Source organism: Arcobacter sp. L (assembly GCF_000284235.1).
Lineage (GTDB): Bacteria > Campylobacterota > Campylobacteria > Campylobacterales > Arcobacteraceae > Aliarcobacter > Aliarcobacter defluvii.
In genome coordinates this window covers 2,479,874-2,537,544 of sequence record NC_017192.1, presented here as the reverse complement: position 1 = coordinate 2,537,544, position 57,671 = coordinate 2,479,874, and the positions used below count along the sequence as shown (strand labels likewise).

Annotated in this window: 59 protein-coding genes (2 of these 59 running past the window's edge); 46 read left to right on the top strand and 13 right to left on the bottom strand. The window is 27.3% G+C overall.

The annotated features are described in order from the left end of the window. On the top strand, window positions 1–126 hold the end of the coding sequence (locus ABLL_RS12500) for a DUF6781 family protein (RefSeq protein ID WP_014475157.1). The gene continues 765 nt to the left of window position 1, outside the view; only the last 126 of its 891 coding nucleotides appear in the window; its start codon lies off the left edge, out of view; the stop codon is at window positions 124–126. Window positions 127–208: 82 nt separating this feature from the next. Then, a complete protein-coding gene (locus tag ABLL_RS12495; protein WP_014475156.1) occupies window positions 209–922 on the top strand; it encodes a Crp/Fnr family transcriptional regulator in 714 nt (237 codons plus the stop codon). An 8-nt stretch (window positions 923–930) separates the two neighbouring features. Here ABLL_RS12495 and ABLL_RS12490 read toward each other — a convergent pair whose 3' ends face one another. Beyond that, window positions 931–1,692 (bottom strand): response regulator, encoded by a 762-nt coding sequence (locus ABLL_RS12490; RefSeq protein WP_014475155.1) that lies wholly within the window; start codon window positions 1,690–1,692, stop codon window positions 931–933. Next, a complete protein-coding gene (locus ABLL_RS12485) occupies window positions 1,689–2,972 on the bottom strand; it encodes a sensor histidine kinase (RefSeq protein ID WP_014475154.1) in 1,284 nt (427 codons plus the stop codon). Before ABLL_RS12485 ends, ABLL_RS12490 begins: the two co-directional genes overlap by 4 nt. Before the next feature lie 112 nt (window positions 2,973–3,084). Between ABLL_RS12485 and ABLL_RS12480 the strand changes: the two genes are divergently transcribed. From ABLL_RS12480 to ABLL_RS12425, 12 genes are all read left to right on the top strand, one after another. Then, window positions 3,085–4,026 carry a malate dehydrogenase gene (locus ABLL_RS12480; RefSeq protein WP_014475153.1) on the top strand — a complete coding sequence of 314 codons (942 nt, stop codon included), beginning with the start codon at window positions 3,085–3,087 and terminating at the stop codon, window positions 4,024–4,026. Window positions 4,027–4,206: 180 nt separating this feature from the next. Next, window positions 4,207–4,515 (top strand): 2Fe-2S iron-sulfur cluster binding domain-containing protein, encoded by a 309-nt coding sequence (locus ABLL_RS12475; RefSeq protein ID WP_041654899.1) that lies wholly within the window; start codon window positions 4,207–4,209, stop codon window positions 4,513–4,515. Window positions 4,516–4,535: 20 nt separating this feature from the next. After that, entirely contained in the window at window positions 4,536–5,480 is a 945-nt protein-coding gene (locus ABLL_RS12470) for a catechol 2,3-dioxygenase (RefSeq protein WP_014475151.1), read from the top strand. Between the two features lie 12 nt (window positions 5,481–5,492). Further along, window positions 5,493–5,915: a heme-binding protein gene (locus tag ABLL_RS12465; RefSeq protein WP_014475150.1), complete on the top strand. Its 423-nt coding sequence runs from the start codon at window positions 5,493–5,495 to the stop codon at window positions 5,913–5,915. Further along, a complete protein-coding gene (locus tag ABLL_RS12460; protein ID WP_014475149.1) occupies window positions 5,915–7,372 on the top strand; it encodes a 2-hydroxymuconic semialdehyde dehydrogenase in 1,458 nt (485 codons plus the stop codon). Before ABLL_RS12465 ends, ABLL_RS12460 begins: the two co-directional genes overlap by 1 nt. A 14-nt stretch (window positions 7,373–7,386) precedes the next feature. Beyond that, on the top strand, window positions 7,387–8,175 hold the full coding sequence (dmpE, locus tag ABLL_RS12455) for a 2-oxopent-4-enoate hydratase (RefSeq protein WP_014475148.1): 789 nt from the start codon (window positions 7,387–7,389) through the stop codon (window positions 8,173–8,175). 10 nt (window positions 8,176–8,185) lie between these two features. After that, complete coding sequence (locus ABLL_RS12450) at window positions 8,186–9,070, top strand: acetaldehyde dehydrogenase (acetylating) (protein WP_014475147.1); 885 nt, start codon at window positions 8,186–8,188, stop codon at window positions 9,068–9,070. A 1-nt stretch (window position 9,071) separates the two neighbouring features. Beyond that, a complete protein-coding gene (gene dmpG, locus ABLL_RS12445) occupies window positions 9,072–10,100 on the top strand; it encodes a 4-hydroxy-2-oxovalerate aldolase (protein ID WP_014475146.1) in 1,029 nt (342 codons plus the stop codon). Next, complete coding sequence (gene dmpH / locus ABLL_RS12440; protein ID WP_014475145.1) at window positions 10,100–10,888, top strand: 2-oxo-3-hexenedioate decarboxylase; 789 nt, start codon at window positions 10,100–10,102, stop codon at window positions 10,886–10,888. Before dmpG ends, dmpH begins: the two co-directional genes overlap by 1 nt. Before the next feature lie 14 nt (window positions 10,889–10,902). Beyond that, window positions 10,903–11,094 carry a 2-hydroxymuconate tautomerase gene (locus ABLL_RS12435; RefSeq protein ID WP_014475144.1) on the top strand — a complete coding sequence of 64 codons (192 nt, stop codon included), beginning with the start codon at window positions 10,903–10,905 and terminating at the stop codon, window positions 11,092–11,094. A 65-nt stretch (window positions 11,095–11,159) separates the two neighbouring features. Then, entirely contained in the window at window positions 11,160–11,981 is an 822-nt protein-coding gene (locus tag ABLL_RS12430; RefSeq protein ID WP_014475143.1) for an alpha/beta fold hydrolase, read from the top strand. A gap of 44 nt (window positions 11,982–12,025) precedes the next feature. Then, complete coding sequence (locus ABLL_RS12425; RefSeq protein WP_014475142.1) at window positions 12,026–12,898, top strand: AEC family transporter; 873 nt, start codon at window positions 12,026–12,028, stop codon at window positions 12,896–12,898. 83 nt (window positions 12,899–12,981) lie between these two features. Here the strand turns inward: ABLL_RS12425 and ABLL_RS14815 are convergent, their stop codons facing one another. From ABLL_RS14815 to ABLL_RS12390, 7 genes are all read right to left on the bottom strand, one after another. After that, window positions 12,982–14,175: a putative porin gene (locus tag ABLL_RS14815; protein WP_014475141.1), complete on the bottom strand. Its 1,194-nt coding sequence runs from the start codon at window positions 14,173–14,175 to the stop codon at window positions 12,982–12,984. Between the two features lie 138 nt (window positions 14,176–14,313). After that, on the bottom strand, window positions 14,314–15,333 hold the full coding sequence (locus tag ABLL_RS12415; protein ID WP_014475140.1) for a prephenate dehydratase: 1,020 nt from the start codon (window positions 15,331–15,333) through the stop codon (window positions 14,314–14,316). 74 nt (window positions 15,334–15,407) lie between these two features. Next, complete coding sequence (locus ABLL_RS12410; protein WP_014475139.1) at window positions 15,408–15,689, bottom strand: hypothetical protein; 282 nt, start codon at window positions 15,687–15,689, stop codon at window positions 15,408–15,410. A 1-nt stretch (window position 15,690) separates the two neighbouring features. Continuing rightward, window positions 15,691–16,287, bottom strand: coding sequence for a hypothetical protein (locus ABLL_RS12405; protein ID WP_014475138.1), 597 nt, complete (start codon window positions 16,285–16,287; stop codon window positions 15,691–15,693). Window positions 16,288–16,485: 198 nt separating this feature from the next. After that, the gene (locus ABLL_RS12400) at window positions 16,486–21,915 is read right to left on the bottom strand and encodes a DUF4347 domain-containing protein (protein ID WP_014475137.1); all 5,430 of its coding nucleotides are present in this window, start codon (window positions 21,913–21,915) and stop codon (window positions 16,486–16,488) included. Between the two features lie 17 nt (window positions 21,916–21,932). Further along, a complete protein-coding gene (locus ABLL_RS12395) occupies window positions 21,933–22,655 on the bottom strand; it encodes an efflux RND transporter periplasmic adaptor subunit (RefSeq protein WP_014474470.1) in 723 nt (240 codons plus the stop codon). Between the two features lie 11 nt (window positions 22,656–22,666). Further along, window positions 22,667–24,178 carry a TolC family protein gene (locus ABLL_RS12390; protein ID WP_014474471.1) on the bottom strand — a complete coding sequence of 504 codons (1,512 nt, stop codon included), beginning with the start codon at window positions 24,176–24,178 and terminating at the stop codon, window positions 22,667–22,669. Window positions 24,179–24,377: 199 nt separating this feature from the next. Between ABLL_RS12390 and ABLL_RS12385 the strand changes: the two genes are divergently transcribed. From ABLL_RS12385 to ABLL_RS12350, 8 genes are all read left to right on the top strand, one after another. After that, window positions 24,378–25,103, top strand: coding sequence for a DUF4198 domain-containing protein (locus tag ABLL_RS12385; RefSeq protein WP_014475136.1), 726 nt, complete (start codon window positions 24,378–24,380; stop codon window positions 25,101–25,103). Window positions 25,104–25,142: 39 nt separating this feature from the next. Next, window positions 25,143–25,748, top strand: a complete 606-nt coding sequence (cbiM, locus tag ABLL_RS12380) for a cobalt transporter CbiM (RefSeq protein WP_014475135.1) — start codon at window positions 25,143–25,145, stop codon at window positions 25,746–25,748. Beyond that, window positions 25,742–26,224 (top strand): emp24/gp25L/p24 family protein, encoded by a 483-nt coding sequence (locus ABLL_RS12375; RefSeq protein WP_014475134.1) that lies wholly within the window; start codon window positions 25,742–25,744, stop codon window positions 26,222–26,224. Before cbiM ends, ABLL_RS12375 begins: the two co-directional genes overlap by 7 nt. Continuing rightward, complete coding sequence (locus ABLL_RS12370; protein WP_014475133.1) at window positions 26,221–26,868, top strand: energy-coupling factor transporter transmembrane protein EcfT; 648 nt, start codon at window positions 26,221–26,223, stop codon at window positions 26,866–26,868. Before ABLL_RS12375 ends, ABLL_RS12370 begins: the two co-directional genes overlap by 4 nt. Then, complete coding sequence (locus ABLL_RS12365) at window positions 26,865–27,518, top strand: energy-coupling factor ABC transporter ATP-binding protein (protein WP_014475132.1); 654 nt, start codon at window positions 26,865–26,867, stop codon at window positions 27,516–27,518. Before ABLL_RS12370 ends, ABLL_RS12365 begins: the two co-directional genes overlap by 4 nt. Window positions 27,519–27,719: 201 nt before the next feature. Then, window positions 27,720–28,163 carry a cache domain-containing protein gene (locus ABLL_RS12360; RefSeq protein WP_014475131.1) on the top strand — a complete coding sequence of 148 codons (444 nt, stop codon included), beginning with the start codon at window positions 27,720–27,722 and terminating at the stop codon, window positions 28,161–28,163. Between the two features lie 114 nt (window positions 28,164–28,277). Continuing rightward, complete coding sequence (locus ABLL_RS12355; RefSeq protein WP_014475130.1) at window positions 28,278–30,152, top strand: methyl-accepting chemotaxis protein; 1,875 nt, start codon at window positions 28,278–28,280, stop codon at window positions 30,150–30,152. Window positions 30,153–30,209: 57 nt separating this feature from the next. Continuing rightward, window positions 30,210–31,025: a DUF2971 domain-containing protein gene (locus ABLL_RS12350; RefSeq protein ID WP_014475129.1), complete on the top strand. Its 816-nt coding sequence runs from the start codon at window positions 30,210–30,212 to the stop codon at window positions 31,023–31,025. 2 nt (window positions 31,026–31,027) lie between these two features. Here the strand turns inward: ABLL_RS12350 and ABLL_RS12345 are convergent, their stop codons facing one another. After that, window positions 31,028–32,176, bottom strand: a complete 1,149-nt coding sequence (locus ABLL_RS12345; protein WP_014475128.1) for an MFS transporter — start codon at window positions 32,174–32,176, stop codon at window positions 31,028–31,030. Between the two features lie 237 nt (window positions 32,177–32,413). Between ABLL_RS12345 and rpsL the strand changes: the two genes are divergently transcribed. The 19 genes from rpsL to rimM all read left to right on the top strand — a co-directional run bounded on the left by rpsL (window position 32,414) and on the right by rimM (window position 51,255). Beyond that, the gene (gene rpsL / locus ABLL_RS12340; protein WP_014475127.1) at window positions 32,414–32,797 is read left to right on the top strand and encodes a 30S ribosomal protein S12; all 384 of its coding nucleotides are present in this window, start codon (window positions 32,414–32,416) and stop codon (window positions 32,795–32,797) included. A 16-nt stretch (window positions 32,798–32,813) separates the two neighbouring features. Next, window positions 32,814–33,281 (top strand): 30S ribosomal protein S7, encoded by a 468-nt coding sequence (gene rpsG, locus ABLL_RS12335; RefSeq protein WP_014475126.1) that lies wholly within the window; start codon window positions 32,814–32,816, stop codon window positions 33,279–33,281. A gap of 9 nt (window positions 33,282–33,290) precedes the next feature. After that, window positions 33,291–35,396, top strand: coding sequence for an elongation factor G (fusA, locus tag ABLL_RS12330; protein ID WP_014475125.1), 2,106 nt, complete (start codon window positions 33,291–33,293; stop codon window positions 35,394–35,396). Window positions 35,397–35,533: 137 nt separating this feature from the next. Continuing rightward, window positions 35,534–36,400: an NAD(+)/NADH kinase gene (locus tag ABLL_RS12325; protein ID WP_014475124.1), complete on the top strand. Its 867-nt coding sequence runs from the start codon at window positions 35,534–35,536 to the stop codon at window positions 36,398–36,400. 3 nt (window positions 36,401–36,403) lie between these two features. Continuing rightward, a complete protein-coding gene (locus ABLL_RS12320; RefSeq protein ID WP_014475123.1) occupies window positions 36,404–37,933 on the top strand; it encodes an AAA family ATPase in 1,530 nt (509 codons plus the stop codon). Window positions 37,934–37,999: 66 nt separating this feature from the next. Continuing rightward, window positions 38,000–40,873 (top strand): cache domain-containing protein, encoded by a 2,874-nt coding sequence (locus ABLL_RS12315; RefSeq protein WP_014475122.1) that lies wholly within the window; start codon window positions 38,000–38,002, stop codon window positions 40,871–40,873. A gap of 132 nt (window positions 40,874–41,005) precedes the next feature. Next, complete coding sequence (locus ABLL_RS12310) at window positions 41,006–42,292, top strand: peptidase U32 family protein (protein WP_014475121.1); 1,287 nt, start codon at window positions 41,006–41,008, stop codon at window positions 42,290–42,292. A gap of 15 nt (window positions 42,293–42,307) precedes the next feature. Next, on the top strand, window positions 42,308–43,567 hold the full coding sequence (locus ABLL_RS12305; RefSeq protein WP_014475120.1) for a hypothetical protein: 1,260 nt from the start codon (window positions 42,308–42,310) through the stop codon (window positions 43,565–43,567). A 39-nt stretch (window positions 43,568–43,606) separates the two neighbouring features. Continuing rightward, complete coding sequence (gene purE, locus ABLL_RS12300) at window positions 43,607–44,101, top strand: 5-(carboxyamino)imidazole ribonucleotide mutase (RefSeq protein ID WP_014475119.1); 495 nt, start codon at window positions 43,607–43,609, stop codon at window positions 44,099–44,101. Further along, window positions 44,101–44,331: a glutaredoxin domain-containing protein gene (locus ABLL_RS12295; protein ID WP_014475118.1), complete on the top strand. Its 231-nt coding sequence runs from the start codon at window positions 44,101–44,103 to the stop codon at window positions 44,329–44,331. The genes purE and ABLL_RS12295 overlap by 1 nt, the downstream gene beginning before the upstream one ends. After that, window positions 44,332–45,270, top strand: coding sequence for a glycine--tRNA ligase subunit alpha (gene glyQ, locus ABLL_RS12290; RefSeq protein WP_014475117.1), 939 nt, complete (start codon window positions 44,332–44,334; stop codon window positions 45,268–45,270). Beyond that, entirely contained in the window at window positions 45,271–46,026 is a 756-nt protein-coding gene (locus tag ABLL_RS12285; protein WP_014475116.1) for a Nif3-like dinuclear metal center hexameric protein, read from the top strand. Next, entirely contained in the window at window positions 46,019–46,738 is a 720-nt protein-coding gene (locus ABLL_RS12280; protein ID WP_014475115.1) for a zinc ribbon domain-containing protein, read from the top strand. The genes ABLL_RS12285 and ABLL_RS12280 overlap by 8 nt, the downstream gene beginning before the upstream one ends. Next, complete coding sequence (waaA, locus tag ABLL_RS12275; RefSeq protein WP_102043415.1) at window positions 46,738–47,889, top strand: lipid IV(A) 3-deoxy-D-manno-octulosonic acid transferase; 1,152 nt, start codon at window positions 46,738–46,740, stop codon at window positions 47,887–47,889. The genes ABLL_RS12280 and waaA overlap by 1 nt, the downstream gene beginning before the upstream one ends. Further along, window positions 47,880–48,635 (top strand): RNA pseudouridine synthase, encoded by a 756-nt coding sequence (locus ABLL_RS12270; RefSeq protein WP_014475113.1) that lies wholly within the window; start codon window positions 47,880–47,882, stop codon window positions 48,633–48,635. The genes waaA and ABLL_RS12270 overlap by 10 nt, the downstream gene beginning before the upstream one ends. 153 nt (window positions 48,636–48,788) lie before the next feature. Next, a complete protein-coding gene (gene ffh / locus ABLL_RS12265; RefSeq protein ID WP_014475112.1) occupies window positions 48,789–50,141 on the top strand; it encodes a signal recognition particle protein in 1,353 nt (450 codons plus the stop codon). A gap of 87 nt (window positions 50,142–50,228) precedes the next feature. Further along, a complete protein-coding gene (gene rpsP / locus ABLL_RS12260; protein WP_004511333.1) occupies window positions 50,229–50,456 on the top strand; it encodes a 30S ribosomal protein S16 in 228 nt (75 codons plus the stop codon). An 18-nt stretch (window positions 50,457–50,474) separates the two neighbouring features. Next, complete coding sequence (locus ABLL_RS12255) at window positions 50,475–50,714, top strand: KH domain-containing protein (RefSeq protein ID WP_014475111.1); 240 nt, start codon at window positions 50,475–50,477, stop codon at window positions 50,712–50,714. A gap of 4 nt (window positions 50,715–50,718) precedes the next feature. After that, window positions 50,719–51,255 (top strand): ribosome maturation factor RimM, encoded by a 537-nt coding sequence (gene rimM, locus ABLL_RS12250; protein ID WP_014475110.1) that lies wholly within the window; start codon window positions 50,719–50,721, stop codon window positions 51,253–51,255. Window positions 51,256–51,261: 6 nt separating this feature from the next. On the opposite strand, the gene ABLL_RS12245 is transcribed toward rimM, so the two are convergent. The 3 genes from ABLL_RS12245 to flgG are packed head-to-tail and all read right to left on the bottom strand — an operon-like array spanning window position 51,262 to window position 53,460. Next, a complete protein-coding gene (locus ABLL_RS12245) occupies window positions 51,262–52,263 on the bottom strand; it encodes a hypothetical protein (RefSeq protein ID WP_014475109.1) in 1,002 nt (333 codons plus the stop codon). A 5-nt stretch (window positions 52,264–52,268) separates the two neighbouring features. Beyond that, window positions 52,269–52,649 carry a hypothetical protein gene (locus ABLL_RS12240; RefSeq protein WP_014475108.1) on the bottom strand — a complete coding sequence of 127 codons (381 nt, stop codon included), beginning with the start codon at window positions 52,647–52,649 and terminating at the stop codon, window positions 52,269–52,271. Window positions 52,650–52,671: 22 nt separating this feature from the next. Next, the gene (flgG, locus tag ABLL_RS12235) at window positions 52,672–53,460 is read right to left on the bottom strand and encodes a flagellar basal-body rod protein FlgG (RefSeq protein WP_014475107.1); all 789 of its coding nucleotides are present in this window, start codon (window positions 53,458–53,460) and stop codon (window positions 52,672–52,674) included. Between the two features lie 162 nt (window positions 53,461–53,622). On the opposite strand from flgG, the gene ABLL_RS12230 reads away from it, so the two are divergent. The 5 genes in view from ABLL_RS12230 to fliF are tightly spaced (at most 18 nt apart) and all read left to right on the top strand, a layout consistent with a single transcriptional unit that may run on beyond the window. Further along, window positions 53,623–53,994: a response regulator gene (locus tag ABLL_RS12230; protein WP_014475106.1), complete on the top strand. Its 372-nt coding sequence runs from the start codon at window positions 53,623–53,625 to the stop codon at window positions 53,992–53,994. 14 nt (window positions 53,995–54,008) lie between these two features. Then, window positions 54,009–54,953 carry a hypothetical protein gene (locus ABLL_RS12225; RefSeq protein WP_014475105.1) on the top strand — a complete coding sequence of 315 codons (945 nt, stop codon included), beginning with the start codon at window positions 54,009–54,011 and terminating at the stop codon, window positions 54,951–54,953. An 18-nt stretch (window positions 54,954–54,971) separates the two neighbouring features. After that, window positions 54,972–55,691, top strand: coding sequence for a flagellar hook-basal body protein (locus ABLL_RS12220; protein ID WP_014475104.1), 720 nt, complete (start codon window positions 54,972–54,974; stop codon window positions 55,689–55,691). Then, on the top strand, window positions 55,691–56,098 hold the full coding sequence (gene flgB, locus ABLL_RS12215; protein ID WP_014475103.1) for a flagellar basal body rod protein FlgB: 408 nt from the start codon (window positions 55,691–55,693) through the stop codon (window positions 56,096–56,098). Before ABLL_RS12220 ends, flgB begins: the two co-directional genes overlap by 1 nt. Before the next feature lie 16 nt (window positions 56,099–56,114). Then, on the top strand, window positions 56,115–57,671 hold the 5' portion of the coding sequence (fliF, locus tag ABLL_RS12210) for a flagellar basal-body MS-ring/collar protein FliF (protein ID WP_014475102.1). It continues 162 nt past the right edge of the window; the window shows 1,557 of its 1,719 coding nt (coding positions 1–1,557); its start codon is at window positions 56,115–56,117; the stop codon falls past the right edge of the window.

Below are 57,671 nucleotides of genomic sequence, written 5' to 3'. Positions count from 1 at the left end.
CAAAGAAATATTGATGAAATAAAAAATAATTCTAAAAAAACAATAGATGAAGTAACAAAAATTGCAAAAGGTGCAATAATAGGTATGATTAATGGTGCAAAAGATGCAATGAAAAAAGATAAGTAATTAGAACAAATATAGTTATATTCTAATAGAATTTTAGAATATGACTTTTTTATTCAAAAAATTCTATTTAGGATAATTAATAATGAGAAAAAATTCACCAAATTACTTATGTTCTATTGAACTCCTTCAAAGTGTAAATCATTTTAAAGGTATAAAAGATAGTGAGCTTGATAAAATATTGGAAAATTGTACAGTAATGAGTTTGCCAAAAAAATATTTGATTCAACAGTCACTTTTGGAAGAGAATATATTTTTGATTATGAAAGGTAGAGCGAAACTTTCAAAAATAGATTTGAAAAGTGGAAGAGAATGTATACTTACACTTTTAAAAGTAGGAGATTTATTTGATATTGTAACTTTACTTGATATAAAAGATAGAGATATTTCAGTTGAAGCAATTGATGATTTGCAATTATTAAAAATGCCAATAAAAATTGCTCATAATTTATTAGATAGTAATCCTGAGTTCAATAAAAGTTTTTTACCTTATCTTGGTACAAGAATAAGGCAACTTGAAGATTTTGCAACAAATTTAGCTTTATATAATACTAAAACAAGATTAATGAAACTTATTCTAGAAAATTGTGATTATACAGATAAAATAGATAATAGCTATTTAGTAAAATCAATAAATGATTTATCCCATGAAGTTTTAGCTCAAATGTTAGGTTCTGTAAGGAAAGTGATAAATTCAGATTTACAAAAATTAAAAAAAGATAATATTATCACTTCTGTAAGAGGAAACTTACGTATTAAAGATTTAGATAAACTCAAAAATGAAATAAAAAAATCATAAAATTAATTTTATAAAATTTCTATTCTATATCCTATATTTTTTTGATTTATTATCAAATCTTTATGAATCTTATTTCTTAATCTAAATAAAACTGTCCTAAAAGCAGCATATCCAGCTGGTTCATCTTGCCAAATTGCATATTCTATTTGTTCTTGAGAAATATTTTGACCTGGAGTTTTACATAATATTTTAACAATAGCAAGTTCTTTATTTGTTAGTGTAACAGCTTCATCACCAAAATATAAAACATCTTTTCCTTTATCAAATAAATATCCATATTTTAGTTTTACAGTTCTTGATTTAGTTTCATTCTCTAATAAAAGTTGTTGTTCTAAAGATTTATTTATATTTTTAATTGCATCTAAATTTAAACTATTTTTTTTATCTTCATCTGCTTTTTTTATAGCAATTTCAATAGCAGCTTGTAGATGACTTTTTTTATATGGTTTAATTAAATATCCATAAGCTAAAGTTTCAGAAGCCTCTTTTATAGTTGCAAGTTCTGAGTTTGCTGTTAAAAATACAACAGGAGTATTTATTAAAGTCTCTTTTAACTCTTTTGCCAACATAATACCAGTAGTTGGTCCTTGTAAATATATATCCATTAGGATTAAATCAGGAATTTCTTTTTTTTCATTTAAAAGTTTCAATGTATTACATCTATTATTTGAAATTCCATATGGTTCATAACCTAACTCACTTAATACTTGTTTTAAATTTAATGCAATTATAGGTTCATCTTCTACTATCAAAATTTTAATTTTATTCATTTTATCTCCTTCTTTGGAAAAATAATATTGCACTCTAAGCCTTTATTATTTTTAAATTCTATAGTTCCATGAAGTTGAAAATCAACTATGGAATGAACTAATTGCATACCTATTGAGTCAGATTTTTCTAAGGAATTTATATTTTTTAAGCCATCTCCATTATCTCGGATTTTTATATGAATTTTATCTTCAATTAATTTCATATGAACACATAATAAATTATCTCTATCCTCTTTAAATGCATATTTTAAAGCATTTACACATAACTCATGTAACAACATTCCCACTTGAATACATCTATTTATTGAAAACTCCATAACATCGAGGTTTAAATCTATTGTTATATGAGTATTTTGTGAAATATATAACTCTTTTATATCTTCTAGTAATTTTTCTATATATTCATTTACATTTATATAAGCTAAATTCTCTCCAAGGTATAAAAACTCATGAACTAAAGCCATTGCATGGATTTTACTTCGGCTCTCTTTCATTGCATCTTTAAATTTTTTATCATCTGATTTATATGCTTGCATATTAAGTAATGATGAGATAATTTCCATATTGTTTTTTACTCTATGGTGAATTTCTTTTAATAAAATCTCTTTTTCTTTTAGAGATTTTTGTAACTCTTCGTTCATCGTTGTTATTTTATTTCTATTTTTTATTCTTTGAGTCATATCTCTTGCAAAGGCACAAATATACTCTTTACCATTATATGTAAAGGCATGACCTGAAACTTCAACAGGATAAATAGAACCATCTTTTCTTCTATGGGTTGATTCTATTCTCCAGTTAGGAGTATTTTTTATTTCATTCATACATATAGGTGAAGTTTGTCTTGTGAAATTTGGGTCAATATCTTCTAAATACATATTTTCAAACTCTTCTTTTGTATAACCATCTTTTTTACAAGTAGATTCATTTACATAGATAAATTTTCCTTCAAGAGTAAACCAATGTATTTCATCAACTGAATGATCAAGTGCAAATTCATATGGAGCTAATCTATCTTTTTCTTTTAAATCATTGTAAGCTTCTTCTACATTTTTTATAACTTTTTGCATATGATTAATAGTTAAATAGATGATAATTCCTGTGGAAATTATAAAAAATATATTAAAAGTAAAGATACTATTTAAAGAAATAGAATTATTTTCTAAATAGATTTTTATGAATTTATCTAAAAAAATTACTCCTAATAAACCTGTAAAAATATAGGTTATAGAAAATCTTTTTGCCATTTTATTTGTATTTAAAAAAAAGTCCAATTTTATCATTTTACCACCTTTTGTTGATTATAACACAGAAATTTTTTTTTGTTAAATGATGCGAATATTTTGCGAAGTTTTTTATATAAAATGATAAATAATTTTTTTAGGAGTTATTATTTTGGGATACAAAAAAGTTGGAATCGTGGGTATTGGTAATGTTGGTTCTTCTATTGCTTATAATTTAGCATTAAAAAATATATGTAATAAAATTTTATTAAAAGATTTAAGAGAAGATTTTACAAAAGCAATTGCACTTGATATTTCGCAGGCAATTAGTTCAGTAAATTCAAAAACAATAATTGAAGCAGTACATAGTGATGAGAAGTTTAAAGATTGTGATATTGTCATAATAACAGCAGGAATTGCAAGAAAACCTGGTATGAGTAGAGATGATTTACTATTTACAAATGCAAAAATTATGAATTTAATAGTTCAAAATGTAGTTAAATATAATAAAGATGCAATTTTAGTAATTGTTTCAAATCCACTTGATGCTATGGTTTATTCAGCACTTAAAGCTTCTAATTTTCCAAGAAATAAAGTCTTAGGAATGGCTGGAATTTTAGATAGTTCAAGGATGGCATATTTTATAAAAGAGAAAATTGGATATAAAAAAATAGAAGCCATGGTTTTAGGTGGTCATGGTGATGATATGGTTCCTCTTATAAAAGAGACAAAAGTAGATGGCGTTCCTTTAGATGAGGTTTTAAATGAAAATGAGATAAAGAACATTATTCAAAAAACCAGAAATGGGGGAATAGAAATAGTAAAATTATTACAAACAGGATCTGCTTATTATGCTCCTGCTCAAGCAACTGTGCTTATGGTAGAATCGATTTTAAAAGACAAAAAACTTACTTATCCTTGTGCTATTGAGTTACAAGGTGAATATGGATACGAAAATGTAGTAACAGGTGTCCCTATAGTTTTAGGTAAAAATGGTGCTGAAGAAATAATTGAAAAAAAACTCTCTAAACAAGAAAAAATTGACTTTAATAATTCTGTTAATTCAGTAAAAACTCTAATAAAAAAACTAAAAGAAAATATCTTAAACCAATGAATTAAAGGGAAAGATATCTTTCTTTTCCCTTTCTTTTTCCAATTTTTATAAAATCTTATTTTTTGCGATTAATCTGCGAATTTTTTAAAGTAAAGTTCAAATAGTTAAAAGGTAACTTTTACTTCGCACAGCAATTTTGATAGTTTCAACTTTGTTGTAAATTTAAATAAAAGGATATTTGTGAAGCATAATATCTTAGTGAAAAATAAAGATAAAGAGAGATCTTGTAGTGAGGATAAAAATCTTATGAGTTCATTATCTGTTTGTACAGATCTTGTACCAAGAGGATGCCATAATGGTGCTTGTGGTGTTTGTAAGATTTTGGTACATAATGGTGATTATGAAAAAACGAAAATGAATAGAAAACATATTTCAGAAGAGGAAGAAGATTCTAATATAGTTTTAGCTTGTAGAACTTTTCCAAAAAGTGATATGGAAATTGAGTTTATTTCAAAACCAAAAACACAGCTTTATACAATAGGCAATTAATTTATAATAAAGGATAGAAAATGGGAATTATGAGAATAGGACATATTGATATAAACGTACTTGATATAAATGTATCTAGAGAATATTATGTAAATATTATGGGAATGAATATAACTAGAGAAGATAGTGATGGTACATTGTATTTGAAATGCTGGGATGAGTGGGATAAATATAGCTTGATTTTAAGACCAAGTGATGAAGCAACATTTAATCGTGTAGCTTATAAAGTAAAAAATGATTCAGATATTGATGATTTAAAAGAAAAAATCGAAGCATATGGAATTGAAACTGAAATTTTACCAGAAGGAACTATTGTTGAATGTGGAAGAGTTCTAAAATTTAATGCTCCAAGTGGACATGAATTTAACTTATATGCTCATAAAACTTTTTTAGGTAAAGATGTTGGTTCAACAAATCCAAGACCTTGGCCTTTTGAAGGTAGAGGAATAAAAGCCCATTGGATTGATCATGTTTTATTAATGTGCCAAGGACCAGAAGGGGTTATGGCTTCAACTAAGTTTTTTCAAGAAGTTCTAGAGTTTGATTTAGCAGAACAAGTGACAGTTGGACCAAATGGTTCATTACAAGCTGCAACTTGGTTGTCAAGAACTTCAACTCCTCATGATGTTGCATTTGTTGCAGGTCCAGAAATTGGTATGCATCACTTTGCCTTTTTCTTAGATGGATGGAATGATATCTTAAGAGCAGCAGATGTTATGGCTATGCATAATGTAAAAATTGACGTGACACCTCAAAGACATGGAATTACAAGAGGAGAAACTATTTATTTCTTTGACCCATCTGGACATAGACTTGAAACATTTGCAGGACTTGGATATTTAATGCAACCTGATATGCCAACTATTACATGGACAGAAGATGAGTTATGGAGAGGAATTTTTTACCATACAGGTCAAGAAAATGGTGCTTTTACAACAGCATATACACTTTCAGCTTATAAATAATTAGGATCTTAAATGAATACTATAGTTGAAAAAACTATATCAAGACAAGCAGCCTTTACGGCTTGTCTTAGCGCTATTGAAAAAGCAGAAGAGTTAAATATAGCGATAAATGTTTCAGTTACTGATAATAAAGGTTTAGAAATGGCTTTTATTAGAATGGAAAATTCATTTATTCATTCAATAGATATTGCTAAAGATAAGGCTTATACAAGTGCTAGTTTTGGATTTGATACAGCTCAATGGACTACAATTTTTAAAAGTATGCCTCATTTGGAACATGGATTTTCAAATAGACAGAGGTTAATTCCTTTTGGAGGAGGGATGCCGATTTTTGAAAATGGTATTAAAGTTGGAGCTATTGGTGTTTCAGGTGGAACTGAAGAAGAAGATATTATATGTGCAAAATATGCAATTGAAAAAATAGGATTAAAATAATGAAAAAAGTACAACACTATATAAACGGACAATTTATAGACTCACAATGTGGTGAGTTTTTTGATAACTTTAACCCAGCAACAGCAGAACTAATCTCTAAAGTTGCACTTGGAAGAGAAGCAGAAGTAAATGCAGCAGTTGCAGCAGCAAAGGCAGCACTTACAGGGGAATGGGGACAAATGAAGTTAAATGATAGAGTTGCTTTGATGTATGAAGTTGCAGATGAAATTAATAGAAGATTTGATGATTTTTTAGAAGCAGAGTGTTTAGATACTGGAAAACCATACTCAATTGCAAGACATATTGATATTCCAAGAGGTGGAGCAAATTTCAAAGTATTTGCTGATACTATGAAATCTTATGCAGATGAAGCATATAGAGCAGATACTCCTGATGGCAAAAAAATGTTGAATTATTCTATGAGAAAACCAAAAGGTGTAATTGCTGTTATTTCTCCTTGGAATTTACCATTATTACTTATGACTTGGAAAGTAGGTCCTGCTATGGCTTGTGGAAACTCAGTTGTAGTTAAACCATCACAAGTAACTCCTACAACAACTTCACTTTTAGGGGAAGTTATGAGTAAAGTTGGAGTTCCAGCAGGTGCTTATAATGTTGTTCAAGGAAAAGGAAGTATTACAGGAAACTTACTAACAGCTCATAAAGATATTGATGCAATTACATTTACAGGTGAAACTGTAACAGGTGAGATGATTATGAAAGCTTGTTCTGTTGGTGTAAGAGATGTATCTTTAGAACTTGGTGGTAAAAATCCAGCAATTATTTTTGCTGATTGTGATATGCAAAAAGCAGTACATGAAACAACAAGATCTTGTTTTGCAAATTCTGGACAAGTATGTTTAGGAACTGAAAGAGTTTATGTTCAAAGACCTATTTTTGACGAATTTGTTGCAAAATTAAAAGAATCAGCAAGTAAGTTAAAACTTGGTGTTCAACACGATGAATCAGTTGATATGGGACCACTTGTAAGTGCAGCTCATAGAGATAAAGTTTTAGAGTTTTATGAAATAGCTAAAAAAGAAGGTGCAAATGTAGTTTTAGGTGGTGGTGCTCCTAAAATGGAAGGTGCTTTATCAAATGGATTTTGGGTTGAGCCAACTATTTGGACTGGACTTCCAGAAAGTGCAACAGTTGTTCAACAAGAGGTATTTGGACCTTGTTGTCATATAACTCCTTTTGATACAGAAGAAGATGCTATTAGAATGGCAAATGATACAAAATATGGATTAGCTTCTACAATTTTTACTGAAAATTTAGATAAAGCTCACAGAGTTGCAAGTCAGATTGATTCTGGAATTGTATGGATAAATTCTTGGTTCTTAAGAGATTTAAGAACACCATTTGGTGGTATGAAAGCTTCAGGAATTGGAAGAGAAGGTGGACATCATTCACTTGAATTCTATACAGAATTAAAAAATATTTGTATAAAAATGTAAGAATTGGATAAAAAATGACAAAAGATAAAATAGAAAAATATGGAAATGAATTATACGAAGCATTAAAGGGAAATTATGCAATTGACCCAATAAGTTCTAGAGAAACAGATGCAACAATTGAAGATGCTTATGCAATACAACATCATTTTTTAAAAAGAAGAATGGAAGATGATAATTCAAAAATTATTGGTAAAAAAATCGGAGTTACTTCAAAAGTAGTTATGGATATGTTAGGTGTTCATCAACCAGATTTTGGATATCTTCTATCTGATATGATTTATTCTGATGGTGATGAGATAAATGTAACAAATGGGATGATTCAACCAAAAGCAGAAGGTGAGATAGCTTTTGTTTTAAAAGAAGATTTAATGGGACCAGGAGTTACAACAGCTGATGTTTTAAGAGCTACAAAATTTGTAATGCCTTGTTTTGAAATAGTTGATTCAAGAATCAAAGATTGGAAAATAAAAATTCAAGATACAGTTGCTGATAATGCTTCTTGTGGATATATTGTATTTGGTGGAAAAGGTGTTGATCCAAGAGATGTTGATTTGACAACTTGTGGAATTACTTTAGAGTGTAATGGTGAGTTATTACATACAGGAGCTGGAGCAGCAGCACTTGGAAGTCCAGTAAATGCAGTAGCTTGGCTTGCAAATACGCTTGGTTCTTTTGGTGTTGGTTTAAAAGCTGGAGAAGTTATCTTATCAGGTGCTTTATGTGCAATGGTAACAATAAAACCAGGTGATAATATGACTATAAATATAGGTGGAATTGGTTCTGCTTCGTGTAGATTTGTATAAAGGATTATGTATGGAAAAAATTAATTGTGCTTTAATTGGGTCTGGTAATATTGGAACAGATTTAATGTATAAACTTCAAAGAAGTAAGATTTTAAATCCTTTATGGATGGTTGGAATTGACCCTGATTCAGATGGATTAAAAAAAGCAAAAGAAGCTGGAATGAAAATAACACATGAAGGTGTTGATGGATTACTTCCATTTATCAAAGAAGATGGGGTAAAAATTGCTTTTGATGCAACATCAGCTTATGTTCATGGTGAAAATAATAGAAAATTAGCTGAACTTGGAGTTAAAGTTATAGATTTAACACCAGCAGCTATTGGACCATTTTGTGTACCTTCTGTGAATATTGATGAATTATTAGCACAAAATACACAAAACGTAAACATGGTAACTTGTGGTGGACAAGCAACTATTCCTATGGTTGCTGCTGTATCTTCTGTTCAAGCAGTTGATTATGCAGAGATTATTGCAACAGTTGCATCTAAATCAGCAGGTCCTGGAACTCGTGCAAATATTGATGAGTTTACAGAAACTACAAAATTAGGAATTGAAAAAGTTGGAAATGTAAAAAAAGGTAAAGCTATTATTATTTTAAATCCAGCAGAGCCACCACTTATGATGAGAGATACTGTTCATTGTCAAACAGTTGCCCAACCAAATAAAGAAGCAATTACTAAATCAGTTCATGAAATGGTAAAAAAAGTACAACAATTTGTACCTGGATATAAACTAAAAAATGGACCAATTTTTGATGGTAAAAAAGTTTCTATTTATTTAGAAGTTGAAGGATTAGGAGATTATTTACCAAAATATGCAGGTAACTTAGACATTATCACAGCAGCTGCAACAAATATTGCAGAAAAAATGGCTGAAAAAATCAAAGGAGAATAACATGAATTTAAAAGGTAAAAAAGTAACAATTCATGATATGTCTTTAAGAGATGGTATGCACTCTATTAGACATCAATTTACATTAGACCAAATGGCTGCAATGTCTAAAGCTATGGATGAAGCTGGTGTTCCGATGATTGAAGTAACTCATGGTGATGGACTTGGTGGTTCATCTTTAAATTATGGATATGGTTTACATACTGATGAAGAGTGGATTGAGTGTGCTGTATCAAATGTAAAAAATGCAAAAGTTTCTGCTCTTTTACTTCCTGGAATTGGAATTGTAAAAGATTTAGAAAGAGCTGTTAAAAAAGGTATTTCAACTGTTAGAGTTGCAACTCATTGTACAGAAGCAGATGTTTCAGCTCAACATATAAAAGCTGCTGTTTCTATGGGACTTGATACTGTTGGATTTTTGATGATGGCACATATGGTAACTCCTGAAAAATTACTTCAAGAAGCATCAAAAATGGTTTCTTATGGAGCAAAAACTATCTATGCAACGGATTCAGCTGGATATATGTTACCTGATGATGTAAGTGCAAGAATATCAATTCTTAAAAAAGAGTTTGGTGATGATATTGAGTTAGGTTTTCATGGTCATAATAATATGTCAATGGGTGTTGCAAACTCACTTGCTGCTATTGAAGCAGGAGCAACTAGAATTGATGCTTCACTTGCTGGATTTGGAGCAGGTTCAGGAAATACTGCAACTGAAGTTTTAGTTGCTGTATTAAATAGAATGGGTGTTGAAACTGGAATTGATTTACATAAAATCGAAGATGCAGCTGAAGATATTGCATTACCAATTATGGGTAAACTTACAAGAATTTCAAGAGATTCTATCACTTTAGGATATGCAGGAGTTTATTCATCATTTTTATTATTTGCAAGACGAGCAGAAGAGAAATATGGAATTGATGCAAGAACACTTTTATTAGAGCTTGGAAGAAGAGGAATGGTAGGTGGACAAGAAGATATGATTGAAGACTTAGCATTAGATATGGCAAAAGAGAGAGGATTAATATAATGGCACTAGATAAATCAACAATAGAAAAATTAGCAAAGCATTGTGAAGATGCTGAATTAAAAGCGTATGAAATTACTAAAATTACAGATGATTATCCAGATATGACTTATGAAGATGCTTATGATATTCAATGGACAGCAAGAGCTGCAAAAGAAGCAAGAGGTCATAAAATTGTTGGTATGAAAATGGGGCTAACTTCTCAAGCAAAAATGAAACAAATGGGTGTTCCAAATCCTTGTTATGGTTATTTAGCTGATTATTTCAGTTTTGGTGATGGAGCTGAAATAAAAATTGATGAGTTAATTCATCCAAAAGTTGAAGCTGAAATAGCTTTTGTACTTAAAAATGACTTAGAAGGACCTGGTTGTCATATTGGAGATGTTTTAGCTGCAACTGATTTTGTTATGCCAGCTGTTGAGATTATTGATTCAAGATATAAAGATTTCAAATTTGATTTAAAATCAGTTATTGCTGATAACTCTTCATCTTCAAGATATGTAACAGGTGGAAGAATGAGAGATATTAAAGATTTAGATTTAAAAACTCTTGGTGTTGTAATGGAAATAAATGGAGAGATAGTTCAACTTGGAGCTGGTGCTGCTGTTTTAGGACATCCTGCAACATCAATTGCAATGCTTGCAAATATGCTAAGTCAAAGAGGTGAAAAACTAAAAGCTGGTGAATATATCCTTTCAGGTGCAATTACTGCTGCTGTTAGTGTAAAAAAAGGTGATAATGTAACTGTTAAGTTCCAAGATTTAGGCTCTTTATCATTTAGATTTGTATAAGGAGAATAAAAATAATGCCAATAGCTACAATAAATATTATTGAGGGAAGAAGTGATGAAAAAAAAGAGAAACTAATTGAAAAAGTTTCTTTAGCAATTGCTGAATCGCTTGATGCACCACTTGAAAGTGTTAGAGTAATCATAAATGAAATGCCAAAACAACACTTTGGTATTGGTGGGAAAAGTGTCAAAAAATTGGGAAAATAAAATTGACTTCGTACAAACTTTTAGTAAAAGAGTTTCATTTAACTAAAAAAGGTAGAGATTAAAATATGAATAATCCAGAAATTGCAAAAAATATAAAAACAGGTAGTTTTAATACAAACTATCATGATTTAGGTGAAGGTGAACCAATATTTTTTATTCATGGTTCAGGACCAGGTGTTTCAGCATTTGCTAATTGGAGAGGTTCTATGCCAGTTCTTGCTGAAAAATTTAGAGTAATTGCTCCTGATATGGTGGGGTTTGGTTATACAGATAGACCCGAAGGTATTACATACAATATGGATACTTGGGTTCAACAAACTATTGATTTAATGGATGCTTTAGGAATTGAAAAAACAAATTTAGTTGGAAATTCATTTGGTGGTGGATTAGCCGTATCACTTATGATTAAATATCCACAAAGATTCAATAAAGTTGTTTTAATGGGCTCAGTAGGTGTTTATTTTGATTTAACTTATGGTTTAGATAAAGCATGGGGATATACACCAAGCATAGAAAATATGAAAGAGTTACTTGATATTTTTGCTTATGATAGAAGTATTGTAACTGATGATTTAGCAAAAATGAGATATGAAGCAAGTATTAGACCAGGATTTCAAGAATCATTTGGTTCAATGTTCCCAGCTCCTCGTCAAGATGGTGTTGATTCTATGATGAGTTGTGAAAATGACATCAAAAAAATTGATAAAGAAGTTTTAATTGTACATGGAAGAGAAGATAAAGTTATACCTTTACAAAACTCTATTAGATTAAATCAACTTATTTTAAAATCTCAATTACATGTTTTTGGACAATGTGGACATTGGACACAAATCGAGCATAAAGATAGATTTAATAACTTGTTATTGAATTTTTTTAGTGAAAAATAGTTTTAATAAAAATTTGAAACATCAAACGATGGAGAGTTTTTAATATGATTTTAAAAACTCTTCAAATTGTACTACCTGTAATAATTATAGTTTTAATTGGACTATTTTATGCCAAAAAAACAAATATAAACACTGACACTATAAATAAAATAAATTTAGATATTTTTATACCAATTTTGATATTTTATGCAATAGCTCAAAAACTACCAAATATTTCTATTTTAGGATATTTCTCCCTTGGAGCAGTTATTGTAGTTTTTGGATCAGGGCTTATTTTATATCCATTTTTAAAGATGATGAATATAAATATTAGAAGTTTCCTTCCCACAATGATGTTTAATAACTCTTTAAATTTAGGTTTGCCTTTAGCTATGTTAGCTTTTGGAAATGAAGCTATGGCTATGTTTATAGCTTTATCTTTAGTTCAAGTTATAGGTCAATTTACAGTTGCAGTTGCCATGTATGGTGGAACTTTTAATCCTCTAACACTTCTTAAAAATCCAGTTGTAATAGCTACTATCTTGGGACTATTTTTTAACTATTTTGGTGTAGAGTTTTCAAAAGTTATTATTACTACTTTTGATTTACTTAGCGGTGTTGCAATTCCTTTGATTTTATTTTCTCTTGGAGTTAGGCTTTCAAGTGTAAAATTTGATAATATAAAAATAGGACTTATTGGTGCAGTTTTATGCCCAATATCTGGAGTTATAACTGCATATATTGCAATTCTAATTTTTGATTATACTCCTTTGCAAGAGAATCTTTTGATTTTATTTGGACTTTTACCGCCAGCAGTGTTAAATGCAATTTTGGCAGAAAAATATAAAAATAACTCCTCTATGGTAGCTTCTGTTGTTGCAATGGGGAATATTTTGAGTTTGGTTTATATTCCTATTGCTTTATATTTTATGTTGTGATTTTTTCATTTTTTTAGGATTATATAAATATTAAGAGGTGTGCCCTTTTATGGAGGAGGGTTGTATAAAAGGGCACGATTTATTTAGAAGTTATATGATAGATAAACTCTTGTTACGTCAGTATTACCATCTTCAATTCCAGCTGGAATGATAGTATTTTCAATTTCAACGTGCTCATAATTTACTTTTAATAAAAAGTTTTTATAAAATGGATAAATTGCCATTGCTCCAACAGCACTAACATCGCCTAGTCCACCATCTGACCATGAATAACCTGCATAACCAACAGTTGTTACATCTAAAATAGGTACAATAATTCCTCCAACTAAAGTATCTGTGTTTGCTCTTGTAGGTACTCCACCTCCATTTACAGGCATTGCTGTAAATGCTGTATCTGAAGTTCCAGCACCAGCTCCTAAGTTTACATCTCCATCTTTTGTACTAGAGTTAAATGCAACAATATAGCCAAGTTTTCCTATACCTAAAGTTCCTGAGGCTTTTAATCCATATAATTCACCATCTTCAAAATCAGAACCTTTTGATTCATCTTTTGATGATAAATATTGAGCTGAGATAGTATGTAAACCGATTTTATAATCTGCTTGGAAATAAAGATTACTTATATCTTGGTTTGAATTTATAGCATCAATATTTAGATATTGAGCTTGTAATTCTAAATTTTCGATAGAATTATTTTTTATGTATAAAGTATAAGCTCCATCTTCAAACTCTTCAAAATCAGCTGTATCTGAATCATTTGATGTTTTGGCTTGATATTTATCTACATATCCTGCGACAATTGTAGTATTTGGAATATCATTATTAGTTAATAAATAAGCTTCAAAAGAATCTTTCAATAAACTTTCTGAAGATTTACCATCAATTGCTGTACTAACTAAAGGAGTATAAATATATTGTCTTCCAGCTTTTATACTTGTATTTGATAGTTTATATTCTAAATAAGCTTCAGATAAAACAGCACCAGAAGCATCTAAATCAGAGATAAAAACATTATTGTTATTGTCATCATTAATTACGTGTGAAGCTTGAAAAGTTGCTCCTGCACTAAAACCATAAAAATCAGCTGTTTTGTATCCTAAACTTCCACCAATTGTTGCTATATCATCTGATGTTGATTTTCCTAAAAAATTGGAATTTGAATATACAGATTTAATCTCTCCTTTAATTTTCCCATTACTAAAGGCATCACTTAAATTATCTGCAAATAAAGGAGCAGTTAATAATAACGCAGTAATCAAACTAAGATTTTTTTTCATCTTTATTCCTTAAATTAAATTTTGATATTCAAATAAAAAACTCTATAAAAAATCGCCAAAATTATAGAGTTTAAAAAATATTAGAATTTCAGTATAAATATAATTTAATTTAATCGCAGTTTAATCGCTTTTTTTAATTTATATATCATCTATTTCTTTTTTATATGAACCAATAATTTTTATATTCTTGTATCTTTTGAATATTTTTTTTATATTTTCATCTTCTTTATGTCCATCAAATTCGATGAAGAAGTTAGAAATACCTTTTGTTATATGTGATTTTATTTTATATAAATTGATTTTTTCATCTTTGAATATTTGTAAAAAATCTATTAAAGAACCTGAAATATTAGGTAGTTTGATTAAAAAAGAAGTTTTATAGTCAATATCTTTTTCTTTTTTTTCATCTTTTTTACTTAATACAAAAAATCTTGTTTTATTGCTAGGATTATCTTCAATATCATAAAACATAACATTTAAATGATTGTTAAAAGCTGCGATGTTTGAGCATATTGCAGCACTGTTTGGATTTTCAAAGGCTAATTTTGCAGCTTTTGTAGTAGATTCTACAAAAATATGTTCGATATTATGTAAATTATATTTTTCTAAAAAAAGTGAACATTGATCAAAAGCTATATCTTTTGAATAGATAGTTTTTATTTCTGAAATATTTTCACAATTAGAAGAAAAAGTGTGATGTATATCTAAGATGATTTCACCAACTGCCGTTAAATCATATTTTAAAAAAGCATTTAAGGTATCATTTACTAAACCATTTAGACTATTTTCTATAGGAATTATCGCATAAGTTGCATTTTCTTTTTTTATCTCTTCAAATAAATTATTAATAGAGTTTATTGAAAAAAATTGATTTTCATTTCCAAACTTTTTAATAGCTGCATCTTGGGTATAACTTCCTTCTGGTCCTAAATATAAAATCTTATTTATTATAGAATTTGTATTTTCAAAAGAGTTTATCAGTTTAAAAAGTTTAATGATTTTCTTTTTGTTTTTTAGATTTTTTTCTTTTGAACTTATCTCTTCATAGTGTTTTTTATCAAAAGTTTCAAATAAGTTTTCTTCTGATAATAAAGAATTTCTTTGCAAAATCAAATCTAAGATTTGATTATCAATATTTTCAATGATATTTTTTTTCATTTTAAACCTTATAAAATAGTTTTATTAACTATTTTATAAAAATTTAATCGCACTTTTATCTCATTTGAATAAATTTAGTTTTCTTCTTTTATCATATCTTTTAAAAGAGTCATTCTCATCCATGCAGAAGTTGTGATTTTTACTCCTATTTCTTTTGACATTTTTAAAGCTTGTTCTTCAATCCAATCTTTTTCTTTTTGACTAAGAGCTACTGGAATTGCAGTATTTCTTACTTCTTCTATGGCTTTTTTAGGACGACCAGTATTTTTCTTTTTTGTAGGAGTTTTTTCTTTTAGAACTTTTTCTTCTGTTTTGATTTTAGATGAATTAAGTTTCAGTTTATCTGCGTATCCCATTTTAGTTTTCCAAAACTTTTTTTAGATTTATCATATCTTCTATGGCATTTCTATAAATATGTCTTTTAAATCTATTATTTCCAGCTTTATTTTCAACATATTCACAATCAAATAATGAATCTTCTAAAATAGATGATTCTCTCACAAAAATGATTGGAATTTTTATATTTCCATACAATTTTTTTATTTCATCTTCAAGATATTCTTTTAATTCTACTGCTTTATTATTGTTTTTTGTTCGATTTACAACTAAAATGATATTTTTATTTATTTCAATTACATCTTTTAAAGTAGCAAGAGTTGCTTGAACATCAACAATTGATGTAAGAGTTGGAATAATTACTTTTTTAACTTGTTTTATAATTTCATTTATTCTTGTGTCTTTAAATCCTCCAAAGTCATATACAACTTTTTCATCAAAAGGTATTTCTTCATACTCTTCACTTGAAACTAGAAATCCTTTTTCTTCAGGCATTAGATTATGAGCAGATGAGTGTGAATCATTTGTAACATAAGTAAACTCTAACATTTGAGAGATTTGAACTGATAAAGTTGTTTTTCCAACTCCACCTTTTATACTATAAACAACGTAAGACATAGACTTCCTTAATTATTTCTATATATTTTTATATAATATTATATTTTATGGAAAATAATTATATCTAAATATATATTTATATAAAATATATATTTAAATATTGAAAATTTATAATTTTATATAAGAAAAGTAGAAAGAAGATTGAATATCTAAAAAAGATTATCTTGTGAAAAAATTTCACAAGATAATTTATATTGATTAAGCAAACAATTTAGTCAAATAAGAACCATAACCATCTAATTTTTGATTTTCAAAAGCTATTTGCTCTTTTAATCCTATAAATTTCTCATTTACTTCTGTTTGCATTCTTTGTTTTAATTCTTTTAAATCCAATTTCAAATTTAAAACTCTTGTTGTTCCATCTAAGTTTATGGCTTTTATAGTAATATTTAATTCATTTAAGTTATCTGGAATTGTACCTGAAATACTTCCAGTTGATGAATTAAAATATAGTCCTGCTGGTAAAGCTGAACCATCAAATTGGGTTACAATATAATTTTGAACATTAGCTGTATCAACAATTTTTATATCTAATTTATTATTATCAATTTTCAAATCTTCAATAGTAATACCAACAATTGAAAAAGAGCCTTGTATTGTTTTATCAAATGAAACTTGACCATTTAAATTTACATTTAATGTAGCACTAGTTTCAACGTATTTACCATTATCTTTTATTATTGGAATATTTTGAGAAGGATTAAAAGTATCGTTAATTTGTAATGTTGGAGAAGTGTTATTTAAATAACCAATTCCAATATTGTCAGTAATATTTGTTCCTAAATTATTATTTATAGTTCCTAATGAAATAGTATCTAAAAAAGTTGATAATGTAATATCTGAAAATACATTTGAAGGAGTATTATTTAATGGTTCAGATACAGGTGGCTGCGAATTTTCTATTTGAACTGGAGCTAGAACAAATATTTTATATGTTCTAGAAACACTTAATGCTGGATTTCCATTATCAGTTGCTTTTATTGTAACAATAAATTCACCAGATTCATTTGCTTTTCCTGAGATAATTCCTGTAGAAGGATTTAATGTTAATCCTAGAGGTAAATCAGTAGCTTCAAATGTAAAAATATTATCAAAATCTATATCTTTAAATAATTCTGATATATCTTTAGTGTAAGAATCACCAAATGCTAAATTAACATCTAAATTATCAGTTAAAACAGTTGGAGCATCATTTATATTCAATATTTGATTTGTTACATTACTTATTACACTTTCTAATGTTCCAAATCCATCTATATATGTAGCCTTTACAGTTATTACTTTATTTACTTCATTTTGTGTTAATGTATATGTTGAATTAGTTGCTCCATCTATAATTTCATTATTAGCATACCATTGGTAAGTTATCTCACCTAATCCATCTTCATCTGTCAAAGTATTTGATACAGTTAATATTTCACCTTGAATAGGTGATCCACTTATTATTACATTTCCTATTGGACTATCATTTACATTTTCTACAGTTATCGTAAAAATATCTGATACATTTAAACTTCCATTATCAGATGCTGTTACTTTTATATAAATAATTCCTGTATCACTATTTGTAGGTGTTCCACTAAATGTTTTTGTATTTGCATCAAAACTCAACCAACTTGGTAAAGTTCCACTACTTACTAAATCACCATTACTATCTACAAGTTTTGCTGAATAAGTTAATGTATCACTTGTATCAACATCTGTAAAACTATTTGTTGGAATAGTAAAATTAAAAATACTGTTTTGTGTTGCTGTTTGATTTATTATTTCATTTGAAATACTTGGCGAATCATTAACCCCATTAATAGAAATAGTTAAAGTATTTCCTTTAGTTCCTGCACCATCAGTTGCTTCAATAGTAAATGAATCAGTTACAGTAGAAGTTGTAGCATTTATTACACTATCACTTGTTGGTACATAAATATAACTTCCATCACTTGATTTTACATATAATGTTCCATATGTTCCAGTTTTTGATACATCATAAGTTACTGAACCTATAGTTGTAGAACCACCTGTAGTTCCACTATTTATTCCATATCCTAAAATTGAACCACTTGAAGCTGTTGCACTTATACTTCCTGTTATATTTGCAAATGTATCATTTGCTATTGTATCTGTATAACTTCCTGTTGCTACACTTACTGTTGGGCCACTATTTGTTGTAATCGTAAAAATATCTGATACATTTAAACTTCCATTATCAGATGCTGTAACTTTTATATAAATAATTCCTGTATCACCAATTGCAGGTGTTCCACTAAATGTTCTTGTATTTGCATCAAAACTCAACCAACTTGGTAGTGTTCCACCACTTACTAAATCACCATTACTATCAACAAGTTTTGCTGAATAAGTTAATGTATCACTTGTATCAACATCTGTAAAACTATTTGATGGAACTGTAAAACTAAAGGCATTTGATACACTAGCATTTTGGTCAACTATAGCATTTGCAACTGTTGGAGCATCATTTACTGCTGTTACATTATAAGTTATTGTTTTTGCAGTTGAATCAACAGTTCCATCATTTACTGTAAAATTAAATGTTGCATAACTTGTACCATTTTCATTTAATGATGGGTTAAATCTTAATTTACCATTTGTTATATCAGTTACTGCAATTTTTTGATTTGATGTTACTGCTATCCATGATGAAACATTAAAATATTCCAATGTTCCATGAGAAGCTAAACTTGTAATTTTTACACTTGATAATGCACTTCCAGTATCAACATCTGCAAATCCAAAGTCACTTACCTTTAATACAGTTATTGTATCTTCATCTATTGTGATTGTTTTATTTTGTGCTGTTGGTGCATCATTTGCACCAGTAATATTTATAGTAAGTGTTTGAGTATCATTTAAACTGCCATCACTTGAACTAACGGTAAAGCTATCTGTTGCATTTGATGTTAAAGCATTTATTGCATTTGCATTTGGTACATATACATAACTTCCATCAGTTGATTTTACATATAAAGTTCCATATGTTCCTACTTTTGATACATCATATGTTATTCCACCAATAACATCAGTTCCACTTGTTGTTCCTGTACTAATACCATAAGTTAGTGTTGTTCCTGTATCTCTATCACTAGCACTTAATGTTCCAGTTGTATTTGTAAACGTATCAGTTGCACTTGTATCTGTATAACTTCCTTCCGTTGGAGCACTTAATACAGGCGAATCATTAACCCCATTAATAGAAATAGTTAAAGTATTTCCTTTAGTTCCTGCACCATCAGTTGCTTCAATAGTAAATGAATCAGTTACAGTAGAAGTTGTAGCATTTATTACACTATCACTTGTTGGTACATAAATATAACTTCCATCACTTGATTTTACATATAATGTTCCATATGTTCCAGTTTTTGATACATCATAAGTTACTGAACCTATAGTTGTAGAACCACCTGTAGTTCCACTATTTATTCCATATCCTAAAATTGAACCACTTGAAGCTGTTGCACTTATACTTCCTGTTATATTTGCAAATGTATCATTTGCTACTGTATCTGTATAACTTCCTGTTGCTACACTTACTGTTGGGCCTGAAATAAATGTCAATAAATCATACTGGTAAACATCAGATAATACATAAGTTGCATCCCAATCTCCCCAATCTGGGTCATTTATTGTTACGGTATTTGTACTTTGTACATCATATAATAAAGAAAAGCCACTAGCGGTAGTTAAATAATGTGGATTTGTAATATTTTTGCCAGAAGGAACAGGAATATCACTTAATGTAGTAATTGAACCTATTAAATTTCCTGTTGTTGTGGAGATATTAGCAATACTAAGACCACCATCATCATTAGGTAAAACAGCAATTAAATTAGTACCATCAAATTCTAAATCAACTTGAAAATCATTTGCATAAGTATTTTGATTACCATATAAATTACTTAAATTCGATGTAATTGCCCCTACATTTACAGCATAATAATATTTATTATAATAATTTCCTCCATAATATACTGTATCAGTAAGTTTATTTGTTGTAGTTAACGAACCATCATTATTATAAACTGTTATTTGCCATTGTCCATTATGACCTTTATTTAAAGAAGCAAAACCTCCATCAAATGAAGTTAAAGCTGTAATATTATTAGATTGACCAGGATTCCAATTAACTCTTTCCCAATATTGACCACTTCCTCCACTAAATGAAGATTTAGTTCCATCAGCATTAAATTTATATATGAAATCTCCTAAAGGTGTGTAAGAAGAATTAACCCAATCATATGTAGAACAAGCAACTACAAAGGAACCATCTGATAAATTTGTAATTGATAGAGAACCCATAGCAAATAATCTTCTAACATCTGATGCATCAGGACCATATGTTGTTGGAGTAGTAGAATCACCTGCATTAGCACCTATTACATCTGAACCATTTTCAATAAATATTAATTCATTATTAGCAATAAAACTTCCAGCATTATAAGTATAAGTTTTTACAATACCTGTTTGTCCATTTAAAAAAGCAACTGCAAAACCTCCATTAGTTAATGATGTAACTTTAATATTTCCACCATCTGTTGTAGTTAATAAATTAAATGGATTACTTCCAACTTGATTACCGTTATTATCAAAGATTTCATAATACTTATTTAGAGTTGAATCAGAAGCATTTCCTTCTGTCCATACAACTACAAAACCTCCATTTTTCAAAGATGTTATAGACATATCACTAATAAAATTGGAATTATTTGATAAGTGTTCAGTCATATCTATAGATTTAATTACAGTAGTGCTACTATCTGTAACTTGAATAATCCCGCTATATCCTGAATACCAATCAACATTCATATCTCCACTTGTTTGAACTAAATAAGCAACAGCGTTTCCTCCACTTGTTAAATGAGCTACTCCTGAACTAATATTATTATATGTTTCAACTGTATTCCCATGTTCTACAACAACAGATAAACTAAGAATATCTTCATAATCTGATATATTAATTGTATCTGTATCAATTAAACCACTACTTTTTTCTAAATCCCAATCACCACCTAAAGCACTTGAACCAGTTAAATCATCAGATGCAGCAACATCTGCTTCTGTGATAGTTGCTAATTCTGTTATAAACTCTTCTCCACTTCCATCATTTGCTACATTACATCCATAAAGTAATATATCCCCATTCTCTGTTAATGATGTTTTCATACTTTGCAATACTGCATCGAAATTTTGCAATGTATCTTTATTTAATACATCATTCCCCACAGTTATTTCACCTGTTTCTCCATGAGATAAAATATGTATTGCATCTATATTTGTTTCATTCTCTAATATTGATTTTATTTCATCTAAAGAACTTACTAAATAAGTCTCTACACCTTCTCCTACTCCATCAACTAATGTTTGATAATCTTTTACTGTTACATCTACAAAGGCTACTTCTTTTCTACTCTTTTCAAACCCTTGAACTGCTTGTGCTTCATGTACACTATTCTCTGCATTATTATTTGTCATATCATTTGTAGTTGTTGAGTCATTTGTTGGTGTAAAACTACTATTATCAAGGACATCAACAGCTGTGGCAACTGCTGCCCCATCAAAAAGAATTCTTTGCTCTAAAGCACTAATCATTGGTTTTTTTAAATTTTTTCTTTTCATCTCTTATATCCTTGATATTAGTTGTTTTCTTGGTAAAAGTTAGCTGTTGCACTCATACCTGGAATAATATTTTCAAATGGTTTTAACAATTTCGCTCTTACTGTTATAGATTGACTTGTTGGATCAACAATCGAATCTATTTGTACTATTTGTGCTTTTACACTTGTTTTTGTTTCATCAATATTCAAATCAAATTGAGTACCTCTTTTTAACCATACAAGCCAAGAAGAAGGCACAACTACTTTTGCTTCAAGATTATCTAATCCTACTATTTCTAAAAGTTCATCTTGAGGTTTAATACTTTGATATTTTGATACTTTTTTAGATGCTATTCTTCCATCAAATGGTGCTTTTATTTCACATCTTGATACATTTATACTAGCTATATCACTCTCAGCTTTTTGTTTATTAAAATTTTCTTGAGAAATTTGTATTTCAAAAGTACCTACTGAACCATAAGTATCTAATTTTTTATTTTTCTCTAGTTCTAGTTTTGCTATATTTTTTTCAACTTCAATTTTTCTTTTTTGAGCTTTATATATTGAGCAATCTATTTTTATCAATGATTCACCTTTTTTAAAGGCATCACCTTCTTGTTTTGATAATTCTATTATTTCTCCTGCTATTTCACTTGAGAGAACTGTTTTATCAAGAGAAACTATTACTGCTCTTGCTGTTAAATTTTCATTTGCATATAAAGTAGTTGAAATCAACAAAACTGAACTTAGAAATTTTTTCATTTAGATAACCTTTAATTTTTTACTTCAACTTTTTTTACACTATCATCTACTTTGATTAAAGCTGTTTCAGTCTTTTTATTTTCTATTTCTTTTTTATTATTCTCTTCAACTCCTAAAGAAGCAAAGATTCTTCCATAACTATTTTGTACATTTGCATAAGCTGATGAGTATCTTAAAGTTGCTAGGATATTATTTAATTTTTCTTTTATTAAAATCAATCTACTATTTATATTTAGATTATTTTCTACTTCTGTTAAGTTATAAATATCATCTGCTACATTCAAATACTCTTTTGCAAGTGTGTACTCTTTTTTAGCTTGATTAAATTTCACTATTGAAAGGTGTACTTGAGATAATACTGCCATTGAAAGTGCTAATTTTTGTTCTTTTGCTACTTCTACTTGAGTTTTTGCTAATTTATTCATTTCATTACCTTTAAATACATTTAAAAGATTCCATGAAACATTTGCTCCATAAGAGTACCAATCATTATTTAGTAAATAATCACTATCATCATAAGACAATGATGCATTTAGATTAATTCCTGGTAACATTTTAAGTTTAGCTGCTGTTATCTCTTTTTCAGATATTCTTTCTTGATATCTACTCTCTGTTACTTCTGGTCTATTTTCTAATGCTATTTTTTCCATTTCATCTAGATTCATATGAAATTCTGGAATTACATAATCTTTTTCTACTTTATCTGCTAATTCAAATTCTATCCCTGGTTTTAATCCCATTAATTCTGCTAATTCTATTTTTGCTGAAATCAGACCACTTTCTAGTGTATGTAATGATCTTAAGATATCTAACAACTCTCTTTGATAAGAAAGAGCTTCCATTGGAGATTTCCCTACTCTTTGATCTTGTATTTGTTTTGAGTCATTTAATGCTTGTTTTACTTCTACCATCATTGGTTGTATTCTTTTTAATAAATCTTGTGCTGAAACTGCTTGGTAGTAGGCTCTTCTTATATCTTGTGTTAAGTTATGTTCAACTTTTTTCTCTTTTTCTTTTGCTATTAAAAATTTATCTGCTTGTTGTTGTGCTCTTACATAAGACAATCCAAAATCTAATATATTCCAACTAAATCCTATATCTGTTGTCACTCTTTCTTTATCTTGAGATACTGAATATGAAGGATTACTTCCTAATGGTTGTGGATTCCCATCAATGAACGATGTACTTGCACTTGCTGCATAGTTATTTCTTTCTGAATATCCTGCTGCTGCTGTTAATCCTGGTAACATATCATAATAAACTAAATCTAGTTGTTTTTGTGATAAAGCACTCTCTAATACTTTTACTTTTTTTTGTAAATTATATTTTAATCCCCTCTCTATCGCTTCATCCAAAGATATTGGTTTTGTTACGGGTAGGACAACTTCATTTAATACATTTAAATCTTTTTTTACTTGTTCTTGTATATCTTCTTTTTTCATCATTTCAGGTTTTACAGCACAACCTGTTATTACAAACGATGTTACTATTGATATTGCAGCTATCCTTGTTACTTTTCTCATTGGAGTTTTATCCTTATTAAAAAATCTTTTATGTTGATATAATAACATTTATTTTTCCTAAATACTATAGTCGAAAAAATAGTTTTTATAAGAGATAATTTTTTTGAAGTTCTAAAACTATATAAGAATTACCATTTTTTATTTCTATGTAACACTCTTATTATTATAATCCAGAATATTTTTTACATAAGGATTCAAAATGAAAAAAACAATATTTTCTTTAGTTATAGCAACATCAATTGCAAATGCACACTTTCTAACATTTATTCCAAGTACAGATAATGTTAATGATAAAAAAGATGCAAATATAAAACTTGATGCAATGTTCATTCATCCATTTGAGCAAACAGGTATGACGATGGAAAAACCTCTTGGGATTTATTTAGAATCTACAAAAAATTCTTTGCCTTTAAATGAAACAAAAAAATTTGACCATAAAGCTTGGGAAACAGCTTATCAAATTAAAAAACCAGGAGTTTATCAATTTTTTGTACAACCAGAACCGTATTTTGAACCAGCAGAAGAAAAATACATTTCACACATACCTAAAGTAATAGTTAGTGCTTATGGAGTTGAAGATGGTTGGGATGAGCCATTAGGATTGAAGTATGAAATTATACCAATGGTAAAACCTTTTGCGCTATACTCTGGAAATATTTTTCAAGGTAAAGTTTTACAAGATGGAAAAGCTGCTTCAAATGTAGAAGTAGAAGTTGAGTTATATAATGAATTTGGATTAAAAGCTCCAAGTGAAGCTCATATAACACAAGTTGTAAAAACTGATGAAAATGGAAATTTCTCTTTTGTGATGAATCATAAAGGTTGGTGGGGATTTGCAGCTTTGATTGAAGAAGGAGAAAAAGAGTTTGAAGGGAAAAAGTATCCTATTGAAAATGGAGCATTACTTTGGGTAAAAGCTTATTAAAAAGTTTTATTTAAAGTTGAAATATTTTTAAGGTAGAAAATGCATATATCAGATGGAATAATTAGTATTGAAGTTTCAAGTATAACAGCAATTGCTGCTGTTGCTTTTTGTGCTTATTCATTTAAAAAATTAACAAATGAAAAAATAGCTTTAGTTGCAGCGATGTCTGCTTTATTTTTTGTTACTTCATTTATACATATTCCATTTGGACCAACTCAAATACACTTAATGCTTATAGGATTTATAGGCATTTTTTTAGGAAGTTTAGCTTTTATTTCTATTTCAATTGCTTTAATATTACAAGCATTGCTTCTTGGTTTTGGAGGATTGACTTCACTTGGAGCAAATATTATAATTATGGCAATGCCTGCATATTTGGTATATTTAATTTTTAAATTAGATTTTTTGAAAAAATTAAATGAAAAAATCAGATTCTTTTTAGTTGGTTTTATTGGAGTGTTTTTTTCTACAATAACTCTATTTTTAGTTTTAGTTTTTTCAAAAGATGAATATTTAGCAGTTGGGTATTCGATAATTGCTGTAAATATTCCAACTATGATTTTAGAAGGAATAGTAACACTATTTTTATTGCTTTATATTAAAAAAGCAATGCCATCTTTATTGAAGGATACAAGTTTATGTTAAGATTTTTAGTTTTATTAATAGTTCCTATATTTTTATTTGCACATAAAATCAATTTATTTTTAGATTATGAAAATGGAAATCTTTTTATTAGTTCATATTTTGCAAATGCAAAAGGTTGTATAAATTGCAAATTTGAAATAAGAGATAAAGATAATAATTTGATTTTATCTGATAAATTAGATGAAAATGGTGAGTATAATTATAAAACAGATAAAAGTGAATTAACAGTAATCATTGATGCTGGAGCAGGGCATAGTGTCTCAAAAAATGTAACTGAACAAATTAATACAGTTGAAAAAGAAATAGAAGAAAATAGTAATGAAAAAATGAAAGAATTAATAGAAAAAAATAAACAATTAGAAAATAAAATAAAAGTTTTAGAAGAGCAATTAGATTATTTTGAAATATTCAAAGTTTTATTTGGTTTAGCAATTATATTTTTAATTTTTCTAGTTTTAAAAAGAGTAAAAAATTGATTATATTTAATCCAGCTATTTCTCTTGTTTGTGCATTTATTTATAGTTTGATTTTGAGTTTTTCAGAGTTTAATATATTTTATATTTTGCCTGTACTTTTTTTGATGTTTATTGATTCTAAAAATATTTTATTTGTATTAAAAAAATTTCTTTTTTTAAATTTGTTTATTTTTACAATTTTTATTTTTGTTTGGATTCAAGCAAGTTTTTTTGAAGCAATAAATATATATCTAAGAACAAATATAATCATATTTTTCAATCTATTACTTTTTATAAATTCAAAAGGTTTGGATATTATTAGAGGTTTTTCTCTTCTTAAATTTCCAAAAAGATTTATATCTACCTTTTATTTTAGTTGGAAAATGATTTTAGAACTTCAAACAGAATTTAGAAATATAAAAACAACTCTAATTACTCGAAGTTTTCATAATAAAACAAATCTTTTCATATATCAAACTTATGGTAACATTTTAGGTTTATTATTTATAAAATCTATGCAAAAAGCACAAAATCTAAAAGATAGTTTTGAATTAAGAGGTTTTAATGGTGAAATCTTTTTCAATGATAACTATAAATTTGATAAATATGATTTTTATTTAATATTTATAATTTTATTAACATTAATTTTAAGGTACTTTATATGAGTTGTTCTATAACTTTAAAAAATATTTCATATTCAAACAAAGATAATATCTTATTTGAAAATATAAATCTAAGTGTGGGACATGAAGAAAAAGTGGCAATCATTGGTTCAAATGGTGTTGGAAAAAGTTCACTATTAAAAATAATTGCAGGTATTGAAGAGTCATTTTTTGGGGAATTATATCTTTTCCATCATTTGATAAAAGATAAAAAAGATTATAAAAAATTTCGTTTTGAAGTAGGCTATTTACCTCAAGATATAAGTAGTTTCTTTTTATCTCCAACAGTTATAGAAGATGTGATGTTTTCTTTAAGAACAACAGGAATAAATAAAGATGAAGCTTATCAAAAAGCTTTGGAAATACTTGAACAATTAGAAATTTTACATCTAAAAGATAGAATAATTTATGAGTTAAGTGGAGGAGAACAAAAAATTGTTGCACTTGCAGGAATTTTGATAACAAAACCAAAAATTTTACTTTTAGATGAACCAACAAATGCTTTAGATGAAGAATCAGAAAAAAGAATAATAAAAATCTTAAATTCAATAAAAAAATCTATGATTATTATCTCTCATCACAAATCTTTTATTGAACAACTCACTCCTACAATTTATAAACTTGAGAATAAAAAATTAATAGATTATAAATAATTTTTTATTTCTTAAATAGAAAATAAATAATTATTTATGATAGTAAAAAATCACAAAATAATCATAAAAAATAAGCTAGAATAGCAATAAAATAGCATTTTAATTAAATTTTAAGTTTATTGAAAATAATTAATAAATATTAAGATTGAATTAATTATTTTTATGTAACCATAGACTTTAAAATTAACTAAGGAGATGGTTATGAGTAGATTATTTAAGTTAGGGGCTTCAATATTATTATGTGCTACATTTGCAAATGCAAGTACACAAGCAGAAGCAGAAGCACTTGTAATGAAAGGTGTAGAATTTTGTAAAAAAGTTGGTGTATCAGCTTGTGTTGAAGAATTTAATAAACCTGAAAGTGAGTTTGTAAATGGTGATTTATATATCTGGGCAAATGATTTTGATGGTATTATAACTGCTCATCCAAAAAAACCTTTAAAAGGGAAAAATCTTTATAGATATAAAGATAAAGCAGGTAATCAATTATTTAAAAACTTTATAGACAAAGTAAAAGCTGATGGTTCAGGTTGGGTAGACTACGTATGGGATCATCCAGTAAAAGGTGAACAAACTCCAAAAACATCTTTTGTAATAGGAATTGGTGAAAATCAATTAATAGGTGCAGGTGTTTATAAAGAATAGATTATTTAATAATAAAGTCTTGAATTTTCAAGGCTTTAGATTTTCCAAAAAAATAGACTAATCTCTGCTTTTTTTAGAAAATTAAGCATAAAATCTAATTAAATAGGATTGATTATGTTTGGTATAAAAAATATGAAAATTGGTAAAAAAATCTTAATTGGCCCTTCAATCGCAATACTTTTTTTAATCGTTCTAGCAATATTTTCAAATAGTGCATTAAAATCAGATAAAGTGACATTAAAAAATATAGTTGATGTAAAATTTGAACTTTATAAATCTAGTAGCAAATTATTAAGTGATATAAATTTATATAATTCAGTTTTATATAAAATATTTAGTTACGCTACTGACAAATATGAACAATCGTTAATTGATGAACAAATAGCTATTTTAAATAATCTAAAATCTAAAATTGAAAAAGATATGGATAGATTTTTAAAAGAAGAGTATTTAACAACTGATGACAAAAAAAGTATAGAAGATGTAAATAAAGAATTAGTTGAATATAACTTAACAGTTCGTGATGCGATAGATATGCTAAGTGTTGATTTAGGAATGGCAACACCAATGTTATCTGTTGCTGATGAAGTTTTTTTGATAATAAATGAAAAATTAAATGCAATAAATAAAACAGCAGATGAACAGAATAAATTAAGTTATATAAATGCTCTAAATAAAATAGATTCAACTTTATATACTTTGTATACGTTGATTATTATAGTTTTAATTGTAGTATTTTTTTCAACAGTTGCAATAACAAATTCTATAAAAAAACCTTTAGAAAAATTTAATGACGGATTAATAGAGTTTTTTAAATATCTAAATCAAGAGATAAAAGAATCAAAACTTATAGAAATTGATTCAAAAGATGAATTAGGTCTGATGGCAAATGAAGTAAATAAAAATATATTATTTACAAACAAATCTATTGAAAAAGATAGAACTTTAGTTGATAGTGCAATAAAATGTGCAAATGAAGCAAAAAAAGGTTTATTAAATACAAGAATTGAAGGAGAAACTAATAATTCTTCTTTAAATGAATTAAAAAATGTAATAAATGAAATGTTAAGCGCCATTGAAAACAATATTAAAAATGCAATGAAAGTTTTGTCATTATATACAAATTATGATTATAGAGAAAAAATTAATATTTCTGGTTTAGAAGGTGATTTAAAAGCATTATGTAATGACGTAAATAATTTAGGATTTGCAATTACATCTATGTTAGTTGAGAATAAAAATATAGGTTTATTGTTATCTTCAAATGCTGAAAGATTATCAAAAAATGTTGAAAATCTTACAACATCAGCAAATTCACAAGCAGCGTCATTGGAACAAACAGCTGCTGCAATCGAAGAAATTACTTCAAATATGCAAAATAGTTCACAAAATATTATAAAAATGACTTCATATGCAAATGAAGTTTCAAGCTCAGTTGCAATAGGGCAAGAATTAGCTTCAAAAACAGCTTTATCAATGGATGAAATAAATGCGCAAACGCAAGCAATTGCTGACTCAATTATTATAATTGACCAAATAGCATTTCAAACAAATATTTTATCTTTAAATGCAGCAGTTGAAGCAGCAACTGCTGGAGAAGCTGGAAAAGGTTTTGCAGTTGTAGCACAAGAAGTAAGAAATCTTGCTAGTAGAAGTGCAGAAGCTGCTAAAGAGATAAAAGAGTTAGTAGAAAATGCAACTAATAAAGCCAATGAAGGTAAAGTTATTTCAAGTGAGATGATAAAAGGTTATGAAAAATTAAACACAAATATTCATAATACCTTATCTTTGATAAATGAAGTTTCATCTTCTTCAAAAGAACAATTTACAGCAATGGAACAGATAAATGATACAGTTAATAATTTAGATCAAGTTACTCAAAAAAATGCAACATCAGCAGATGAAGCAAATAAAGTAGCACGTGAAGTAAATGAAATAGCTGAAAAAGTTGTATTAAATACGAATGAAAAAGAATTTGAGGGCAAATAACTTTATTTATATTTGCTAAATAATTTATTGTATAATATTTCCCATAGGAGAATTATCATGGGAAATATTATGTATCACTATTGTAATGTAGATGCTTTTAAAGCAATAATTCAAAATAAGACTTTATGGTTAAGCTCTGTTTATAACTTAAATGATTACAAAGAAATTCATTGGATAAAAGAAAAAGTTTTAAAAAAAATTCAAGAATCTACAAATAAAAACAGTTATGAAAAATTCCACACTTTTTTAAAGATTTATGAAAAAAAACAACCAAATGTTTATATAGCTTCATTTTCTCAAGGAGAAGATTTATTAAGTCAATGGAGAGCTTATGCAAATGATGGTTATGGTGTAGCTATTGGTTTTAATAGTTCCTATTTTAAAGAAAATAATTTAATTAAAACTTCTAAAGTTTTATATGATGAAAAAGTTCAAGAAAGAGAAATAAAAAAGATTCTAACACCTCTTTTTGAATGTGAAAATAAATTCAATTTTAATTCTTCAAAATTTGAAAATTTCTGTGAAAAAATTATAGATGAATTAAATTATTTATCAGCAAAATCAAAGAATGAACTTTTTATAGAAGAACAAGAAGTAAGAGTAATTCATAATCCGATAATTATTGAGGATAAAAAAACAAAAAGATTTATTTTTAAGAAAAATATCTCACCTATGATGTTTAGAGCTGTTTGTGGAAATTTAATACCTTATTTTGAGTTGAAATTTACTAATTTTAATGAAGAAAATGAACCAATATTAGAAATTGTAAAAGGACCAAAAAGTAAAATTATTGACCAAGAAATAAAAATCTTTTTAGCAAATAATGGTTTTTATAATGTAAGAATAAAGAGTTCAAAATCATCATATAGATGATTTTAAATTTTCTCATATTTTTTATAAAAGCTAATACATAATATCGCTCCTAGAAAAGCCATTCCTGCACCTACAAGAGAAGGATAATTAAATGTAAGTCCAAAAAATAGTGGAATCCCTCCAAAAAAAGCACCTAATGAATTTGCAACATTAAAAGCAGCTTGTATAAATGCAGCAGCTAGCATTTCGGAATGTTTTGCACTTTTTAACATAACCATATTTATTGGTGTTCCAATAGACATAGCTAATGTTCCGCAAATAAATGTAAGAATAATAGAAATAATTTTGTTGTCTGATAATAAAAATACTAATATTAATGATATAACCATAAGTGATAGAAGAGTGATAGCTGCAATTGCAGGATTTTTTTTATCAGCTAAATATCCACCTAAAATATTTCCTACCACCATCCCTGCACCAGCAACTATCATTAAGTATGAAACATCAGATGCATTAAATCCTGATATATGAATCAAAAGAGGTGCAATATAACTAAACCAGGCAAAAAGACCACCAAATCCAATAGCAACTATTGTTAAGATATGCCAAGCTTTTATAGTTTTAAAAAACTCTAGTTCTTCTTTGAATGTAACAGTTTTTAAAGGTTTTAATTTAGGTAACCAAATATATAAAAATATAATAGTTAACAATCCAAGTAATGAAACTACTCCAAAAGCATATCTCCAATGAAGATTATGCCCAATAAATGTAACAAATGGAACCATAATTAAAATAGCAATTGTAAGTCCAGTAAACATTGAAGATATTGCTTGAGCTTCTTTTCCCTTAACAGCTAATTTTGTAGCAACAACAGTTCCAACACCAAAAAATGCTCCATGGGGAAGACCTGCAAAAAATCTTGACATTAAAAGAGTATTATAATCAGGTGCAATAATTGAAAAGGCATTGAATATTGTAAATAGAATCATTAAAGAAATTAATATATATTTTGGAGGAAATTTTGCACTAAGAGCTACTAAAATTGGAGCTCCAATTACAACCCCAAAAGCATAAGCTGAAATAAGATGTCCCGCAACAGGGATAGAAACATCAATAGAACTAGCAACATCCGGTAATAATCCCATAATAATAAATTCAGTTGTCCCAATAGCTAGTCCACCTAAGGCCAAAGGAAATAATTGTTTAGTCATAAATGTTAACCTTTTTATTTTTTTGAATTTTAGTGAAAAAATATAACTACAACCTTAATGTTAGAATAATTTAATGTAAGATATTTTTAATATAATTTTAAGTATAATCCTGAACTTTTTTAGAAAACTCTACCCAGTTTCCTAGAATCGGAGTATCGTTTCAACTAAATGTTGATTTGCACGAGAAGCTTGAGTAAAGCTTATAATTACTCAAACCAATTTATATAAAGGAAAGAAATGCCTACAATCAATCAGCTTGTAAGAAATGAGCGAAAAAAGGTGATTAAAAAATCTAAATCACCAGCACTTAAAGAGTGTCCACAAAGAAGAGGAGTATGTACAAGAGTATATACAACAACTCCAAAAAAACCTAACTCGGCTTTAAGAAAAGTTGCAAAAGTTAGATTAACAACAGGTTTTGAAGTTATTTCATACATCGGTGGAGAAGGTCACAACTTACAAGAACACTCAATTGTTTTAGTAAGAGGAGGAAGGGTAAAAGATTTACCTGGGGTTAAATATCACATCGTTAGAGGTGCTTTAGATACTGCTGGTGTTGCAAACAGAACTGTTGCAAGATCTAAATATGGTACTAAAAGACCTAAAGCCGGTAAAAAATAAGTAGAAGGATAAGAAAATGAGAAGAAGAAAAGCTCCAGTTAGAGAAATAATGGCTGATCCTATCTACAATAGTAAAGTGATCACAAAATTTGTTAATGCAATTATGTTAGATGGTAAAAAATCAACTGCTGAAAAAATTTTATACGGTGCAATCGCAAACTTAGATGCGAGAGGTGAAGAAAAAGGTTTTGATTTATTCGAAAGAGCAATTGAAAACGTTAAACCACTTTTAGAAGTAAGATCAAGAAGAGTTGGTGGAGCTACATATCAAGTTCCTGTTGAAGTTAGAGCTGTAAGAAGACAAACTTTAGCATTAAGATGGTTAGTAGAATATGCTAGAAAGAGAAATGAAAGAACTATGGTAGAAAGATTAGCTAATGAGTTATTCGAAGCTGCTAATGAAAGAGGTTCATCTTTCAAGAAGAAAGAAGATATGCATAGAATGGCAGAAGCTAATAAAGCATTTGCACACTACAGATGGTAGGAATTATAAATGGCTAGAAAAACACCACTTAACAGAGTTAGAAATATTGGTATTGCTGCTCACATTGATGCAGGAAAAACAACAACTACTGAAAGAATTTTATTCTATACAGGTGTATCTCATAAAATTGGTGAAGTTCATGAAGGTGCTGCAACAATGGACTGGATGGAACAAGAGCAAGAAAGAGGTATCACAATTACTTCTGCTGCTACAACTTGTCATTGGACACACCCAAAAACTAAAGAGCAATTACAAATAAATATCATTGACACTCCAGGACACGTTGACTTTACAATTGAAGTTGAAAGATCTATGAGGGTTCTTGATGGTGCTGTTGCAGTATTTTGTTCAGTTGGTGGAGTTCAACCACAATCTGAAACAGTTTGGAGACAAGCTAATAAATATAGAGTACCAAGAATGATATTCGTTAATAAAATGGATAGAACAGGTGCAGATTTCTTTAGCGTTGAAAGACAAGTTGCAGAAAGATTAAAAGCAAATCCTGTTCCAATTCAAATTCCAATTGGTGCAGAAGAAAATTTCAAAGGTGTTATTGATTTAGTACAAATGAAAGCAATCGTTTGGGATGATGATGCTGCAATGGGTTCTAACTATCACGTTGAAGAAATCCCAGCTGATTTATTAGAACAAGCAGAAGAATATAGAGAAAAAATGGTTGAAGCAGCAGCTGAATCATCAGAAACTTTAATGGAAAAATATCTTGAAGGTGAAGCTTTAACAGAAGAAGAAATAACAGCTGGTTTAAAAGCTAGATGTTTAGCTATGGAAATTACTCCAATGACTTGTGGAACAGCTTTTAAAAATAAAGGTGTTCAAACTTTACTTGATGCAGTTTCTATGTATTTACCAGCTCCAACAGAAGTTGCAGATATTAATGGTGAAACACAAGATGGTGAAGCTGTTATTGTTCCTTCAAGTGATGATGGTGAAGTTGCAGCATTAGCATTTAAAATTATGACTGACCCATTTGTTGGACAATTAACATTTACAAGAGTTTATAGAGGTGTTTTAGAATCTGGAACATATGTATATAACTCTACAAAAATGAAAAAAGAAAGAATCGGAAGATTACTTAAAATGCATGCTAATAACAGAGAAGAAATTAAAGAGCTTTATGCTGGAGAAATCGGAGCTGTTGTTGGTTTAAAATATACAATTACTGGAGATACACTAGCAAGTGAAAAAGATCCTGTAATTTTAGAAAGAATGGAATTCCCTGAGCCTGTTATTTCTGTTGCAGTTGAGCCAAAAACAAAAGCTGATCAAGAAAAAATGGGTATTGCATTAGGAAAACTTGCTGAAGAAGATCCATCATTTAGAGTAAATACTGATGAAGAATCAGGTCAAACTATTATTTCAGGAATGGGTGAGTTACACTTAGAAATTCTTGTAGATAGAATGAAAAGAGAATTTAAAGTTGAAGCAGAAGTTGGTGCTCCTCAAGTTGCTTACAGAGAAACAATTAGAAACACTGTAAACCAAGAGTATAAATATGCAAAACAATCTGGTGGTAAAGGTCAATACGGTCACGTATTCTTAAAAATTAATCCACTATCTGGTTCAGAAGAAAACTTTAAATTCAATAATGAAATTAAAGGTGGAGTTATTCCTAAAGAGTATATTCCAGCTGTTGAAAAAGGTTGTGCTGAAGCAATGCAAGGTGGTATCTTAGCTGGTTACCCAATGGTTGATATTGAAGTTACACTTTATGATGGTTCATATCATGATGTTGACTCATCTGAAATGGCATTTAAATTAGCTGCTTCAATGGGATTCAAACAAGCTTGTAGAAGTGCTGCAGCTGGTGCAGTTATTCTTGAGCCAATCATGAAAGTTGAAATTGAAACTCCTGAAGATTATATGGGAGATGTTATTGGGGATTGTAATAAAAGAAGAGGACAAGTTCAATCTATGGATGATAGAGCTGGTATCAAACTGGTTACTGCAATGATTCCATTATCTGAAATGTTTGGTTATTCTACTGATTTAAGATCTATGTCTCAAGGTAGAGCTACATATTCAATGATTTTCGATAACTATTCAGAAGTTCCAAGAAATGTATCTGAAGAAATTATCAAAAAAAGAAATGGTTAATATTTAACTTTCTTTTTATAAAAAGGACATGCATTTTGCATGTCCTTTTTTTTTGATTAAATTTATTTAAGTTATTTATATTTATTTAGCTAAAATAAATAAAAAATGATTTAAATAAATTATAAAATGAGTTGATTTTGAGAATTGAAAAAAATTTTGAAGTATTAAATGATATAAAAAATGCTGGAATTATATTAAAACCATCAAGCCCTGAATTGAGAAATATTTATTTAAAAATTAAAGAATTATTTGAAGCTTCAAATATAAAAATTTTACTTGAAGATAACTCTGCAAAGATGATAGATTTAGAAGGCTATCCATTAGAAGAATTATGCCAGAAAGTAGATTTTTTAATTTCAGTTGGAGGAGATGGAACATTACTTTCAGTTGTAAGAAAGTCTTTTAAATATGATAAACCAGTTCTTGGAATAAATCTTGGTACTTTAGGATTTTTAACTGATATATCAATGGAGCAATTACCTAAGTTTATAAATGATTTAAAAAATGGGATATATAAAATTGATAATAGAATGATGGTTGAAGGTAGCGTAAATTTAAATAAATTTGTGGCTTTTAATGATATTGTAATTTCAAGAAAATCAATTTCATCAATGATAAAAATTAAAGGTAAAATAGATGGAAAATCTTTCAATACTTATCATGGTGATGGAGTAATTATATCAACACCAACAGGCTCAACAGCTTATAATTTATCTGTTGGAGGACCAATAGTTTATCCTTTAACTGAAGCTTTTATTGTAACTCCTGTTGCTCCTCATTCACTAACTCAAAGACCTTTAGTTATGCCAGCAGATTTTGAAATAGAGTTTAAAATTATTGATAATCAAGGGGCTGTAGTAATTGTAGATGGGCAAGATATTTATGAAATTGAACAAAATCAATCAATAAAAATAAATATTGCAAATAAAAAAGCAAAAATGTTACATAGAATACAAAGAAATTATTTTGAAGTTTTAAATGAAAAATTGAGATGGGGAAATTAAAAATTGATTACAAGAGTTTATTTAAAAGATTGTTTATCATTTGATGAAGTTGATTTAGAATTTAAGTCAGGATTGAATATTTTTACCGGACCAAGTGGTGCTGGAAAATCTATTTTAATGCAATCTATTCTTTCTTTATTTGCCTTAAGTGAAGTCAGAGCCAATATTGGTGAAGTAATTTTAACAAATTCAAAAATAAGTGATGAAGTTTATGATATTTCTTTTGAAGATGAAATTATCATAAAAAGTATAAAAAAAGATAAAGTTAGATATTTTTTGAATAATCAAACTATATCAAAAAAAAATCTTTTTGATTTTTCTACAAAACTTATAAAACATCTTAATTTAAAAGACACATCTGAATTTGACAGTTCTAAATTGATTGTTTTTTTAGATAAATTAACTTCAAAAAATAAAAAAGAGTTTATAAAATTAAAAGAAGATTTCGATTGCTTATATAAAGAGTTAGTTGAAGTAAAAAAAGAGTTAGAAAAAATTGAAGAAGACGAAAAAAGATTAGAAGATTTAAAAGAATTTGCAAAATTTGAGATTGACAAAATAGAGCAAATAAATCCTAATGTAGATGAATATGAAGAATTAAATTTATTGAAGAAAAGATTAGCTAAAAAAGAGAAGATTGAAATTGCAATAAAAAAAGCATCAAGTATATTTGAATCAACTTATAATGTGACAAATGCATTAGAATTAATGGAAATAGATTCTAGTTTTTTTGATGAAACAATGAATGAATTAAATAATATTTTTGAAAAATTTAATGATTCTTTACATGAATTAGAAGATACAAATATAGAGAATGTTTTAGATAGAATAGAGAAATTATCATCATTACAAAAAAGATTTGGTTCAATAGAAGAGTGCTTGAAATATAAAGAAGAAAAAAAACAAGAATTAGAATCATATGAAAATATTTTCTTTCAAAAAGAAAAACTAGAAAATAGATATAATGAGTTGAAAATAAAAATAGATGAATATTCTTTAATTATTTCAAAATATAGAAAAGAAACAACTCTAATTTTAGAAGAAAAAATCAATGAATATTTAAAATTTTTATATTTAAGCAATGCAAAAATAATTTTACAAAAAAAATATTTAGACTCATCAGGAATAGATGAAGTTGTATTTAAATTAAATGGTGTTTCTTTAGAAACAATTAGTTCTGGGGAATATAATAGATTAAGACTTGCTCTTTTAACAAGTATTAGTGAATATGATATCGTAGACAATGGAATTTTGTTTTTAGATGAAATAGATGCAAACCTAAGTGGAAAAGAGAGTGATGCGATTGCAAGGGTTCTTATTAAATTAAGTAAATCATATCAAATATTTGCAATTTCTCATCAACCTCAATTGACTTCAAGTGCAAATCAACATTTTTTAGTTGATAAACATAATGGCAAATCATATGTTAAATTATTAGACGATAAAGAAAGAATAAGTGAGATAGCAAGAATGATTAGTGGTGAAAATGTAACCACTGAAGCACTTAAATTCGCAAAAAATTTATTAAAATAACTAAAAACTTGACATTTTAGCTCTACAATAGATATTATATATACAATATAAACTATGGAGAGTTGAATGTTTTCTAACATGTCTATAAAGGGTAAGATATTAATACTTTCTCTAATTACAATAATAGTTGTTTCTGTATCAATTACTATAGATTCTATCTATTCAATAAAAAAATTTTCAAAAGAAAATATTGAAAAATTTAAAAATGATGCTTATGCAAAAAAAGAGCTAGAATTAAAAAATTATGTTTCTCTTGCGGTTAAAACTGTTGATGCATATTATAGTAGAACTTCAGTTGATAAAATCAAGGTTGAAGTTCAAGAAGATTTAAAAACTCAAACAAATTTTTTATTTTCTATTTTAAATTCAGAATATGAAAAATTAAAAGGTTCTTTATCAGAAGATGCTTTGAAATATAGATTAAAAACTATTGTAGATGCAACAAGATATGGTAAAAATGGTTATTTTTGGATAAATGATACGGATTCAGTAATCATAACTCATCCTATAAATCCAGCTTTAAATAATAAAAATATGTATGATTATAAAGATAAAGCAGGAAAACAAATATTTAAAGAATTCTCAGATGTTGCTAAAAAACAAGGAGAAGGATTTGTTGATTATGTTTGGCCAAAACCTGGCTTTGATACTCCCCAATTAAAAGTTTCATTTGTGAAACTTTTTAAACCATATAATTGGGTAATTGGAACTGGAGAATATGTAGATGATGTAACTTCAAAAATGCAAGAAGAAGCATTAAAAACTATTTCTGAAATGAGATATGCAAATAATGATTATTTCTGGATAAATGATTCTTATCCAAAAATGATACATCATCCTAATACAAAATTAAATGGAACAGATTTATCAACTTATGTAGATGCAAAAGGAAAAAAACTTTTTGTTGAAATGGCAAAAATTTCTAATGAAAATAAAGCTGGTGGATTAGTAAAGTATTGGTGGGATAAACCAGGTAAGAAAGATGATCCAAAAGAAAAATTCTCTTATGTTCAAAGATTTGAACCTTGGGATTGGATTGTAGGAACAGGTGCTTATGTTGATGATATAGAAAATGAAGTTACTTTAATGGAAGAAAATACAAATTCACAAATTAATAATATTATTTTTGGAATGGCAATTTTTTCAATTATTGCAATAATAATAGTATATTTAATATATAACTATTTTGTTAGTCAAACTATTATTAAGCCATTAGAAAATCTAAATGATGCAATTCTTAATATTTCAAAAGCTAACTCAACTGCTGATCATATAGAAAAAAAATCAGATGATGAAATTGGTAAATTAGTTGATAGTTTTAACGGTTATATTGGAAAGTTAAAATCTGGATATGAAGAAGATGCAAAAGTTATAGAAAATGTTGATGAAATTATTGAAAAAGTAATAAATGGATTTTATGTATATAAAATAGAAAAAACTTCTTCAAATCCTCAAATACAGAAATTAAGGGATTCAATAAATTCTATGATAGATAGAACAAATCAAAATTTAGTTGGGTTAAATAATATTTTAATTGAATATGGAAATTCAAATTTTGCTATAGGAGATTCAAAAATTGATACAACAAAAGTTAGTGGTATTATTTCTTCATTGGCTGCAAGTACACAGTTAATAGGTGTAACAGTATCAGAATTTTTATCAATGATTGTAACAAGTGGTAGAAAATTAAATGAAGATACAAATGTTTTATCAAGTGCAGCAGGAAAACTTTCAGCTTCTGCAAATGAACAAGCAGCATCTTTAGAAGAAACAGCGGCAGCTGTTGAAGAAATTACTTCAATTGTAAAATCAAGTGTACAAAAAGTACATCAAATGTCAAATTTAGCAACAGAATTACAACTTTCTTCAAAAGAGGGTGAATTACTAGCTTCAAAAACAAATAAAGCTATGGATGACATTGATGAGCAAGTAAAATCTATTAATGAAGCAATAACTGTAATTGATCAAATTGCTTTTCAAACAAATATACTTTCATTAAATGCTGCTGTTGAAGCAGCAACTGCTGGAGAAGCAGGAAAAGGATTTGCAGTAGTAGCACAAGAAGTAAGAAATCTTGCAAGTAGAAGTGCAGAAGCTGCAAAAGAGATTAAGAATATTGTTCAAATTGCAACTGCAAAAGCAAATGAAGGAAAATCAATTGCTAATGAAATGATAGGTGGATATTCAACACTAAACTCTAAAATTAATGAAACAATTACATTAATAGAAGATGTATCTCAAGGAAGTAAAGAAGAAGAAAAAGGAATAGTTCAAATTAATGATACTATTAATACGTTAGATCAAGCAACACAAGTAAATGCAAATTCTGCTACAGTAATTAGCGGATTAGCAAATGAAGTTGCATCATTATCAGAGAATCTATTAAAAATAGCAGATAGAGCAAAATTTAAAGAAATGAGTAAAAAAGAGATTGAAGATATTGATTTAGTATTTAAAATTTCTAAATTAAAAAATGATCATATTAAATTCAAATTGACAAATTTTGACAAAGTAGGAAGTTCAAAAGTTGCTTGGAGCGTTACAAAAACTAATGAATGTGATTTAGGTAAATGGATGTTAGAACAAGAAAATGATGGTAAATCATTTACAAAAACTGATAATTGGAAAAATTTAAAATTAAATCATGATTTAGTACATAATAGCGTACAAGATTATATAAATGAAGATTGTAAATTAATAACAGATAAAAATCTTTTAAATGATTTATCTCAAAAGTTAGATAAAGCAACAGTAGAAGTATTTAAATCTCTTGACCAAATAAAAAAAGATAATAAAATTGAGGAAGTAATTATAAAAAAAGCTGATGAAAATTTAAATAAATCAGAAAAAATAAAAAAAACAGAATCTACTGATCACTTTTCTAAATCTACAGTAATAGCATCAACTACAAAAGATGATGATGAATGGGAAAGCTTTTAAAGCTTTCCTTTTTTTATAAATCAAAAATTAATTAAGATTAAAAATATCCTATTTTAAAATATTTATCTAAAAATAGGTATAATATTGTATTTTAAAAGAAAATATAATTATAAAAGTATTAAAAGGAATTTTATGAATAACCAAAAAGTAGAGTTACTTTCACCTGCAGGTAATTTAGAGAAATTAAAAATTGCTATAAAATATGGAGCAGATGCCGTTTATGCAGGAGTTAGTCACTTTAGTTTAAGAATTAGAGCTGGGAAAGAATTTACATTTGAAACCTTCAAAGAAGGAATAGATTATGCTCATGCCAGAGGTAAAAAAGTATATGCAACAATTAATGGATTTCCATTTAACTCTCAAATAGATTTATTAAAAAAACATATTGCAACAATGGCCGCATTAAAACCAGATGGATTTATTGTAGCAGCTCCAGGTGTTGTTAAACTTTGCCGTGAAATAGCGCCTCAAATAGATATTCATTTGTCAACACAAGCAAATGTTTTAAATTATCTAGATGCTCAAGTTTATTGGGATATGGGTGTAAAAAGAATTGTTGTTGCAAGAGAAATTTCATTAAAAGATGTTATTGAAATAAAAAAACATTTACCTGATATGGAAATAGAGATTTTTGTTCATGGTTCAATGTGTTTTGCTTACAGTGGAAGATGTTTGGTAAGTGCTGTTCAAATGGGAAGAGTTCCAAATAGAGGAAGTTGTGCAAATGATTGTAGATTTGAATATACTTTATATGCAGCAAATGAAGACCATAGTACTTTATTTAGATTAGAAGAAGAGCCAGGTGTTGGAACATATATTTTTAATTCAAAAGATATGAATTTAGCTTCACATCTAAAAGAGATTTTAGATAGTGGTGCAGTTGATTCTTTAAAAATAGAAGGAAGAACAAAATCTCCATATTATGCAGCAGTTACTGCAAAAGCTTATAGAGAAGCAATTGATGATTACTATGCTGGTAAATTTGAACCTGAAAAATACCAAAAAGAGTTACATACTACAAAAAATAGAGGCTTTACAGATGCTTATTTAATTCATAGACCATTTGAAAAAACAGATTCGCAAAATCATGCATATGCTTTAAGTAAAGGTTCATATGAAGTAACTGGACTTGTAACAGAAGATGAAGAACATTTCTTATGTAAATATAAAGTTTATCCAAATGAAGATATTGAAATCTTTACTCCAATGGGTGAAGAGTTAGTTGAGTGTGAAAATGAAATTGGAAAAATTTTCAAAAAAGATGGGATATATTATATTAATTTTAAAAAAATATTAACTGAAACAAATAAAGAATTAGAATCTGTTCATAGTGGAAATATTAATAAAATTAAACTTCCTGGACGACTTCCTTATCTTACAATGTTTAGAGTTGAAAATATTGACGAAACAATAGAATAAAAGTTCTTTTTTATAATGATTTTTTTTAGAGTAACTCAAAATATTAATATAAAAACTACTGATGGAACAATGGTTTATTACTATAAACTTAAATCTCCATCAGAATATGAAAATGAAACTATTTATATAACAACATATGATGATTTTAATGATATAAAAGGAATCTTTTCAAGAGTTGACAAAACAAAATATTTTGCAAAAACTTTAAATGAAAGTAATATTAGAAATATCCCAAACTTCCCTATTGAATTAGGAATTTCTAATATTGATGAATATAAAAAAAGAGAAGAATTAAATCAAATAGATTTTTTTGAATACAAAAAAGTAGATATTTATAAACAATTAAAGAATATAAAAAAAGATGAAATTTCAATTGTATTAATTGGTGGAGTTGGAAATAGTATTAGTGAAGTTATAGCTTCATGTACAGCTTTAAGAATTTTACATAAGAAATTAAAAGATATATACAAAGAAATTAAATTTGATATTTATATCAATGCTTCAAATAATAGCTATTATAGTCGAGATAAAGATATTTATAAAACACAAGATTATATAACTAATATTCTTCCTTTAAGTATTAATTCAAAAAAAATTTGTGAATATGATTATTTCATAGATAATAGCTTAAGTATAAATGGTCTTTTAGATAATTTAAATATTGTAGATGCTTGGCTTTTTAGATTTGGAATAGACTATAAAAAAATAAACGAGTTTGAAAAATATAATATATTAGATATAAGTAAATATAAACCATTAAATTCATTACATTTGAAAATAAAAGAGGCAAAACAAAAAGGTAAATTATTACTTTTTCATCCTTATTCTGCAAATATAAATAAATCAATTCCTCAGGCAATTGCAATAGAATTATTGAAAGAATTATTATTAAAAGTTGAAGATTATATAATAATTTCAACTTTACAAATAGATTCAAAAATCAAAGAAGATAATTATATAGATTTATCAAAAGAATCAAAATCAATAAATGATTTTATGTATATAGTTTCCTTAATGGATAAAATCATTACTACTGATACTTCAACTTATCACATAAGCGATGCTTTTATGATTCCCACAGTTGTTATTTTTACAGATAAAAAATTTGAAAATAAAATAAAGTATTATAAATATATAAAACCAATTTTTTTGAAAGATAAAACGAAAAATTTATCAAAATTCATATATGAAAATGAAAATTTAACAATTAATAAACTAGATGCTTGGAAAAAAGTTAAACTAAATAAGATTATAAAACTATTAGAAATTTTTTGATATAATCTTGAACTTTTAAAAATAAAAAGGAAGAAAATAATGAATTTTATCTCAATATTAATGGGTAGTAAATCAGATTATGAAATTATGAAACACTGTGCTGATACTTTTGAAAAATTTAATGTAAAATATGAATTAGTTGTGTCTTCAGCTCACAGAAGCCCAGAAAGAACAAAAAATTATATTAAAGAAGCAGAAGAAAAAGGTGCAGTTGCATTTATTGCTGCTGCTGGAATGGCGGCACATTTAGCTGGTGCAGTTGCTGCAACTACTACAAAACCAGTTATTGGAGTTCCTATGAAAGGTGGAGCTATGGATGGTATGGATGCTATGCTTTCTACTGTTCAAATGCCTGCAGGTATGCCTGTTGGGACAGTTGCATTAGGAAGAAGTGGAGCTGTTAATGCTGCATATTTAGCAATGCAAATTCTAGCAATTACAGATAAAGAATTATCTACTAAATTGAAAGAAGATAGAATAGTTCAATCTAAAAAAGTTGAAAGTGATTCTAAAGACGTTGAAGTAATTTTATAATGAAGCCAATCGCACTATTTACCCTACCAAATTGTAAATGGTGCGAAGAAGCAAAATTTTATTTCAAAAGCAAAAAACTAAAATATAACCTTATAGATTTATCTAAAAATAAACAAGCATTACAAGATTGTCAAAAACATTGTTCTGGTGCTCCCGTAATTTTGATAGGAAATAGATGGATTTGTGGTTTTGACAAAAATAAAATAAATAAAGAGTTAGGAATTAAATAGATGATTACATTTTCACAAATGCTATTAAAATTACAAGAGTTTTGGGCAAAACAAGGTTGTAATATTGTTCAGCCTTATGATATTCCTGCGGGAGCTGGAACATTTCATCCAGCGACACTTTTAAGAAGTTTAGATTCAACACCTTGGAGTACTGCATATGTAGCACCAAGTAGAAGACCAACTGATGGAAGATATGGAGAAAATCCAAATAGATTAGGTGCTTATTATCAATTTCAAGTTTTAATAAAACCAAGTCCAGATAATATTCAAGATTTATATTTACAGTCTTTGGAATTTTTAGGTTTAGATGTTTCAAGACACGATATAAGATTTGTGGAAGATAACTGGGAATCTCCAACACTTGGAGCTTGGGGACTTGGATGGGAAGTTTGGCTTGATGGTATGGAAGTTACTCAATTTACATATTTTCAACAAGTTGGAGGATTAGCATGTGATCCTGTTGCAGTTGAAATTACATATGGAACAGAAAGACTTGCTATGTATTTACAAGGTGTTGATTCTGTATTTGATATAGTATGGAATGAAAATGAATATGGAAAAACAACTTATGCTGATGTTCATAAAGAGGGTGAGTATGAGTTTTCAAAATATAATTTTGAAGTAGCAAATACAGAAATGTTATTCAGACATTTTGATGATGCATTTAATGAATGTAAAGCTTGTTTAAGTGCAGAATTGCCACTTCCTGCTTATGACCAGTGTATGATTGCTTCACATGCATTTAATACACTTGATGCAAGAAAAGCAATTTCTGTAACTGAAAGACAAAATTATATTTTAAAGGTGCGAGAATTAGCTCAAGGTTGTGCAGTTTTATATAAAGAACAAGAAGTTCAAAGATTAAAAAAAGTTAATAGTATTGCAGCTAAAAAAGCTTTAGAAAATTTAGAAAAAACTAATCCAGAGTTATTTGTATAAATGAAACTTAAAGAAATATATGATGTATTAAATGAAATTTCTCCTTTTGAATTACAAGAAAAATGGGATAACTCAGGTTTACTTGTTGGTTCAAAAGATGATGAAATTGAAAATATTTATATAAGTATAGATTTAGATGAAGAATTAGTATCTAATATAAAAGAAAAATCTTTAGTTATTACTCACCATCCATTGATATTTTCTGGAATAAAAAGAGTAAATTATGATACTTATAGTACAAAAATTTTAAGAGAACTTATAAAAAAAGATATTTCTTTAATATCTATGCATACAAATATAGATAAAACACATTTAAATAAATATGTTGTAGAACATATTTTAGGATTTAAAATAAAAAATTCATTAGAGTTTATATCTTATTGTGATGTAAATATGAATTTTGATGAGTTAATAAAAATTGTATCATATAAATTAGGTTTGAAAATTACAAAAGCAGTAAAATGTAAAGATTTTATAGAAAAGATAGCGATAGTAACGGGTTCAGCTATGTCTTTACTTGATGAAGTTGATGCTGATTGTTTTTTAACAGGTGATATAAAATATCATGATGCAATGGAAGCAAAAGCAAGAAATATCTCTTTAATAGATATAAGACATTATGAAAGTGAAAAGTATTTCAATGTTTTACTTGAGGGGCTTCTTTCAGAATATTTGAAAAAAAATAAATTAAAAGCTATAATAACAGCTTCAAAAAATCCATTTGAGTTTTTTATAGAAGGAGAAACGGTTGAATAAGTATTTACAGGATTTAATCAAATTATCAAAATTTGATACAGCAATTAGTATGTTTGAACCAAAAATTGAGAATGAAAAGGCAAAATTAGCAACTTTTGTTGAAACAGCAGCATCAATTAAGGCATCAATTAACTCGATTTATTTAGAAATTGATGATGTAAAATCAAAAAGAACAAAAAACAATATTCATTTAGGTGAATTAAAAACTAAACTTGAGAACATTGCAAAAAAAAATAAAGATGTTCATAATGAAAAAGAGTTAAAAGCTTTACAGTTAGAAGAAGAAATTGCAAAAGAACAAATATCATTTGCAAATGAAGAGATAGATAGACTTGATAATCTAGCAGTTTCAAAAGAAGAAAACTTAAAAGAATTACAAGAAAAATTAGCAGCTGAAGAGAATGATATAAAAGAAATTCAAGTTGCAGTTGATAATACAATTGAAGAAATTAATAAAGATAGAAATGTTGTTTATCAACAAAGAAGTGAATTATTAGAACAATTTGATAATAAAATTTTAACTTTCTATGAAAAAATTAAAAGATGGGCAAAAGATTCTGCTGTTGTTCCTGTAAAAAAACAAGCATGTTATGGATGTTTTATGAAAATTAATGATAAAACTTATGCTGAAGTTATTAAAGCAGAAGAAATTGTTAATTGTCCACATTGTGGAAGAATTCTTTATAAAGAAGATGAAGAACAAGAGGCTTAATTTTGAGCCTTTTTAGTATATTTTATTACTTATTACTAAGTATTATTTATATACTTGCAATTCCTTATTTAATATTTAAATCAAGAAATACTAAATACAAAAAAGCAATTCCTGCAAAATTTTTTTTAATAGAAAATAGTAGATTCAAAGAAAATGGAATTTGGTTTCACTCTTGTTCTATGGGTGAAACTAAAGCTATTAAACCTTTAATTGAAAACTATAAAGAAAATGCTAATATCTCTGTAATAACTAATACTGGATATGCAGAGGCAAAAACAATCACTTCAAATGTAAGGTATCTTCCCTTTGAAATTTTTTTACCTTTTTGGATTAATAAACAAAAAGTTTTAGTTGTAATGGAAGCCGAACTTTGGTATATGTTATTTTTATTTGCAAAAAAAAGAGGTGCAAAAACTTTTTTAATAAATGCAAGAATTTCTGATAAATCATATAAATCATATAAAAGATTTAGTTTTTTTTATAAAAAAATATTTGATAATATTGATAAAGTTTTTGCACAAAGTGTTGAAGATAAAAAGAGATTAGAAGAATTAGGTGCAAAAAATATAGAAGTAATTGGAAATATCAAACTTGCCCAATTACCTCAAAAAAGATTTAATTTTGAAAAGCCTAAAAGTATAGTAATCACAGCAGCAAGTACTCATGAAAATGAAGAAAAATTAATACTTGATTCTTATGATAAAAAGTTTGGAAAGTTATTGATAGTTCCTCGCCATCCAGAAAGATTTGAAAAAGTTAATTTACTAATTGAAGAGTTTAGAAAAAATAAAAATCTTTCATATCACCGATATAGTAAAAAAGAGAATTTTGATTCTGATATAATATTGGTTGACAAAATGGGTATATTAAATGATATTTATGCAATATCTGATGTGGTTATTTTAGGTGGAGCATTTGAAAAAATAGGTGGACATAATCCTATTGAACCTGCTTATTTTAATTGTAAGTTAATTAGTGGGAAAAATATATTTAACCAAAAATCTCTTTTTGAGTGTATTAAAAATTATTACTTAATTGAGAAAAATGAAATAAGTGATTATTTAGAAAAAATTGATGTGTTAGAAAAACCAATTCTAACAAAAGCAGGTTCAATAGAACCTATTATAAAGGAGATAAATAAGTGGCTGTAACATATGAAAAAGCTTATAAACTTTTAGCCTTACAAGAAAAGATATCAAATTCAAAAGCAAAAGAATTGATAGATATGGGTGTCGTTAAAGTTGGTGACAAAAAAGTTTTAATTGCTAGGGGAGAAATTAGAAGTGACACTAAATTTTCGATAAAAGAAATAAATAAAATAAAAGTAATATTTGAAGATAATGATATTTTAGTTGTTGATAAACCTGCATTTTTAACAGCTGATGATGTTGCTAAAAAATATGAAGGTGCAATATTATTAAATAGACTTGATAAAGAAACAAGTGGTGTTATGATGTTTGCAAAAAATGAAGATTTTCAAAAAAAAGCTATAAAAGAATTCCAAGCAAATAGAGTATATAAAGAGTATGTAGCTATTGTCGAAGGAAAAGTTGTTGAGGAAATTGAAATTGATAAACCAATTTTAACAACAAAAGATAGAGGAATGGCTAAATCTAAAATAGATACAAAAAGAGGAAAACCTGCAAAAAGTACAGTTTATCCACTTTTAGTCGAAGGTAATAAATCAAAAATAAAAATTGTTATTGAATCAGGAAGAACACATCAAATTAGAGTTCATTTAAATTCAGTTGGTTTACCAATAATTGGTGATGCAATTTATGGACGAACTTCATCTAATGTAAATAGAGTTTTACTACATTCTAAAATTACTAAAATATTTGATTATGTTTTTGAATCAAAAGAACCAAAAGAATTTAAAGTGTATGATTTTAATTAAATATTAAGCTTTATAAAATAAAAAGTCCCTATTTTAAGGGGCTTCTCGAAAATAAAAAACTAAAAAAAAACTTAAATAACTGTATCGTTTAAACTAAATTAAAGTAAAACTTTTGTATTATCTCAAACTTTAAATAAATGTGGAGAAAATATTTTGTTTGATTCAATAACAGGTTCAATACGAAACGCAGTAAATAAAATAAGACATCAAGATGATGTTGCAGCTTTAACTAAAGCAACATCAGAGTTAAAAAAAGCTTTATTAAAAGCTGATGTTCATCATAAAACTACAAAAGAACTTATAACTGCAATTGAATTACAAACAAAAAGTGCAGGTATAGGGCAAGATTCTTTTTTAAGATCTCTAAAAAGTGAATTAACAAACTTATTAACTACTTCTGGAAATCAAGGTTTTGTTTTTTCTTCTACTCCTCCAACAATAGTTTTAATGACTGGACTTCAAGGTTCTGGTAAAACTACAACAACAGGTAAATTAGCAAATTATTTGAAAACTAGAAAGAAAAAAGTTTTAGTAGCAGCTTGTGATTTACAAAGATTAGCAGCGGTTGAGCAATTAAAACAAATTGCAGCTCAAATTGACGTTGATATATATTTTGATGATAATCAAACTGATCCAATTAAAATTGCACTAGCAGCAAAAGAGAAAGCTATAAAAGAACATTATGATGTTCTTTTGGTTGATACAGCTGGACGACTTGCAATTGACGAAGAATTAATGCTTCAATTAAAAGAGATTAAAAATGCGATAAATCCAAATGAAATTTTTTATGTAGCAGATGCTTTAACAGGACATGATGCAACAAAAACTGCAACAACTTTTAAAGAAAAAATTGGAATAGATGGTGTTATTTTATCAAAGTATGATGGTGATACAAAAGGTGGAGTAGCTTTATCAATTGCACATCAAGTAGAAGTACCATTAAGATTCATTGGTATTGGTGAAAAAATGCCAGATTTGGAAGTATTTATTCCAGATAGAATTGTTTCAAGATTATTAGGACTTGGTGATATTGAAGGACTTGCTGAAAAAACATCTGCAATTATTGATGAGAAAAAAGCTAAAGAAGTTAGTAAAAAAATAAAAAAAGGTCAATTTAATTTTAATGACTTTTTAGATCAACTTTCAATGATGAGTAAATTAGGTTCAATGAAATCTATTATTGGTATGATTCCTGGACTTTCTGCTATGGCTGGGCCATTGAAAGATATGGATTTTGAGAATTCAACTGAAATAAAAAGAATTAAAGCATTAATTGGTTCAATGACTCCTAAAGAAAGAGAAAATCCAGATTTGATGAATCCTAGTAGAAAAAGAAGAATAGCTATTGGTTCAGGGGTATCTGAAGTTCAAATTAATAAAATTCTAAAACAATTTAAAAATGCTTCAAAAATGGCAAAACAACTTTCTACTAAAGGTGGAATGAAAGGTTTACAAAATATGTTGTCTCAAATGGGACCTGGTGGAATGCCTAAAATTCCAAGATAAAAATATAAATAGTATTGAGCTGTGAACTTATCTTTTTTAAGAAGGAGTTTAGAATTCAATACTATAACTTAAAAAAGGAAAGAAAATATGACAGTAATTAGATTAACAAGAATGGGAAGAAACAAAAAACCATTTTATAGAATCGTTGTAACAGATTCAAGAAAAAGAAGAGATTCAGGATGGATTGAATCAATTGGTTATTTTAACCCAGTTGTTGAACCAAAAGTATTAAAAATTGATGAAGAAAGATATAACTATTGGTTAAGTGTTGGTGCTAAACCATCTGAAAAAGTTAAAAAATTAGCTTCTAAATAATTTTAAATAGAAAATAAAATGATTACTAAATTTATAGAAAATTATGCAAAACTAATTGTTGGTGTGCCTGAAGATGTTACTGTAACAAAAGAGTTAATTGATGAAAATTTTGCTGAAATTACAATCACTGTAAATAGTGTTGATATTGGTAAACTTATCGGAAAAAATGGTAATATGATTAATGCTTTAAAAACTATGGCAAATGGTTGTAAAGCAAAAGATGGTATATCATATAAAATACAAGTAGTAGTAAAATAAATCTATGAATAATAGTAATAATATATATGTTGCTAAACTTGGGAAAGCAGTAGGATTACAAGGTCATTTAAGGCTTTTTATAGATTCTGATTTCCCAGAGCAATTTAAAAAAGGTGCTGTGTTTAGTACAAATAGAAATCTTCAATTAAAAATATTGGAATATAACGCTTCAAGAGAACTTGTAAAATTTGAAAATTATGAGGATATTGATAGTGCAAAAAAACTCACAAATCAAGAACTTTATTCAACTATTGAACAAACAAAAGAAAATTGTAAATTAGCAAAAAATGAATTTTTTTGGTTTGATTTAATCTCATGCAATGTTTTTGAAAATGATATTAAATTAGGTACAGTTAAAGAGGTACATAGATATCCATTAAATGATTATTTGGAAATAATTACAGATATTGAACTTGTTAATAAAGGCTTTCCAAAAGTTTTTTTAATACCTCATATATTTGATAAATTTATATTAAATATTGATATAGAAAACAAAATAATTAGAGTAAATAATTCATTTGATATTTTAGAAAATTCTTAAGATTATTTAATAGTTACATCTTCTATCAAATTCCTCTTTAGTAAATTCTAATTCATAAGCTTGTTCAAAATTATTATCAATTAATTTATCCAATAAATCTTTTCTCTCTGATTCACTTTTAAATGGTCCATAATATAATTCTATTCTATTTTTGTCATCTCTACATAAGATAATGTTTGGATTAATTGAAGATACTTTATCTAAATATTTTTTATATAAAACACCTTTTATTTTTGCTACATTTATGAATTTCAAAAAAACATCTTCATTTGTAGTTTCTGTATTTGAACTTATACTTTTGTTTTCTTCTGTTTTAAGTTCAATATTTAGATTATCAATTTGCTCTTGACTTTTAGGTATTTCATCTGTATTTTGGTTTTGTTTTATTAATAATTCTTCTTTTACTTTTAAAGCTTCTTGTTTTAAAGCTTCTAATTCGGCTTTTTCATTTTCAAGCTCAATTTTTTTCTTTTCTAAAGCATCTTTTTCTTTTAATAATGCTTCTTCTTGTATTTTTAATGCTTCTTCCTCTTTCTTTTTCTGTTCTTCAATTAATTTTTTTTCATTTTCAATTTTTTCTTGTTCTTCTGTTTTTTCTTGATTAAGATTCTTATTTGTTAAATAAGATAGCTGTTCATTAAGTTTTTTTGAATTAATATCTTTAAAATCAAATTTATATTCTTCTTCCTTAGGCATCTGCTCAGAAACAGAAGTATTGTTGTTTTGCTGAATCTCTTTTTCTTTTGGTTTAAAAAAGCCCATAAAATATAGAATTGCTCCCACAATAATTAATAAGATTAAAAGAATTATAACACCTAATAAAATCTTTTTTAATGGATTCTTTTTCTCTTTTTTAATAAATTCTTCTTGTATCTCTTTTATGTTATTATTCGGTGATTCTTCATCATTTAGAGGAATATTTATTTGAGATTCATTTGTATCAAAAGAACTATCATTTGAAGTTGTTTCTGAACTGTCATTTTCTATAACTTTATTATCTTCAGGCATCTCTTTTACTCTTTATCAAGTTTATTTTGTTTTTCTTTTAATCTTTTATAATACTCTATTCTATAAGCTTTTAGTTCTTCTTTTTTTCTTTCTCTATATTCTTTATTGTATTCAAGTATTTTTTCTTTATTTTGCTCATAATATTCTTTTTTTAAATTTTTATATTCTTTTAATTTAGATATTATTGATTCTTTTCTATCATCAATATATTTTTTTTGCTCATGGGCAATTTCTTTTATTTTAGAAAAAAAATTTAAATTATTAAGTTCAGCTTCATAATCTATCTCTTTTTTAGCAATTTTACTTTTTAAGTAATACTCTTTTTTTTTCTTTTTATGAGCTAAAAAATTTTCTTTTCTAAGTTTTTTTAATTCTTCTAAAGTCATATATTAATACAAACTAACTAAATTAATTTTTTAATCTATTTACCGTATCAAGCATACTATCTGCTGTAGTAATTGCTTTAGAATTTGCTTCATAAGCACGTTGTGCTGTAATTAAATCAACCATTTCATTTACTAATTTTACGTTAGAAGTTTCAATCATACCTTGTTGTACACTTCCAAATTGATCAGTTGTTGGATTACCTTCAAGCACATCTCCTGATGCGGCACTTTGCATATATAAAGATTCACCAAGAGGAACTAATCCGGCTGGATTTATAAAATCAGCAAGAGTTATTTGTCCTAAATCAACAGTATCATTTGTTTGTGCATCTTTTGCTGTAACTGTTCCATCCTTAGCAATTGTTACATCAGTAACATTATCAGGAATTACAATTTCAGGAGATAGTAAATAGCCATTTCCATTTACTATTGAACCTTCTTCATTTAATTTAAAATTACCATTTCTTGTATAGGCAGTTTCTCCACTAGGTAATGTTATTTGGAAGAAACCTTTTCCCTGTATAGCTAAATCAAGATCACCTGCTGTAGGTTTTAAATCACCTTCTGTAAAGTTTTTTTGTATGTTAGAGATTCTAACTCCAAGTCCAACATCAATACCTGTAGGATTTATTGTTGTTTGAGTTGTTTGTCCAGCGGTATAATTTAATGTTTCATACATTAAATCTTGAAATTCGGCTCTATCTTGCTTAAATCCAGTAGTATTAACATTTGCAATATTGTTAGATGTAACATCAATTTGATGTTGCATTGAATTCATTCCTGTAGCTGCTGTATAAAGTCCTCTAATCATAGAAAATCCTTTAGTTTTACTTATCTTTAATTATATTTTAAGAATAATTAAATTTAGATAAATTGTATAAATTATTTTTATAAATATTAAGTGTAAATTTAAAACAAATTATATATAATGCATATTTACTGAAAAGATTTATTTAATTATAAGGGATAGTTGATGAAGATTCTAATAGTTGATGATAGCTCTACAATGAGAAGAATCATTGGAAATGTAGTTATGCAATTAGGATTCGCTAGAGAAAATTTCGAAGAAGCTGAAGATGGATTAAAAGCTTGGAAATTACTTAGTGAAGCTCATTATGATGTTATACTAACAGACTGGAATATGCCAAATATGAACGGTTTAGAATTAGTAAAAAAAGTTAGATCTGAGGGAACACATCAGAAAACGCCAATAATAATGATTACAACAGAAGGTGGAAAAGGTGAGGTTATTGCTGCTTTAAAAGCAGGAGTTAATAATTATATCGTTAAGCCATTTAATGCAGAAGTTTTGAAAGAAAAACTTGATGGAGTATTGAAAAAATAATATAAGGTCTTATCATGAGTATGAGTCAAGAAGAGATAGAAGCTTTAATGAATGGTTTGGACATTGCAGATGATAATAGTGAATCTGAAGATGTAACTGAAACAGCAAAAGTGAATACTAAAGAAATTGAAGAATTATTATCTCAAACGGAAGATTTAAAAGAAGATATAAATACAGAAGAAATATCTGTTTCTAAAATTGATGAAAATAATACTAATGAAAATGAAATTGATAGTTTTATAAAAAATAGTGAGTTAGAAGATTTACTAAATGATATTGAATCAAGCCCTTCGAAAGAAGAAGCAGTTGAAGAGATATTACCTATTGAAGATGAAGTAAAAACTGAACCTTTAGAAACAAAAAAAATTGAAAGATCAGAAGATGATATTGTGAAAGATTGGACTTCAACAAAAATAAATGAAGGAGTTTTTCCTTTGCCTGCTGAGAAAGATACAAAAGTTGTTAATCAGCTTACCCAAGTTGCTAATGATTCTGAAGAAAAAGTTTCTCAGATATTTGATGTTTTAAGTTTAACTTTAGATAACAATAATGAAATTAGAAAAAGTTTTAAAGAATATGAAAATTTTATAAATTCTCAAATAAATTTATTAACTTCTTTAAATAATAAATTTCCAAACATAAAAGTTTTTGATGGGTATTTACATAATGCAAATATAATGAACAGTTCATTAGTTAACTTAAAAAATTTATTAAATGAAGAAGATAATAAAATTTTTCAAGCAATGGAATTAATGCAATTTAATGATATAAATAGACAAAAAATCGAAAGAGTAATGTCTGTTATTAGAAAATTATCTTTATATCTAAACAATTTATTTGAAGATGATGGTAACTCTAAGGATATTGCTGTTGCCAAACATATTCATGGCGATGACACAGATGATTTAATAGGTGATGATTTAGATAAATTGATAGCTGAATTTTCAAACAATAAATAATAAAAGGGAGAATATAGTATGAATCAAGGTGTTTATCCTCTTGCTGCATCGATGATTAATCAAATTAATCGTTTAGATCAAATTAGTAATAATTTAGCAAATGTAAATACTTATGGATTTAAACAAGAAGGTACAACAGAGACAACTTTTAATTATTATTTAGAAAGAATGCAAGCTGAAAATAAAGCACCTACTAAAATAAATGAAGTAACAAATAACATTCCTAAAATTGATTCAAAATATATTAATTCAGAAATGGGGCCTATTGTTATGACTGGGAATACTTTAGATTTTGCTTTAAATGCATCTGATACATTTTTCAAAATTCAAAATTCAAATGGAGATATAGTTTATACAAGAGATGGTGCATTTAAGAATTTGGATAACTTTTTAGTTGATTCAAATGGAAATAATGTGTTAAATGCAGATAATGAACCTATTGTTATTGAAAATGGCTTTGAATCACAAGTTGGAGTTGTAAAAATCCCATATACTAATTTAGAAAAATTAGGAGATAATACTTATAAGATAAAAGATCAAAATGATATGGAAGTCTTTGAAAATAATGATAATATGGTTGTTCAAGGTGCAATAGAACAATCAAATGTAAATTCAGTTAGTGCAATGGTAGAATTAATTGATGCACATAGAAGATTTGAACAATCTCAAAAAGCAATAAAATCAATTGATGAATTAAATGCAGGCTTAATAGAAAAAATTGGGAGCAATACTAAATAATGGAAGCAAGTAGTATATCTAGCACACTTTTTAATCAGTTAAATTTTAGAGGAGAAAGACAGAAAGTTATTTCAAGTAATATTGCTAATATAAATACTCCAAATTATAAAACTAAAGATTTAGTATTTCAAGATGAATTAAATAATGCTTTATTTAATAATAGTTTACAGTTAAAACAAACAAACTCAAAACATTTGTCAACAGTAGATCCTTTATCAAATAATACAAATCCTAAATTGGTAAATGTTCAGGGATTAGAAGAACAAAATGATGGAAATAATGTAAATTTAGATAGCCAAATGAGTGAACAAGCCAAAAATAAAATTATATTCGATGCAATTCAATCATCAATAAAAAGAGATTCAAGATTATTTAGATCAGTGGTTGAATCTTCTGCAAAAAATTAATTAGGATAAGTATTTAATGGATCAACTTTTAAAGTTTATAAATAATTTAAATGCAGCACAAAGAGCTGTAATAATAGGAGGGTTTTCTCTATTATTTATTTTATTGGTTGGATTATTAATTTATTCTAGTGTAAAAGCAGAAGATAAGAAATTAAATTACACGATTGCATCAAACTTAACAAAATCGCAGGTTATGCTTGCTAGCGATGAACTTGAAGCTTCAGGAATTCAATTTGCTGTTGTTGGATCAGGAAATAATTTGACGTTAAAAACTTCAAAAGAGTTTATAAATATTGCAAAAATTAAATTAGTTACAAGTGAAGCGGCAACAAGTAAACATGTTGGTTGGGAAATATTTGAAAAATCATCTTTAGGTACAACAAATTTTGAGAATAAAGTAAAATATCTAAGAGCACTTGAAGGTGAATTGTCTCGTTCTTTAGAATCGTTAACAGGTGTTTTACGAGCTAGTGTAAAAATAGCTATTCCAAAAGATACAATTTTTACTGAAAAAAAAGGTGACACGACAGCTTCAGCTATGTTATCATTAAAACCTGGCGTTTTTTTAACTCAAAAGCAAATAGATGGAATTAAAAATTTCATTGCATCAGCTGTTCCAGATTTGAAACATGAAAATATTCAATTAATTGATCAAGATGGAAGTTTACTTGAAATGTCAGCTGATGATATAAATAATCAAAAATCTACTACACAAAATAAATACAAAGAGAATTTAGAAGAAGATTATGCAAAGAAAATAGTTGCTCTTTTAGAACCATTTGTAGGAGTTGGTAGAGTTGTAGCTAAAGTTACTGTATCCTTAGATTTTGTAAAAAAAGATGTTGAAGAAGAGATATATAATCCAGAGGGAAGTATTCGTTCACAACAAGTAATAGAAAATACATCTAATTCTCAAGGAATGCCATCAAATACTGGAGGTGTTGCAGGTGTAGATAATAATATTCAAACACCTACAACTGGTACTGGTAACACAAATATAGCTTCAAATAACGAAGGAACAAATACTGTTACTAATTATGAAATCTCTAAAAAAGTTATTAGTCAAAAAGATAATAACTATACAAATATAAAAAGAATAACTGCAGCTGTTACATTTGATTCATCAGTTTTAAAAGATATTCCAAATAAAGATGAATTTATAACTTCTTTAGAATCTGTTGTTCAAGATACGATAGGTTATGATAAAGTAAGAGGAGACAAAATTACTGTTAAAGACTTTAAATTTATTGGTGTTAAACCATTGGATCAAGTTGCTCAAACAGTAGATGCAAATGGTAATGCAGTGGTAATTGATAATGAATCAGTAGATACAATTTCTATGATAAAGTCTATTCTGAAAGATTTTAGTGAATATATACAATATTTAATTGCTGCAATATTATTATTTATATTTTATAAGAAATTTATTGCTTCAAATGATATTGTAATTTTAGGTGATGGAACAAGACAAAAAGTTGATGGTGATGATGAAAATTTAGTTAAAGATATGTTAACTGATTATGAAAATGAATTTGATTCAAGTACTGCACAAGGACGATTAAAATCAAAAGTA

Bases quoted from the DNA above. Each gene is read 5' to 3' on its own strand.
- ABLL_RS12495 (WP_014475156.1), top strand. From the start codon at position 209: ATGAGAAAAAATTCACCAAATTACTTATGTTCTATTGAACTCCTTCAA.
- ABLL_RS12490 (WP_014475155.1), bottom strand. From the start codon at position 1,692: ATGAATAAAATTAAAATTTTGATAGTAGAAGATGAACCTATAATTGCA.
- ABLL_RS12485 (WP_014475154.1), bottom strand. From the start codon at position 2,972: ATGATAAAATTGGACTTTTTTTTAAATACAAATAAAATGGCAAAAAGA.
- ABLL_RS12470 (WP_014475151.1), top strand. From the start codon at position 4,536: ATGGGAATTATGAGAATAGGACATATTGATATAAACGTACTTGATATA.
- ABLL_RS12465 (WP_014475150.1), top strand. From the start codon at position 5,493: ATGAATACTATAGTTGAAAAAACTATATCAAGACAAGCAGCCTTTACG.
- ABLL_RS12460 (WP_014475149.1), top strand. From the start codon at position 5,915: ATGAAAAAAGTACAACACTATATAAACGGACAATTTATAGACTCACAA.
- dmpE (WP_014475148.1), top strand. From the start codon at position 7,387: ATGACAAAAGATAAAATAGAAAAATATGGAAATGAATTATACGAAGCA.
- ABLL_RS12450 (WP_014475147.1), top strand. From the start codon at position 8,186: ATGGAAAAAATTAATTGTGCTTTAATTGGGTCTGGTAATATTGGAACA.
- dmpG (WP_014475146.1), top strand. From the start codon at position 9,072: ATGAATTTAAAAGGTAAAAAAGTAACAATTCATGATATGTCTTTAAGA.
- dmpH (WP_014475145.1), top strand. From the start codon at position 10,100: ATGGCACTAGATAAATCAACAATAGAAAAATTAGCAAAGCATTGTGAA.
- ABLL_RS12435 (WP_014475144.1), top strand. From the start codon at position 10,903: ATGCCAATAGCTACAATAAATATTATTGAGGGAAGAAGTGATGAAAAA.
- ABLL_RS12430 (WP_014475143.1), top strand. From the start codon at position 11,160: ATGAATAATCCAGAAATTGCAAAAAATATAAAAACAGGTAGTTTTAAT.
- ABLL_RS12425 (WP_014475142.1), top strand. From the start codon at position 12,026: ATGATTTTAAAAACTCTTCAAATTGTACTACCTGTAATAATTATAGTT.
- ABLL_RS14815 (WP_014475141.1), bottom strand. From the start codon at position 14,175: ATGAAAAAAAATCTTAGTTTGATTACTGCGTTATTATTAACTGCTCCT.
- ABLL_RS12415 (WP_014475140.1), bottom strand. From the start codon at position 15,333: ATGAAAAAAAATATCATTGAAAATATTGATAATCAAATCTTAGATTTG.
- ABLL_RS12410 (WP_014475139.1), bottom strand. From the start codon at position 15,689: ATGGGATACGCAGATAAACTGAAACTTAATTCATCTAAAATCAAAACA.
- ABLL_RS12405 (WP_014475138.1), bottom strand. From the start codon at position 16,287: ATGTCTTACGTTGTTTATAGTATAAAAGGTGGAGTTGGAAAAACAACT.
- ABLL_RS12400 (WP_014475137.1), bottom strand. From the start codon at position 21,915: ATGAAAAGAAAAAATTTAAAAAAACCAATGATTAGTGCTTTAGAGCAA.
- ABLL_RS12395 (WP_014474470.1), bottom strand. From the start codon at position 22,655: ATGAAAAAATTTCTAAGTTCAGTTTTGTTGATTTCAACTACTTTATAT.
- ABLL_RS12390 (WP_014474471.1), bottom strand. From the start codon at position 24,178: ATGAGAAAAGTAACAAGGATAGCTGCAATATCAATAGTAACATCGTTT.
- ABLL_RS12385 (WP_014475136.1), top strand. From the start codon at position 24,378: ATGAAAAAAACAATATTTTCTTTAGTTATAGCAACATCAATTGCAAAT.
- cbiM (WP_014475135.1), top strand. From the start codon at position 25,143: ATGCATATATCAGATGGAATAATTAGTATTGAAGTTTCAAGTATAACA.
- ABLL_RS12375 (WP_014475134.1), top strand. From the start codon at position 25,742: ATGTTAAGATTTTTAGTTTTATTAATAGTTCCTATATTTTTATTTGCA.
- ABLL_RS12365 (WP_014475132.1), top strand. From the start codon at position 26,865: ATGAGTTGTTCTATAACTTTAAAAAATATTTCATATTCAAACAAAGAT.
- ABLL_RS12360 (WP_014475131.1), top strand. From the start codon at position 27,720: ATGAGTAGATTATTTAAGTTAGGGGCTTCAATATTATTATGTGCTACA.
- ABLL_RS12355 (WP_014475130.1), top strand. From the start codon at position 28,278: ATGTTTGGTATAAAAAATATGAAAATTGGTAAAAAAATCTTAATTGGC.
- ABLL_RS12350 (WP_014475129.1), top strand. From the start codon at position 30,210: ATGGGAAATATTATGTATCACTATTGTAATGTAGATGCTTTTAAAGCA.
- ABLL_RS12345 (WP_014475128.1), bottom strand. From the start codon at position 32,176: ATGACTAAACAATTATTTCCTTTGGCCTTAGGTGGACTAGCTATTGGG.
- rpsL (WP_014475127.1), top strand. From the start codon at position 32,414: ATGCCTACAATCAATCAGCTTGTAAGAAATGAGCGAAAAAAGGTGATT.
- rpsG (WP_014475126.1), top strand. From the start codon at position 32,814: ATGAGAAGAAGAAAAGCTCCAGTTAGAGAAATAATGGCTGATCCTATC.
- fusA (WP_014475125.1), top strand. From the start codon at position 33,291: ATGGCTAGAAAAACACCACTTAACAGAGTTAGAAATATTGGTATTGCT.
- ABLL_RS12315 (WP_014475122.1), top strand. From the start codon at position 38,000: ATGTTTTCTAACATGTCTATAAAGGGTAAGATATTAATACTTTCTCTA.
- ABLL_RS12310 (WP_014475121.1), top strand. From the start codon at position 41,006: ATGAATAACCAAAAAGTAGAGTTACTTTCACCTGCAGGTAATTTAGAG.
- ABLL_RS12305 (WP_014475120.1), top strand. From the start codon at position 42,308: ATGATTTTTTTTAGAGTAACTCAAAATATTAATATAAAAACTACTGAT.
- purE (WP_014475119.1), top strand. From the start codon at position 43,607: ATGAATTTTATCTCAATATTAATGGGTAGTAAATCAGATTATGAAATT.
- ABLL_RS12295 (WP_014475118.1), top strand. From the start codon at position 44,101: ATGAAGCCAATCGCACTATTTACCCTACCAAATTGTAAATGGTGCGAA.
- glyQ (WP_014475117.1), top strand. From the start codon at position 44,332: ATGATTACATTTTCACAAATGCTATTAAAATTACAAGAGTTTTGGGCA.
- ABLL_RS12285 (WP_014475116.1), top strand. From the start codon at position 45,271: ATGAAACTTAAAGAAATATATGATGTATTAAATGAAATTTCTCCTTTT.
- rpsP (WP_004511333.1), top strand. From the start codon at position 50,229: ATGACAGTAATTAGATTAACAAGAATGGGAAGAAACAAAAAACCATTT.
- ABLL_RS12255 (WP_014475111.1), top strand. From the start codon at position 50,475: ATGATTACTAAATTTATAGAAAATTATGCAAAACTAATTGTTGGTGTG.
- rimM (WP_014475110.1), top strand. From the start codon at position 50,719: ATGAATAATAGTAATAATATATATGTTGCTAAACTTGGGAAAGCAGTA.
- ABLL_RS12245 (WP_014475109.1), bottom strand. From the start codon at position 52,263: ATGCCTGAAGATAATAAAGTTATAGAAAATGACAGTTCAGAAACAACT.
- ABLL_RS12240 (WP_014475108.1), bottom strand. From the start codon at position 52,649: ATGACTTTAGAAGAATTAAAAAAACTTAGAAAAGAAAATTTTTTAGCT.
- flgG (WP_014475107.1), bottom strand. From the start codon at position 53,460: ATGATTAGAGGACTTTATACAGCAGCTACAGGAATGAATTCAATGCAA.
- ABLL_RS12230 (WP_014475106.1), top strand. From the start codon at position 53,623: ATGAAGATTCTAATAGTTGATGATAGCTCTACAATGAGAAGAATCATT.
- ABLL_RS12225 (WP_014475105.1), top strand. From the start codon at position 54,009: ATGAGTATGAGTCAAGAAGAGATAGAAGCTTTAATGAATGGTTTGGAC.
- ABLL_RS12220 (WP_014475104.1), top strand. From the start codon at position 54,972: ATGAATCAAGGTGTTTATCCTCTTGCTGCATCGATGATTAATCAAATT.
- flgB (WP_014475103.1), top strand. From the start codon at position 55,691: ATGGAAGCAAGTAGTATATCTAGCACACTTTTTAATCAGTTAAATTTT.